The 54991-nt window shown below is 73.3% G+C and carries 56 protein-coding genes and 6 pseudogenes (1 of these 62 cut by a window edge); 26 read left to right on the top strand and 36 right to left on the bottom strand.

Annotated elements, in window-relative coordinates:
* On the top strand, positions 1-93 hold the 3' portion of the coding sequence (locus ACRWNP_RS19525) for a hypothetical protein (RefSeq protein ID WP_431963017.1). The gene continues 786 nt to the left of window position 1, outside the view; 93 of the gene's 879 nt are visible here — the last part of the coding sequence; its start codon lies off the left edge, out of view; the stop codon is at positions 91-93.
* A gap of 3 nt (positions 94-96) precedes the next feature.
* Here the strand turns inward: ACRWNP_RS19525 and ACRWNP_RS19520 are convergent, their stop codons facing one another.
* The 3 genes from ACRWNP_RS19520 to ACRWNP_RS19510 all read right to left on the bottom strand — a co-directional run bounded on the left by ACRWNP_RS19520 (position 97) and on the right by ACRWNP_RS19510 (position 1877).
* Complete coding sequence (locus tag ACRWNP_RS19520) at positions 97-858, bottom strand: uracil-DNA glycosylase (protein ID WP_431963015.1); 762 nt, start codon at positions 856-858, stop codon at positions 97-99.
* 121 nt (positions 859-979) lie between these two features.
* Positions 980-1123: a hypothetical protein gene (locus ACRWNP_RS19515; RefSeq protein ID WP_431963013.1), complete on the bottom strand. Its 144-nt coding sequence runs from the start codon at positions 1121-1123 to the stop codon at positions 980-982.
* A gap of 43 nt (positions 1124-1166) precedes the next feature.
* On the bottom strand, positions 1167-1877 hold the full coding sequence (locus ACRWNP_RS19510; RefSeq protein WP_431963011.1) for a TetR/AcrR family transcriptional regulator: 711 nt from the start codon (positions 1875-1877) through the stop codon (positions 1167-1169).
* Positions 1878-1994: 117 nt separating this feature from the next.
* Between ACRWNP_RS19510 and ACRWNP_RS19505 the strand changes: the two genes are divergently transcribed.
* Complete coding sequence (locus ACRWNP_RS19505) at positions 1995-3215, top strand: saccharopine dehydrogenase family protein (RefSeq protein ID WP_431963009.1); 1221 nt, start codon at positions 1995-1997, stop codon at positions 3213-3215.
* On the opposite strand, the gene tgmB is transcribed toward ACRWNP_RS19505, so the two are convergent.
* The 5 genes from tgmB to ACRWNP_RS19480 all read right to left on the bottom strand — a co-directional run bounded on the left by tgmB (position 3182) and on the right by ACRWNP_RS19480 (position 6707).
* The gene (gene tgmB / locus ACRWNP_RS19500) at positions 3182-4138 is read right to left on the bottom strand and encodes an ATP-grasp ribosomal peptide maturase (protein WP_431963007.1); all 957 of its coding nucleotides are present in this window, start codon (positions 4136-4138) and stop codon (positions 3182-3184) included. The two genes, ACRWNP_RS19505 and tgmB, sit on opposite strands and share 34 nt — an antisense overlap.
* A gap of 14 nt (positions 4139-4152) precedes the next feature.
* Positions 4153-4344: a putative ATP-grasp-modified RiPP gene (tgmA, locus tag ACRWNP_RS19495; protein WP_018562451.1), complete on the bottom strand. Its 192-nt coding sequence runs from the start codon at positions 4342-4344 to the stop codon at positions 4153-4155.
* Between the two features lie 646 nt (positions 4345-4990).
* A complete protein-coding gene (locus ACRWNP_RS19490) occupies positions 4991-5170 on the bottom strand; it encodes a hypothetical protein (protein WP_431963005.1) in 180 nt (59 codons plus the stop codon).
* A gap of 80 nt (positions 5171-5250) precedes the next feature.
* Complete coding sequence (locus ACRWNP_RS19485) at positions 5251-5805, bottom strand: GNAT family N-acetyltransferase (protein ID WP_431963003.1); 555 nt, start codon at positions 5803-5805, stop codon at positions 5251-5253.
* On the bottom strand, positions 5802-6707 hold the full coding sequence (locus ACRWNP_RS19480; protein ID WP_431963001.1) for an amidohydrolase family protein: 906 nt from the start codon (positions 6705-6707) through the stop codon (positions 5802-5804). The genes ACRWNP_RS19485 and ACRWNP_RS19480 overlap by 4 nt, the downstream gene beginning before the upstream one ends.
* A 140-nt stretch (positions 6708-6847) precedes the next feature.
* Here ACRWNP_RS19480 and ACRWNP_RS19475 point away from each other — a divergent pair, with 140 nt between their 5' ends.
* From ACRWNP_RS19475 to ACRWNP_RS19460, 4 genes are all read left to right on the top strand, one after another.
* The gene (locus tag ACRWNP_RS19475) at positions 6848-8047 is read left to right on the top strand and encodes a CaiB/BaiF CoA transferase family protein (RefSeq protein ID WP_431962999.1); all 1200 of its coding nucleotides are present in this window, start codon (positions 6848-6850) and stop codon (positions 8045-8047) included.
* 30 nt (positions 8048-8077) lie between these two features.
* Positions 8078-9220 carry an acyl-CoA dehydrogenase family protein gene (locus ACRWNP_RS19470; protein ID WP_431962997.1) on the top strand — a complete coding sequence of 381 codons (1143 nt, stop codon included), beginning with the start codon at positions 8078-8080 and terminating at the stop codon, positions 9218-9220.
* 65 nt (positions 9221-9285) lie between these two features.
* A complete protein-coding gene (locus ACRWNP_RS19465; protein ID WP_431962995.1) occupies positions 9286-10500 on the top strand; it encodes an acetyl-CoA C-acetyltransferase in 1215 nt (404 codons plus the stop codon).
* A gap of 55 nt (positions 10501-10555) precedes the next feature.
* On the top strand, positions 10556-12739 hold the full coding sequence (locus tag ACRWNP_RS19460; RefSeq protein ID WP_431962993.1) for a 3-hydroxyacyl-CoA dehydrogenase NAD-binding domain-containing protein: 2184 nt from the start codon (positions 10556-10558) through the stop codon (positions 12737-12739).
* Positions 12740-12823: 84 nt separating this feature from the next.
* On the opposite strand, the gene ACRWNP_RS19455 is transcribed toward ACRWNP_RS19460, so the two are convergent.
* Positions 12824-13600 (bottom strand): MerR family transcriptional regulator, encoded by a 777-nt coding sequence (locus ACRWNP_RS19455; protein WP_431962991.1) that lies wholly within the window; start codon positions 13598-13600, stop codon positions 12824-12826.
* Between the two features lie 304 nt (positions 13601-13904).
* Here ACRWNP_RS19455 and ACRWNP_RS19450 point away from each other — a divergent pair, with 304 nt between their 5' ends.
* Together ACRWNP_RS19450 and ACRWNP_RS19445 are read left to right on the top strand one after the other, a co-directional pair.
* Positions 13905-15140, top strand: coding sequence for a PP2C family protein-serine/threonine phosphatase (locus ACRWNP_RS19450; protein WP_431962989.1), 1236 nt, complete (start codon positions 13905-13907; stop codon positions 15138-15140).
* Positions 15141-15186: 46 nt separating this feature from the next.
* Positions 15187-15342 carry a hypothetical protein gene (locus ACRWNP_RS19445; RefSeq protein ID WP_431962987.1) on the top strand — a complete coding sequence of 52 codons (156 nt, stop codon included), beginning with the start codon at positions 15187-15189 and terminating at the stop codon, positions 15340-15342.
* Between the two features lie 55 nt (positions 15343-15397).
* Here the strand turns inward: ACRWNP_RS19445 and ACRWNP_RS19440 are convergent, their stop codons facing one another.
* Complete coding sequence (locus ACRWNP_RS19440) at positions 15398-16225, bottom strand: DUF1206 domain-containing protein (RefSeq protein WP_431962985.1); 828 nt, start codon at positions 16223-16225, stop codon at positions 15398-15400.
* 170 nt (positions 16226-16395) lie between these two features.
* On the opposite strand from ACRWNP_RS19440, the gene ACRWNP_RS19435 reads away from it, so the two are divergent.
* Together ACRWNP_RS19435 and ACRWNP_RS19430 are read left to right on the top strand one after the other, a co-directional pair.
* Positions 16396-16659 carry a GlsB/YeaQ/YmgE family stress response membrane protein gene (locus ACRWNP_RS19435; RefSeq protein ID WP_431963106.1) on the top strand — a complete coding sequence of 88 codons (264 nt, stop codon included), beginning with the start codon at positions 16396-16398 and terminating at the stop codon, positions 16657-16659.
* Between the two features lie 156 nt (positions 16660-16815).
* On the top strand, positions 16816-17319 hold the full coding sequence (locus ACRWNP_RS19430) for a DUF6328 family protein (protein WP_431962983.1): 504 nt from the start codon (positions 16816-16818) through the stop codon (positions 17317-17319).
* 383 nt (positions 17320-17702) lie between these two features.
* Here ACRWNP_RS19430 and ACRWNP_RS19425 read toward each other — a convergent pair whose 3' ends face one another.
* Positions 17703-18110 carry an ATP-binding protein gene (locus tag ACRWNP_RS19425; protein ID WP_431962981.1) on the bottom strand — a complete coding sequence of 136 codons (408 nt, stop codon included), beginning with the start codon at positions 18108-18110 and terminating at the stop codon, positions 17703-17705.
* Between the two features lie 186 nt (positions 18111-18296).
* On the opposite strand from ACRWNP_RS19425, the gene ACRWNP_RS19420 reads away from it, so the two are divergent.
* The 4 genes from ACRWNP_RS19420 to ACRWNP_RS19405 all read left to right on the top strand — a co-directional run bounded on the left by ACRWNP_RS19420 (position 18297) and on the right by ACRWNP_RS19405 (position 21470).
* Positions 18297-19166, top strand: a complete 870-nt coding sequence (locus tag ACRWNP_RS19420) for a SigB/SigF/SigG family RNA polymerase sigma factor (protein WP_431962979.1) — start codon at positions 18297-18299, stop codon at positions 19164-19166.
* Between the two features lie 79 nt (positions 19167-19245).
* Positions 19246-20442: a low temperature requirement protein A gene (locus ACRWNP_RS19415; protein WP_431962977.1), complete on the top strand. Its 1197-nt coding sequence runs from the start codon at positions 19246-19248 to the stop codon at positions 20440-20442.
* Between the two features lie 152 nt (positions 20443-20594).
* Complete coding sequence (locus ACRWNP_RS19410; RefSeq protein WP_431962975.1) at positions 20595-21047, top strand: hypothetical protein; 453 nt, start codon at positions 20595-20597, stop codon at positions 21045-21047.
* A 93-nt stretch (positions 21048-21140) separates the two neighbouring features.
* Positions 21141-21470 (top strand): YkvA family protein, encoded by a 330-nt coding sequence (locus ACRWNP_RS19405; RefSeq protein ID WP_431962973.1) that lies wholly within the window; start codon positions 21141-21143, stop codon positions 21468-21470.
* Positions 21471-21491: 21 nt separating this feature from the next.
* On the opposite strand, the gene ACRWNP_RS19400 is transcribed toward ACRWNP_RS19405, so the two are convergent.
* The 3 genes from ACRWNP_RS19400 to ACRWNP_RS19390 all read right to left on the bottom strand — a co-directional run bounded on the left by ACRWNP_RS19400 (position 21492) and on the right by ACRWNP_RS19390 (position 25106).
* Positions 21492-22949 (bottom strand): ATP-binding protein, encoded by a 1458-nt coding sequence (locus ACRWNP_RS19400; protein ID WP_431962971.1) that lies wholly within the window; start codon positions 22947-22949, stop codon positions 21492-21494.
* On the bottom strand, positions 22946-24604 hold the full coding sequence (locus tag ACRWNP_RS19395; RefSeq protein ID WP_431962969.1) for an FAD-dependent oxidoreductase: 1659 nt from the start codon (positions 24602-24604) through the stop codon (positions 22946-22948). Before ACRWNP_RS19395 ends, ACRWNP_RS19400 begins: the two co-directional genes overlap by 4 nt.
* Before the next feature lie 145 nt (positions 24605-24749).
* A complete protein-coding gene (locus tag ACRWNP_RS19390; protein ID WP_431962967.1) occupies positions 24750-25106 on the bottom strand; it encodes a DUF427 domain-containing protein in 357 nt (118 codons plus the stop codon).
* Between the two features lie 160 nt (positions 25107-25266).
* Here ACRWNP_RS19390 and ACRWNP_RS19385 point away from each other — a divergent pair, with 160 nt between their 5' ends.
* Positions 25267-25692 (top strand): hypothetical protein, encoded by a 426-nt coding sequence (locus ACRWNP_RS19385; RefSeq protein ID WP_431962965.1) that lies wholly within the window; start codon positions 25267-25269, stop codon positions 25690-25692.
* A 323-nt stretch (positions 25693-26015) separates the two neighbouring features.
* Here the strand turns inward: ACRWNP_RS19385 and ACRWNP_RS19380 are convergent, their stop codons facing one another.
* The 3 genes from ACRWNP_RS19380 to ACRWNP_RS19370 all read right to left on the bottom strand — a co-directional run bounded on the left by ACRWNP_RS19380 (position 26016) and on the right by ACRWNP_RS19370 (position 28764).
* Positions 26016-26168: an MFS transporter small subunit gene (locus tag ACRWNP_RS19380; protein ID WP_431962963.1), complete on the bottom strand. Its 153-nt coding sequence runs from the start codon at positions 26166-26168 to the stop codon at positions 26016-26018.
* Positions 26165-27556 carry an L-lactate MFS transporter gene (locus ACRWNP_RS19375; RefSeq protein WP_431962961.1) on the bottom strand — a complete coding sequence of 464 codons (1392 nt, stop codon included), beginning with the start codon at positions 27554-27556 and terminating at the stop codon, positions 26165-26167. Before ACRWNP_RS19375 ends, ACRWNP_RS19380 begins: the two co-directional genes overlap by 4 nt.
* A gap of 344 nt (positions 27557-27900) precedes the next feature.
* Positions 27901-28764, bottom strand: a complete 864-nt coding sequence (locus ACRWNP_RS19370; protein WP_431962959.1) for a chitosanase — start codon at positions 28762-28764, stop codon at positions 27901-27903.
* 236 nt (positions 28765-29000) lie between these two features.
* Here ACRWNP_RS19370 and ACRWNP_RS19365 point away from each other — a divergent pair, with 236 nt between their 5' ends.
* Positions 29001-31235, top strand: a complete 2235-nt coding sequence (locus tag ACRWNP_RS19365) for a SpoIIE family protein phosphatase (protein ID WP_431962957.1) — start codon at positions 29001-29003, stop codon at positions 31233-31235.
* Here ACRWNP_RS19365 and ykgO read toward each other — a convergent pair.
* The gene (gene ykgO / locus ACRWNP_RS19360) at positions 31216-31338 is read right to left on the bottom strand and encodes a type B 50S ribosomal protein L36 (RefSeq protein WP_018562490.1); all 123 of its coding nucleotides are present in this window, start codon (positions 31336-31338) and stop codon (positions 31216-31218) included. The genes ACRWNP_RS19365 and ykgO overlap by 20 nt on opposite strands.
* 363 nt (positions 31339-31701) lie before the next feature.
* Positions 31702-31935 (bottom strand): hypothetical protein, encoded by a 234-nt coding sequence (locus ACRWNP_RS19355; protein WP_431962954.1) that lies wholly within the window; start codon positions 31933-31935, stop codon positions 31702-31704.
* Between the two features lie 295 nt (positions 31936-32230).
* Between ACRWNP_RS19355 and ACRWNP_RS19350 the strand changes: the two genes are divergently transcribed.
* Together ACRWNP_RS19350 and ACRWNP_RS19345 are read left to right on the top strand one after the other, a co-directional pair.
* Positions 32231-33430: a PP2C family protein-serine/threonine phosphatase gene (locus ACRWNP_RS19350; protein ID WP_431962952.1), complete on the top strand. Its 1200-nt coding sequence runs from the start codon at positions 32231-32233 to the stop codon at positions 33428-33430.
* 226 nt (positions 33431-33656) lie between these two features.
* Positions 33657-33815: a hypothetical protein gene (locus ACRWNP_RS19345; protein ID WP_431962950.1), complete on the top strand. Its 159-nt coding sequence runs from the start codon at positions 33657-33659 to the stop codon at positions 33813-33815.
* Positions 33816-34024: 209 nt separating this feature from the next.
* Here ACRWNP_RS19345 and ACRWNP_RS19340 read toward each other — a convergent pair.
* The 5 genes and pseudogenes from ACRWNP_RS19340 to ACRWNP_RS19320 all read right to left on the bottom strand — a co-directional run.
* Positions 34025-34177 (bottom strand): annotated as a pseudogene (locus ACRWNP_RS19340) (hypothetical protein); the annotation flags it as partial.
* A 176-nt stretch (positions 34178-34353) separates the two neighbouring features.
* Positions 34354-34725 (bottom strand): ASCH domain-containing protein, encoded by a 372-nt coding sequence (locus tag ACRWNP_RS19335; RefSeq protein ID WP_431962948.1) that lies wholly within the window; start codon positions 34723-34725, stop codon positions 34354-34356.
* Positions 34726-34859: 134 nt separating this feature from the next.
* Positions 34860-35165 (bottom strand): carbohydrate kinase family protein, encoded by a 306-nt coding sequence (locus ACRWNP_RS19330; protein ID WP_431962946.1) that lies wholly within the window; start codon positions 35163-35165, stop codon positions 34860-34862.
* Positions 35166-35312: 147 nt separating this feature from the next.
* Positions 35313-35870, bottom strand: a pseudogene (locus ACRWNP_RS19325) (zinc-binding dehydrogenase); the annotation flags it as partial.
* Positions 35871-35918: 48 nt separating this feature from the next.
* Positions 35919-36809: an FAD binding domain-containing protein gene (locus ACRWNP_RS19320; RefSeq protein ID WP_431962944.1), complete on the bottom strand. Its 891-nt coding sequence runs from the start codon at positions 36807-36809 to the stop codon at positions 35919-35921.
* A 238-nt stretch (positions 36810-37047) separates the two neighbouring features.
* On the opposite strand from ACRWNP_RS19320, the gene ACRWNP_RS19315 reads away from it, so the two are divergent.
* A complete protein-coding gene (locus ACRWNP_RS19315) occupies positions 37048-37182 on the top strand; it encodes a hypothetical protein (RefSeq protein ID WP_431962942.1) in 135 nt (44 codons plus the stop codon).
* Positions 37183-37219: 37 nt separating this feature from the next.
* Positions 37220-37391, top strand: a pseudogene (locus ACRWNP_RS19310) (XdhC/CoxI family protein); the annotation flags it as partial.
* 240 nt (positions 37392-37631) lie between these two features.
* On the opposite strand, the gene ACRWNP_RS19305 reads toward ACRWNP_RS19310, so the two are convergent.
* The 7 genes and pseudogenes from ACRWNP_RS19305 to ACRWNP_RS19275 form a co-directional block, all read right to left on the bottom strand.
* Positions 37632-38198, bottom strand: a complete 567-nt coding sequence (locus ACRWNP_RS19305; protein ID WP_431962940.1) for a cysteine hydrolase family protein — start codon at positions 38196-38198, stop codon at positions 37632-37634.
* Between the two features lie 101 nt (positions 38199-38299).
* The gene (locus tag ACRWNP_RS19300) at positions 38300-38449 is read right to left on the bottom strand and encodes a beta-1,3-glucanase family protein (RefSeq protein WP_431962938.1); all 150 of its coding nucleotides are present in this window, start codon (positions 38447-38449) and stop codon (positions 38300-38302) included.
* Positions 38450-38465: 16 nt separating this feature from the next.
* A pseudogene (locus tag ACRWNP_RS19295) lies at positions 38466-38768 on the bottom strand (sugar hydrolase); the annotation flags it as partial.
* A 149-nt stretch (positions 38769-38917) separates the two neighbouring features.
* Positions 38918-39409: a GNAT family N-acetyltransferase gene (locus ACRWNP_RS19290; protein ID WP_431962936.1), complete on the bottom strand. Its 492-nt coding sequence runs from the start codon at positions 39407-39409 to the stop codon at positions 38918-38920.
* Between the two features lie 169 nt (positions 39410-39578).
* Positions 39579-40136: a DNA polymerase ligase N-terminal domain-containing protein gene (locus ACRWNP_RS19285; protein ID WP_431962934.1), complete on the bottom strand. Its 558-nt coding sequence runs from the start codon at positions 40134-40136 to the stop codon at positions 39579-39581.
* 11 nt (positions 40137-40147) lie between these two features.
* A pseudogene (locus ACRWNP_RS19280) lies at positions 40148-40893 on the bottom strand (Ku protein).
* A 361-nt stretch (positions 40894-41254) separates the two neighbouring features.
* Positions 41255-41710, bottom strand: coding sequence for a hypothetical protein (locus tag ACRWNP_RS19275; protein ID WP_431962932.1), 456 nt, complete (start codon positions 41708-41710; stop codon positions 41255-41257).
* A gap of 629 nt (positions 41711-42339) precedes the next feature.
* Between ACRWNP_RS19275 and ACRWNP_RS19270 the strand changes: the two genes are divergently transcribed.
* Complete coding sequence (locus ACRWNP_RS19270; protein ID WP_431962930.1) at positions 42340-43533, top strand: damage-control phosphatase ARMT1 family protein; 1194 nt, start codon at positions 42340-42342, stop codon at positions 43531-43533.
* Between the two features lie 12 nt (positions 43534-43545).
* Here the strand turns inward: ACRWNP_RS19270 and ACRWNP_RS19265 are convergent, their stop codons facing one another.
* Together ACRWNP_RS19265 and ACRWNP_RS19260 are read right to left on the bottom strand one after the other, a co-directional pair.
* Positions 43546-43836, bottom strand: a complete 291-nt coding sequence (locus ACRWNP_RS19265; protein WP_431962928.1) for a DUF6295 family protein — start codon at positions 43834-43836, stop codon at positions 43546-43548.
* On the bottom strand, positions 43836-44573 hold the full coding sequence (locus ACRWNP_RS19260; protein ID WP_431962926.1) for a dienelactone hydrolase family protein: 738 nt from the start codon (positions 44571-44573) through the stop codon (positions 43836-43838). Before ACRWNP_RS19260 ends, ACRWNP_RS19265 begins: the two co-directional genes overlap by 1 nt.
* Positions 44574-45511: 938 nt before the next feature.
* Between ACRWNP_RS19260 and ACRWNP_RS19255 the strand changes: the two genes are divergently transcribed.
* The 3 genes from ACRWNP_RS19255 to ACRWNP_RS19245 all read left to right on the top strand — a co-directional run bounded on the left by ACRWNP_RS19255 (position 45512) and on the right by ACRWNP_RS19245 (position 49736).
* On the top strand, positions 45512-46270 hold the full coding sequence (locus ACRWNP_RS19255) for an IclR family transcriptional regulator (RefSeq protein ID WP_431962924.1): 759 nt from the start codon (positions 45512-45514) through the stop codon (positions 46268-46270).
* A 152-nt stretch (positions 46271-46422) separates the two neighbouring features.
* Positions 46423-47505 carry a PP2C family protein-serine/threonine phosphatase gene (locus ACRWNP_RS19250; RefSeq protein WP_431963105.1) on the top strand — a complete coding sequence of 361 codons (1083 nt, stop codon included), beginning with the start codon at positions 46423-46425 and terminating at the stop codon, positions 47503-47505.
* Between the two features lie 116 nt (positions 47506-47621).
* Entirely contained in the window at positions 47622-49736 is a 2115-nt protein-coding gene (locus tag ACRWNP_RS19245; protein WP_431962922.1) for a protein kinase domain-containing protein, read from the top strand.
* Positions 49737-49756: 20 nt separating this feature from the next.
* Here ACRWNP_RS19245 and ACRWNP_RS19240 read toward each other — a convergent pair whose 3' ends face one another.
* A complete protein-coding gene (locus ACRWNP_RS19240) occupies positions 49757-49981 on the bottom strand; it encodes a hypothetical protein (protein WP_431962920.1) in 225 nt (74 codons plus the stop codon).
* Positions 49982-50053: 72 nt separating this feature from the next.
* Positions 50054-52489, bottom strand: coding sequence for a SpoIIE family protein phosphatase (locus tag ACRWNP_RS19235; protein ID WP_431962918.1), 2436 nt, complete (start codon positions 52487-52489; stop codon positions 50054-50056).
* Between the two features lie 209 nt (positions 52490-52698).
* Between ACRWNP_RS19235 and ACRWNP_RS19230 the strand changes: the two are divergent.
* Positions 52699-53145: pseudogene (locus ACRWNP_RS19230) on the top strand (TIGR03086 family metal-binding protein); the annotation flags it as partial.
* A 105-nt stretch (positions 53146-53250) separates the two neighbouring features.
* On the opposite strand, the gene ACRWNP_RS19225 reads toward ACRWNP_RS19230, so the two are convergent.
* Positions 53251-54114: a class I SAM-dependent methyltransferase gene (locus ACRWNP_RS19225; protein ID WP_431962916.1), complete on the bottom strand. Its 864-nt coding sequence runs from the start codon at positions 54112-54114 to the stop codon at positions 53251-53253.
* A gap of 326 nt (positions 54115-54440) precedes the next feature.
* Between ACRWNP_RS19225 and ACRWNP_RS19220 the strand changes: the two genes are divergently transcribed.
* Positions 54441-54890 carry a lamin tail domain-containing protein gene (locus ACRWNP_RS19220; RefSeq protein ID WP_431962914.1) on the top strand — a complete coding sequence of 150 codons (450 nt, stop codon included), beginning with the start codon at positions 54441-54443 and terminating at the stop codon, positions 54888-54890.
* Positions 54891-54991: the final 101 nt, after the last annotated feature.

The following is a 54991-nucleotide window of genomic DNA, read 5'->3' as shown; positions in this document are numbered from 1 at the left end:
GAGCTGGAGCTCATCGAGCCCAACCTGTTCCTGATGGACCACCCGGCCTCGCTGCCCGTGGTCGCCGGCGCGATCGTGCGCGCCGCCGGCTGAGTCTCAGCCGGTCACGGGCAGCCCGGCCCGCTCGCCGGCCGCCGCCAGGACCTCGCGCAGCATGGCGGGGGTGAGCCGCCCGGTGAAGGTGTTCTGCTGGCTGACGTGGTAGCAGCCGTACAGGTGCAGCGGCGGCTCCCCTTCGGCGGGGGCCGCCAGCTCCACGTGCGCGCCGTGCCCGAACCGGGGCAGCGGCCGCGGCAGCCGGTACCCGGCGCCGCCGAGTACGGGCAGCAGCGCCTGCCAGCCGAACGCGCCGAGAACGACGACCGCGCGCAGCGTGGGCCGCAGCAGCTCCAGTTCGCGCACCAGCCACGGACGGCAGGTCAGCCGCTCCTGCGTGGTGGGTTTGTTGGCGGGCGGCGCGCAGTGCACGGGCGCGGTCACCCGTACCCCGTACAGCTCCAGGCCGTCGCCGCGTTCCGTGGACGTGGGCTGGGAGGCCAGGCCGACGGCGTGCAGCGCCTCGAACAGCACGTCGCCCGAGCGGTCACCGGTGAACATCCGGCCGGTGCGGTTGCCGCCGTGCGCGGCGGGCGCCAGACCGACCAGGGCCAGCGCGGCGTCCGGCGGGCCGAAGCCCGGCACGGGACGGGCCCAGTAGTCCCACCCGGCGTAGGCGCGGCGGCGGACCCGGGCGGTCTCCTCGCGCCAGGCGACCAGCCGCGGACAGGCCCGGCAGCCGGTCAACCGCTCGTCGAGGGCGACCAGGTCCGCCGCCCCGGGCGCGGCGAGGGCGGGGAAGCCCGCCGATTCCTGCTGCACCGGGTGCCGTCCCTTCGCGGCCCCTACGGCGGTCGTACGGGCCGCGCCCCACGCTACCGAGCCCCCGGCCCCGCCGCAGGGGGCGGCGGGGCCGGGGGCTCGCGGAGGGACGTACGCCGGGTCAGGCGCAGGCCGGCTCCGGCTCCGCCGCCGGACCGGACGGCCTCGCCTCGTCCGCGGCGTCGACGGGGCGCAGCCCCTCGCCCCCGACGTCCGGCAGGATCCGGTGCCGACGGCGCGCCCGGCCGGGCAACGCCACGGTCATCGTGACCAAGCATGCGCAGGCGACGAGAACGGGACGCGCGTCCTCAGTCCTCCCGCGACGCCGCCAGCCGGGCCGCGGCGCTTTCCAGGAGCATGTCGAGGGCGGTGGGGTAGGCGCTGCGGTTCATACGGGCGACCAGCAGGCCTGCGGTGGCCGCGATGTGCGGGTGGGTCCGCGCCGGGAGGCGCGCGTACGTCTCCCGCCACACGTCGCGGTCGGCGGCCTGGGCCGCCTCGGGGAGGGCAAGGGTCGCCGCGTCCAGCGCGGCGAAGGCCAGGGCCTGGTCGATGAAGGCCTGGTAGATCGCCACCGCCGCGGGGTCGGGGAACCCGGCGGTGCGCAGGATGCCCAGGACCGCCTCGTCGGCCGCGGTCTCGTGGGCGCGGCCGGAGACCCGGCTGGCGGTCAGCACCGCCGCCTGCGGGTGGGCGAGGTACGCCGTGTGGATACGCAGCCCCAGGTCGCGCAGGTCGGCGCGCCAGACGCCGGTGGACTCCCAGCCCGCCATCGCCCGGCCCATCAGGTCGTCCGCGATGGCCAGCGTGAGGTCGTCCATGCCGCGGAAGTAGCGGTACAGCGCGCTCGGGTCGGCGCCGAGCGCGGCGCCCAGCCGCCGGACGGTCAGCCCGGCCGGGCCGTGCTCGCGCAGCATCCGCAGCGCGGTGTCGACGATCAGCCGGTGCGAGAGCACCGCCCCGCTCCTGGTGGGGCGGCGGCGCCGGCGCGCGGCCTCCTGGACGACCTCCTTGGGCACCCGCCCCTCCCTTCACGCCGAGCCGAGCTTATGCCAACGCCATTGACCATACGTCGGGGGGCGGCGTTTCATCCCTGGGCAGAGGCGCCTCCGCCTCGGAACGGAGACTTGTCAGCCATGCGTGTACTGCTTGTGGGAGCCGGCGGTGTGGGTACCGCGATCACCCGGATCGCCGCCCGTCGCTCGTTCTTCGAGGCCGTGATCGTCGCCGACTGGGACCTCGCCCGCGCCGAGGCCGCCGTCGCGGCCGTGGACGACGGGACCGGCCGGTTCTCCACCGTCCGGGTCGACGCCTCCGACGAGGCCGCGGTCACCGCGCTGCTCACCGAGCGGCGCTGCGACGTCCTGCTCAACGCCACCGACCCGCGCTTCGTGATGCCCCTGTTCGGTGCCGCCCTCGCCGCCGGCGCCGACTACCTCGACATGGCGATGTCGCTGTCCCGTCCGCACCCGGAGCGCCCCTACGAGGAGTGCGGGGTCAAGCTTGGCGACGCCCAGTTCGAGCGTGCCGCCGAGTGGGAGAAGGCCGGACGGCTGGCCCTGGTCGGCATGGGCGTGGAGCCGGGCCTCTCGGACGTCTTCGCCCGCTACGCCGCTGACGAGCTGTTCGACGCGATCGAGGAGATCGGGGTGCGCGACGGCGCCAACCTCACCGTCGACGGCTACGAGTTCGCACCGTCGTTCAGCATCTGGACCACCATCGAGGAGTGCCTCAACCCGCCCGTGGTCTACGAGGCCGGACGCGGCTGGTTCACGACCCCGCCCTTCAGCGAGCCCGAGGTCTTCGACTTCCCCGAGGGCATCGGCCCCGTCAGTTGCGTGAACGTCGAGCACGAGGAGGTGCTGCTGATGCCGCGCTGGGTCGACGCGGGGCGCGTCACCTTCAAGTACGGCCTGGGCGAGGAGTTCATCGGCACCCTCAGGACCCTCCACCAGCTCGGCCTGGACCGCACCGAACCCGTCGAGGTGAACAGCGACTCGGGACCGGTCCGGGTCAGCCCGCGGGACGTCGTGGCCGCCTGCCTGCCGGACCCGGCGACGCTGGGCGAGCGCATGCACGGCAAGACCTGCGCCGGTACGTGGGTCAAGGGCACGAAGGACGGCCGGGCGCGCGAGGTGTACCTGTACCACGTCGTCGACAACCAGTGGTCGATGCGGGAGTACGGCTCGCAGGCCGTCGTCTGGCAGACGGCCGTCAACCCCGTCGTGGCCCTGGAGCTGATGGCCGCGGGCACCTGGGCGGGCAGCGGCGTCCTCGGCCCTGAGGCCTTCGCTCCGGGTCCCTTCCTCGACCTGCTGACCGCCTACGGCGCCCCGTGGGGCGTGCGGGAGTCCTGACAGCCGGCCAGCCAGCCGGCGATGGCCGCGGTGATGGGCTGCCCCGTCGCCAGCTCGACGAAGCCGAACTGCCCGCCCTGGTTGCACTCCAGGAACCACCAGGTCCCGTCGGCGTCCTCGGCGAAGTCGAAGGCGCCGTAGGCGAGTCCGGCCGCGGCCGTGTACTCCCGGACCGAGCGCGCGATGCGCACCGGCGGCTCGACGGGCTCCCAGTCCGCGTCCTCGGGGCTGCCGAACCGGCCGTCGACCTGGTCGGGACCGGACTTCTTGCGGGCCGCGAAGAGTTCCGCCCCCACGCAGGTCAGCCGGATGTCGGCGGCCTTGGGTATGTACTGCTGCAGCAGGGTCGGCCCGGCCGCCACCGCGGAGAAGTCGGCGTCCGGGTCGACCAGCGTGGTCGGCAGCGCCATCGGCGGATCGCCCGGGTGCGTCCCGGAGACCGACTTGACGACCAGCCGCGGATGCTGCTCGGCGAACTCCCGTGCCGCCTGCGGGAAGGTGGTGATGAGCGTGGCGGGGACCGCGAACCCCGAGTGGTGCGCGGTGAACAACTGCCACGGCTTGTAACGGGCCTGCGCCGCGGCGGCCGGGTGGTTCATCCACCTGGCCCGCACGCAGCGCAGCGCCCCGTACAGTGCCCCGCCGGCCTCGGCGGTCAGCCACGCCGACTGCTCCGCCGCGCCCGCGGCGGGTGTGCCGGGTCTTCGGATCCAGATGGAGCGCACGCTGTCCATGCTCACCATGCGCTCCTGGACCGACAGGTACCCGCTTACGTCACCGCGTACGTACTCGGCCGACATGGACACCTCGCCGGGCAGGTCCGCAGGGTCCAGGCGGACCACCGGCGTCCCGCGGTCGTGCAGTGCCGCCACCACCAGGTCGGCAGTCACGTCCTCGGGAGAGGTGAGGATCAGGACGGTCATGGGGTTCGGAGCGTTCAGTCGTCGAAGTGCGTCTTGGAGCCCGCGGTGGAGACGGTGGCGGCCGTGGCGAGCAGCAGCGCGCGATCAGTGATGACGGGGCGTCCGTCGGGGAGCACGTTCAGCTGTAGGGCGGAATCGTAGGTGTACGGCGCGACAAATGTTTCGGGTGTGGCCGGCCGGGCATGAATCAGCGCGAACGGTCGCATGGCTTCTCCTCACTTCTCCTGCGCGTCGGGCAGCAACCAGCGCCAGTGCCCAACTGCGGCCCTACGTATGAGACTCACGTGGTGCCCCGAACCGTTCCCTGTTGTTGATGTGACGCAGGTAACTATACGTGCCTGAAGTGCGTTGGGTTCACTACGCAGAGTGACATGACGACTCTCTGCCGTAGGTACCGGCGGGGGCCACTGGTGTTCGGATACCCCCTGTACGGCGCGGGTCGCGCACCGTCACGGAGCTCGCCTCCCGCGCTCCTCCTCCAGCGCCGGCGCCCGGGGGTCGTTTCCCGGCCGCTCCGCCCCCGAACCGCCCGCGCGCTTACCGTGGTTGGCGGCGAGCAGGTCCCGGTGCCGGTGCGCGAAGGACCGGTGGCCCGTGGCGTACGGGCAGGCGCGCTCACCTTCCCTTCCGCGGGCCGGCAGGCGCAGCCGTCGCGCTGGTCGCTCATGCTGTGGATGCGGGCGCCCGCCGAGGTGTACGGCGCGGTGGTCATCGGCCTGTCCTCCGCGTACTGGGACATCCCGACGACGTTCGGTGCCGTCACGCAGTCGTGGTCGTCGGCGAGGCGGCGGTGTCGGTCCGTCAACTCTGCCGATGCGCAGCCGTGTTGGAGGGCGTGGCTGACCGGCACCATCAGTCGCGGGTGTGCCGGGTCCACCCGGTGTCGCGGACCTGGGCCGGCGCCTTCGGCGGGCAACGGACCCGCGCCGCCTCCGCGTCCAGCTCCGGGAACCAGCGCGGCAGCCGCGTGTGGCGGCCCGTCGGTGTCGTCGTACCGGAGGAGGCGCCGACGACGTCGAGCAGGCCCGCCACCTCGACGCGCCCGACCGGAAGGTCGAACAGCGCGGCAGCGCCGGTGGCCGGCTCGACCGCGGCCAGTGGCCCCGGCGGTGTCAGCGGCCCTTTTCGCCGCCGGGCGCTGTGATGTCGCGCTGCCAGCGGGTCTCGCCGTCCACGACGATCGACGTGGGGGTGAGGCCCGCGGCCGCGGCGACGGCCGCGGACGCCCGGTGACCGGGGTGGACGTGGGCGATGACGCGGTCCACGGGGAGCGCGGCGAGTCGGCCGACGAGAGCGACGGCCGCCTCGCCGGCGATGCCCCGGCCCTGCCAGGGACTGCCGACCACCCAGGCGACCTCCGCGACCACGCCGTCCGGGGTGTCCCACGCCACCGTCGCCTGCACGGTGCCCGTGAGGCGGTCCTCCTCGGGGAGCCGGATCACCCAGTTCCACCAGGAGACCGCGGGGTCCCCGGAGCCGGCGACCAGACGGGCGTAGCGGGTGCGCAGGCCAGGCGCGTCGTACGGCGTACCGCCGGTGAACGCGTGGAGCCCGGGGTCGGAGAGCACGGCGGCCATCTCCTCCGCGTGCTCCACGAGCAGCGGTTCGAGCACCAGCCGCGGCGTGGTGATCGCCTCGGGGCCGGCGGGCCGTACGGGCGGCGTCACCGCGGGATCCCGAAGAGGCGGACGGCGTTGCCGTGCAGGACGCCCCGCGTCCACGCGTCGCCCAGCTCCAGCCGGGTCAGTGCCTCCAGGGCGTGCAGGTAGGTGTACGGGATGTTGGGGAAGTCGCTGCCGAACAACACGCGCTCCCCGAGGTCGGCCAGCCGCTTGCGCTCCGGCGGCGGGAAGGGTGCCTCGGCCTCGCTGAAGTCCGTGAACGCCATCGTCGTGTCCAGGTGCACGCCCCCGTACCGTTCGGCCAGGTCCAGGAACGCCCCGTACTCGGGCATGCCCATGTGGGCGACGACCAGCCGGAGCCGGGGGTGCCGGGCCAGCAGCCGCGCGATCGGGACGGGGCCGGTGTGGCGGCCGGGGACGGGCCCCGACCCGCAGTGTGTGACGACGGGGACGCCGCTGTCCGCGAGCAGCCCCCAGACGGGGTCGAGGAGCGGGTCGTTGGGGTCGAATGCCCCGACCTGGACATGGCACTTGAAGACCCGGGCGCCCGCCTCCAGCGCCTGCCGGACGTAGCCGGGCGCCTCCGGCTCGGGGAAGAAGGTCGCCGTCCGCAGGCAGTCCGGCGTCCGGGCGGCGAAGTCCGCTGCCCAGGAGTTCAGCCAGGCGGCCATGGCGGGCTTGTGGGGGTAGAGCATCGAGGTGAAGGCGCGGACGCCGAACGCCCGCAGCGTGGCCACCCGCTCTTCCTCGTGGGTGCGGTACGCGATGGGCCACGGGCGGCGCGTGAGCGGGCCTGCGGAGTCGAAGTACGACCAGACCTTGGCCATCACCCGGTCCGGCATGAAGTGCGTGTGCACGTCCACGATCCCCCGCAGGCCCAGCCCACGCCAGAGCGCCCTCACCCGTACGGCGTCGTCCGGCGGCGCCACGTCCGTCACCTCTGCCACTGTGTCTCCTCCATGGCGGTGATCCTCACACGAACCGCGGCCCGCCGGGGCTGCGGCCCTTGTCAACGGCATCGCACATCCATAGCATCACCAGTGTTACAGCAATACTGTCATGCCTGTTGCGAAGCCGGAGGCCCTCGATGACCGAGGCGGGAACGCGACCTGGGGAAGCGGCCTCCACCGGCGGTCCGCTCGCCGGTGTGCGCGTGGTCGAGCTGGCCGGCATCGGCCCGGCCCCGTTCGCCGCCATGCTGCTCGGCGACCTCGGTGCCGACGTCGTCCGCGTCGACCGGCCCGGCGGCTCGCGGCTCGGCATCGACCCGGCGCACGACGTCACCAACCGCAACAAGCGCTCCGTGGTCGCCGACCTCAAGAGCGAGGAGGGCGCCCGGCTGGTCCTGGACCTCGCCGCCCGTGCCGACATCCTGCTGGAGGGCAACCGCCCCGGCGTCGCCGAACGTCTCGGCGTCGGCCCGGCCGACTGCCACGCCCGCAACCCCCGTCTCGTCTACGGCCGGATGACCGGCTGGGGCCAGGACGGGCCGCTCGCCCCGCGCGCCGGGCACGACATCGGCTACATCGCCGTCGCCGGGGCCCTGGGGATGATCGGCTCCGGCGACGGGCCGCCGGCGATCCCGGCCAACCTGCTCGGCGACTACGCCGGGGGCTCCCTCTACCTGGTCACCGGAGTCCTCGCGGCCCTGCACCACGCCCGCGCCACCGGCACCGGCCAGGTCGTCGACGCGGCCATCGTCGACGGCGTCGCCCACCTCGGCGCGATGATCCGCGGCATGGTGGCCGCCGGGGGCTGGCAGGACCGGCGCGGCGCCAACCTGCTGGACGGCGGGTGCCCCTACTACGCCGTCTACGAGACCGCCGACGGCGGCTGGATGGCGGTCGGCGCACTGGAACCCGCCTTCTACGCGGAGTTCGCCCGGCTGCTGGGCCTTCCCGACGACGCCCCCGACCGGGGCGACCTCGGACGCTGGGACGAGCTGCGCACCCTGATCGCGGCCCGCTTCAAGTCCCGTACCCGCCAGGAGTGGACCGAGATCTTCGAAGGCAGTGACGCCTGCACGGCGCCGGTGCTGTCGCTGACCGAGGCCGCGACCCACCCCCACCTGGCCGCCCGCGGCACCTTCGCCGGCACCGGCGGCATCACCCAGCCCGCTCCCGCCCCGCGTTTCTCCGCCACCCCCGGCGCGCTGCGGCGGCCGCCGGCCCTGCCCGGGGCGCACACCGCGGAGGTCGCCCGCGACTGGGACCTGCCGGCGCTCGCCCCCGGGGCCGCGATGCCCACCACCACCCTCGTCGATCGGACCGGGGACCGGCTCCCGTAGCCGGGCCACCGGCGGAAGGCAGGCACCAGCATGCAGCGTGACCTCTTCACGGCCGGGCACGAGGCGTTCCGGGAGACCGTCAGGACCTTCCTCGCCAAAGAGGTGCTGCCGCACCACGAGCGCTGGGAGAAGGCAGGCATCGTCGACCGGGAGGCCTGGCTCGCCGCCGGCCGCCAGGGCCTGCTCGGCCCCGCGGTGCCCGAGGAGTACGGCGGCGGGGGCAGCGACGACTTCCGCTACGCGGTGGTGCTGGCCGAGGAGTTCGCCCGGGCCGGGGCGCACGGACTCGCCCTGGGCCTGCACAACGACATCGTCGGCCCGTACCTGACCGGACTGGCCACCGAGGAGCAGAAGCGGCGCTGGCTGCCCGGGTTCTGCAGCGGCGAGACCATCACCGCCATCGCCATGACCGAGCCAGGCGCGGGCTCCGACCTGCAGGGCGTCCGCACCACCGCCACCGACGCGGGCGACGCCTGGGTCCTCAACGGCTCCAAGACCTTCATCTCCAACGGAATCCTCGCCGACCTCGTCGTGGTCGTCGCACGCACCACCCCCGAAGGCGGTGCGCGCGGGCTGAGCCTGCTCGTGGTGGAGCGCGGCATGCCCGGCTTCGAACGCGGCCGCAACCTCGACAAGATCGGCCAGAAGGCCCAGGACACCGCCGAGCTCTTCTTCCACGACGTACGGGTGCCCAAGGAGAACCTGCTGGGCACCGAGAACCAGGCCTTCCTCCACCTCATGGCCAACCTCGCCCAGGAGCGGCTGGCCATCGCCGTCGCCGCGGCGGCCGCCGCCGAGCACCTGCTGGACCTCACCACCACGTATGTCAAGGAACGCGAGGCCTTCGGCCGGCCGCTCTCCCGGCTCCAGCACATACGGTTCGAGATCGCCGAAATGGCCACCGAGTGCGCCGTCACGCGCACCTTCGTCGACCGCTGTGTCGGCGAGCACATGGCGGGGCGGCTCGACGCGGTGCACGCGTCGATGGCCAAATGGTGGGCGACGGAACTGCAGAAGCGGGTCACCGACCGCTGCCTGCAACTGCACGGAGGCTACGGCTACATGAGCGAGCTCCCGATCGCGAAGGCCTTCACCGACGGACGCGTCCAGACCATCTACGGCGGCACCACGGAGATCATGAAGGAGATCATCGGCCGTTCGCTGCTCGGCTGAACCCCCCGGCCCGCCCCTCCCTGCCCGTCACCCACACCGGCACCCTCATCGAAAGGCACCCGACGTTGAGCACCGACGCCTACGTCTACGAGGCCATCCGCACCCCGCGCGGGCGCGGCAAGGCCAACGGCTCCCTGCACGGCACCAAGCCCATCGACCTGGTCACCGGGCTCATCGACGAACTCCGCCGCCGCCTGCCGGGTCTCGACCCGGCCGCGATCGACGACATCGTGCTCGGCGTCGTGACCCCGATCGGCGATCAGGGTTCCGACATCGCCAGGACCGCCGCCATCGCCGCCGGGCTGCCCGAGACCGTGGCGGGCGTCCAGGAGAACCGCTTCTGCGCCTCCGGCCTGGAGGCCGTCAACATGGCCGCCGCCAAGGTCCGTTCCGGCTGGGAGGACCTGGTGCTCGCCGGCGGCGTCGAGTCGATGTCCCGCGTCCCCATGGGCTCCGACGGCGGCGCCTGGGCCATGGACCCGATGACCAGCTACACCACGGGCTTCGTGCCCCAGGGTGTGGGCGCCGACCTCATCGCCACCATCGAGGGCTTCAGCCGCCACGACGTGGACTCCTACGCCGCCGAGTCGCAGGCCCGCGCCGTCGAGGCGTGGAAGGAGGGCCGCTTCGACCGCTCCGTCGTCCCCGTCGTCGACCGCAACGGCCTGGTCGTCCTCGACCGCGACGAGCACATCCGGCCCGGCACCACCGCGGAGAGCCTGGCCGGGCTCAAGCCGTCCTTCGCCACGATCGGCGAAGCGGGCGGTTTTGACGCCGTCGCGCTGCAGAAGTACCACTGGATCGAGAGGATCGACCACGTCCACCACGCCGGCAATTCCTCCGGCATCGTGGACGGCGCCGCCCTGGTCGCCATCGGCAACCGTGAGACGGGCGAGCGCTTCGGCCTGACCCCGCGTGCCCGCATCGTCGCCGCCGCGGTCTCCGGCTCGGACCCCACCATCATGCTCACCGGTCCCGCCCCCGCCTCCCGCAAGGCGCTCGCCAAGGCCGGGCTGTCCGTCGACGACATCGACCTCGTCGAGATCAACGAGGCCTTCGCCGCCGTCGTCCTGCGCTTCATGCGCGAGATGGGCCTGAGCCACGACAAGGTCAACGTCAACGGCGGAGCCATCGCGCTCGGCCACCCCCTCGGCGCCACCGGCGCCATGATCCTGGGCACCCTGATCGACGAACTGGAGCGCCGCGACCAGCGGTACGGACTCGCCACGCTGTGCGTCGGCGGCGGTATGGGCATCGCCACCGTCGTCGAGCGTCTCTGACCGGCCTCGCCGACAGTCCCCGTCCCGCTTCATCCCGCAACGGAGCCGACCGAACATGAACGCTCTTCCGACGAACACCACCATTCGCTGGGAACAGGACGAGACCGGGGTCGTCACCCTCGTCCTGGACGACCCCAACCAGTCCGCGAACACCATGAACCAGGCCTTCAGGGAGTCCCTGCGGGCCGTCGCCGACCGCCTGGAGGCCGAGCGCGAATCCGTCCGCGGCGTCATCGTCACCTCCGCCAAGAAGACCTTCTTCGCCGGCGGCGACCTCAAGGACATGATCAAGGCGGGCCCCGAGGACGCTCCGCAGATCTTCGAGGCCGGCATGGCGATCAAGCGCGACCTGCGCCGCATCGAGGCCCTCGGCAGGCCGGTCGTCGCCGCGATCAACGGCGCGGCCCTCGGCGGCGGTTACGAGATCGCGCTCGCCTGTCACCACCGTGTCGCCCTCGACGCGCGCGGCTCCAAGATCGGCCTGCCCGAGGCGACGCTCGGCCTGCTCCCCGGCGGCGGCGGGGTGGTCCGCACCGTGCGGCTGCTCGGCATCACCGACGCCCTGTTGAAGGTGCTCCTCCAGGGCACGCAGTACGACCCGAAGGGCGCCTTGGAGAACGGCCTGATCCACGAGGTCGCCGGCGACCACGACGACATGCTCGCCAAGGCCCGCGCCTTCATCGACGCCCACCCCGAGTCCGCGCAGCCCTGGGACGCCAAGGGCTACCGCATCCCCGGCGGCACCCCCAGCACCCCGGCGTTCGCCGCCAACCTGCCCGCCTTCCCGGCCAATCTGCGCAAGCAGCTCGCCGGCGCCCCCTACCCGGCGCAGCGCAACATCCTCGCCGCCGCCGTCGAGAGCGCCCAGGTCGACATCGAGACCGCGTTCGAGATCGAGGCCCGCTACTTCACCGAGCTGGTGACCGGCCCGATCGCGAAGAACATGATCCAGGCCTTCTTCTTCGACATGCAGGCCGTCAACTCCGGCGCCAGCCGCCCCAAGGACGTCCCGGCCCGCACCGTCACCAAGGTGGCCGTGCTCGGCGCCGGCATGATGGGCGCGGGCATCGCCTACGCGTGCGCCAAGGCCGGCATCGAGGTCGTCCTGAAGGACGTCACCGCCGAGGCCGCCGAGCGCGGCAAGGCGTACTCCACGGGACTCCTGGACAAGGCCCTGGCCAGGGGTCGTACCACCCAGGAGAAGCGCGACGAGCTGCTCGGCCGGATCCACCCCACCGCCGACCCGCAGGACCTGGCGGGCTGCGACGCCGTCATCGAGGCGGTCTTCGAGGACCCGGCCCTGAAGCACAAGGTCTTCCAGGAGGCCGAGGGCGTCGTCGCCCCCGACGCCCTGCTGTGCTCCAACACCTCCACCCTGCCCATCACGCTGCTCGCCGAGGGCGTGCAGCGCCGTGAGGACTTCATCGGCCTGCACTTCTTCTCGCCGGTCGACAAGATGCCGCTGGTCGAGATCATCAAGGGCGCCGGCACCGGCGACGAGGCGCTCGCCCGTGCCTTCGACCTGGTCCGCCAGATCCGCAAGACCCCGATCGTCGTCAACGATTCGCGCGGCTTCTTCACCTCGCGCGTCATCGGGCACTTCATCAACGAGGGCGTCGCGATGGTCGGCGAGGGCATCGACCCCGCCACCGTCGAGCAGGCCGCCGCCCAGGCCGGCTACCCCGCCAAGGTGCTCTCCCTGATGGACGAGCTGACGCTCACCCTGCCCCGCAAGATCCGCGAGGAGTCGCGGCGCGCGGTGGAGGAGGCCGGCGGCACCTGGCGACCGCACCCCGCCGACGTCGTCATCGACCGCATGGTCGAGGAGTTCGGCCGCCCCGGACGCAGCGGCGGCGCGGGCTTCTACGAGTACGCGGACGGCAAGCGCGCGGGCCTGTGGCCCGGACTGCGCGAGCACTTCACCAAGCCGGAGGCGGCGGGCGTCCCCTTCGAGGACCTCAAGGAGCGCATGCTCTTCGTCGAGGCCCTGGGCACCGTCCGCTGCCTGGAGGAGAGGGTCCTCACCTCCGTCGCCGACGCCAATATCGGCTCCATCCTGGGCATCGGCTTCCCCGCCTGGACCGGCGGCGTCCTGCAGTACGTCAACGGTTACCCCGGCGGCCCGGCCGGCTTCCTCGCCCGCGCCGAGGAGCTGAGGGCCGCCTACGGCGAGCGCTTCGCGGCACCGGAGCTGCTGCTGCGGAAGGCCGAACGGGGCGAGACCTTCACCGACGGCTGACCCGTACGGCCGGCCAGGACGCCCGGCCATCGGCCGGGACGACGGTGCCGCGGCCCCCGCGCCGGCGGCCGGGGCACCGTCGTCTCAGTCCGCGCCGCGCCCCCGGTCGCCGAGCCCGGCGGCCGTGGAGCGCAGTTCCTCGGCGAGCGACCGCTGGAAGGCGGTGACGAGGGCCTGGACGACCATCGGCTGCAGGTCGTCGGTGAGCCTGCGCATCCTCGCCCGCTCCTCCGGGGCCGGGCGCCCGGCCACGTACGGCTGCCACACCTCCTGCTGGAAGAGCCGGTGCAGCTCGTGGGCGACCGCGCGGGCGTGCTTCAGCACGATCTCCCGGGTGGCGAGCAGCGTCTCCAGCGGGATCGGCACGTCCAGCAGGCGCACGCCCAGGTGCAGCAGCGCCGGATTCACCAGCAGCACACCGGGGTCCGCGGTGGGGTGCAGGACGCCCATGGCCGCGAGCCGGTCCAGGTCATGGCCGCTCAGCGGCCGGCCCGCGCGCTGCTCCAGCTTGTCGCGGGCCAGCTCCTCCGCGGCGTCCGGCATCCACGTCGCCACCAGGGCGCGGTGCAGCGCGAGGTCCTCGGGGGTGATGTCGGCGGGCAGTTGGTCGAGGTAGCGGCCGATCGCGGCCAGCGTCAGTCCCTGTCGCTGCAGCTCCTCGATCAGTGCCAGCCGGGCCAGGTGGTCCGGCCCGTACAGACCGACGCGGCGGGTGCCGAGTTCCGGCGGTGGCAGCAGGCCCTTGGCGCTGTAGAAGCGGATCGTGCGGACCGTCGTACCGGACCGTGCCGCGAGCTCGTCCACCGTCAGGCGCGGCTCCTCGGCCGCCGGCGCGGTCTGCCGGGCGGGGGACTGCGTCATGCGCCGGATCTCGCTCTCTGCCTCGCCGCGCTGGTCATGACACCAGTATGACCGGTCGCGATCCGGAGCCGGGGCCGCGCGGTCGCCGACGGCGGCCGGACCGGCCCGCGCTTCCCGCGGCGCGACCGAGGCCGGGGAAGCCTGCCGGCGGGCCGCCCTCCGTGCGATAGATGCGTTCGACTACTGTTGCCGAACGGCAATGGTCGAAGATGATCGGCACTGTCCCGAAGTGCTCCCGGCCAGGGTGACGTTCGCGTACGATCCCATCGTCCCACCCGGGGCACCACAGGGGTGGGGAGACGATGTGGAAGGCAACACGCTGACGCCCCCCGAGGGCGCCATCCCCAGACAGGGCGACGGCCGGCGCGGCCGGCTGTCCGTCCTCCTCGTCGAGGACGACGCGGGCGACGCCCTGCTCGTCGAGGAGCTGGTCGCCGACAGCGGGGTGCCCGTAGAACTGCGCTGGGTGCGGACCCTGGCCGAGGCCGGCACCGAACTGGCCGCCCGCCCCGCCGACTGCGTCCTGCTCGACCTGCACCTGCCCGACGGCCAGGGCCTCGACGCCCTCGGCCGGGCCCTGTCGCTCACCGACCGCGCCGCCGTCGTGGTGCTGACCGGTCTCGCCGAGGAACGCACCGGCCTGGCCGCGCTCTCCGCCGGGGCCCAGGACTACCTGGTCAAGGGGCGCGTGGAGGGCGAACTCCTCGGCCGCGCGCTGCGCTACGCGGTCGAACGCAAGCAGGCCGAACGGGCGGCCGTCGCCCTGCGGGCCAGCCAGATGCGGGCCCAGGAGAACGCCCGCCTGGAGCGCGGACTGCTTCCGCTGCCCATGTTGCGCACCAAGGACGTGACGGTCACGCCCCGTTACCGTCCCGGCCGGGCGGACTCCCTGCTCGGCGGTGACTTCTACGACGTCGTGGAGACCGCGGAAGGCGTGGTCCACACCCTCATCGGGGACGTCTCCGGGCACGGGCCCGACGAGGCCGCACTCGGTGTCGGACTGCGCATCGCCTGGCGCACCCTCGTCCTGACCGGCGTCGAGGGCGCCCGGCAACTCGCCCTGCTGGAGCAGGTGCTGGTGGCCGAACGCGCCGCACCCGAGATCTTCGCCACCGCCACCATCCTCACCCTCGCCCCCGACCGCCGTACCGCCCGGGTCTGGCGGGCGGGTCACCACGGACTGCTCAGCCTGACCCCGGGGGGCGCCGTCGAGTACACCGAGCCGCCCCGGGGACCCGCCCTGGGCGTGGTGCCCGGCATGGGCGAGTGGCCCGAAGGCCGGCTGGAACTGCGCCCCGGCCAGTCGCTGACGCTCTTCACGGACGGCCTGTTCGAGGGCCGCACCGACCAGGGACGGCTCGGCGAGGAGGGCCTGCTCGCCCTGGCCAGGCAGCACGCCACACTGCCCGCCTCGGAGTTCGTCGACACCCTGATCGCGCGTGCCGAGGCCCTGGCCGCCGACCACGGCGGCCTGGACGACGACCTGGCCGTGGTCCACCTCACATGGAGCGCCTCGCCTGACCGCCGCCCGTGCGGCTGACCGTCCAGGGCCGGATCGTGCCGGTCGTCGCCGCGCCGCGGGTTTCATGACCGTGGCCGCGGGCGTCGGTTTCACCCAGCGGCGCCGCACGACGGAGGTCTCCGACCACCTCGTCGACCGGGGCGACTTCGACCGGTTCATCGAGGTGGTCCGGCAGATCGACGACTTCTTCGTGACGGTGGTGAAGCTCCCGGGCCGCTGAACCGCGACCGGTGGCCGCGGCCCGCGCCCCGTGGCCCGCCGCCGTCCGCCGCCGCTCAGACCCGCCGCCAGCGCGCCATCGCCCAGGAGAACACCCCGAACAGCGCCAGGCCCGCCGCGATCACCGCCAGCATCCACGGCCCGGCGGGGCTGCCCCGGAACGTCCGTAGCGTGTCGTCCAGTCCTCTCGCCCGGTCCGGGTCGGAGCGCACCGCCGCGACGACGGCGAAGCAGCCCGCGGCGGCGAACACCACGCCCCGGCTGGCCCCTCCGGCCACCCCGAGGAAGTCGACCACCCTGCGGACCCGCGCCGACATCGCGCCGGTCCGCAGGTGCTTGCGGAAGCGGCGCAGCAACGCCCGTGCCGCGATCCACACCCCCGCCCCCGCCAGGGCCAGGCCCGCCGCCCCCACCAGCCAGCGGCCCATGGGCCAGTCCAGGGCGCGCGCGGTGAGGTCCTTGGAGGTCTCGTCGCTCGACCCGCCCCCGGCGGAGCCGTTCACCGCGAAGGTCACCACGGAGTACGTCACGAAGGCGTAGAACACCGCGCGGGCCGCGGACATGAGCCGCTTGCCGGCCTTGCCCCCGTCCGGTCCCGCCGCACCGAACGCCGCCTCCGACGACCGCCACAGCGTCATCCCGGCGAACCCGACCGCCAGGGCCCAGACCAGGAACCCGCCGAAGGGCCGGTCCGCCAGCCGGGCGATCGCGCCGCCCCGGTCGGCCTGTTCCGAGGACCCGTCGAAGGCGACCCGCAGGGCCAGCACGCCGAGCAGGACGTAGACGACCCCGCGCGCCGCGAGGCCCGCCCGTGCCCCGGCGCGGATCGCCTTCCTCCCCCGCGCCCCGGGCCGTACCGCCCCCGCACCCACCGTCGTGTCCACTGCCGCCTCCCTGCCCCGACTGCCTCCGGTCCACCGGGTGCCCCGCCGCGGGCGGAACACACCCGGTGCCGCCCGTGGTGCGCGGCTGCGTGGAGCGTCCGGCCGGGGGTATCCGCGTGGTGCGAACACACTTCCGGCAGAGGGCCGGACGAGTTGGGGTTGAGGTGGAGATGGAGATCTCGAGCATCATCAGTGCCATCGTGATCGGCCTGATCATTGGTGTGCTGGGGCGCCTGGTGGCGCCGGGGCGGCAGCCGATCGGCGTGCTGTGGACGATCGTCGTCGGCATCGTGGCGGCCTTCGTCGGCAGCGCGATCGCCCATGGGTTCGGCGTCGCCGACACCGACGGCGTCGACTGGATCGAGTGGCTGATACAGATCGGCCTCGCTGCCGTCGGAGTGAGCCTGTTGTCGCGGAGCAGGTCGAGGCGGTGAGCACCGCGGTCCGGCCGGCCCCGCCCGGGCGGCCGGACCGGGTGCGGACGGCGACCGGCCCGGTCGCCGTCCTCGGCATGGCCGCACGCCGCGCGCGGTTGGGTTGCTGATGGTAAGTCACCTATGACGCGCAGGACCGAGCAGTGGGAGGGTGCCATGTCCAGTGACGACGCGGACGGCCGGACCGGCCCGCGAGACGGGCGCGACGAGACCGAGGACGAGCGCGCCGACCGGAAGTGGAGCGAGCTCATCCAGGAGGTACGGGTCGCCCAGACGGGCGTCCAGATCCTCTTCGGCTTCCTGCTGACGGTCGTCTTCACACCGCACTACCAGCGGCTCGGGACGACCGACCACACGATCTACATCGTCACGGTGGTGCTCGGCGCCTGTGCGACCGGGGCGCTGATCGGCCCGGTCTCGTTCCACCGGATCGTCTCCGGCCGCCGTATCAAACCGCAGGCCGTGCGCTGGGCCTCCCGGCTCACCTTCGTCGGACTCGTGCTGCTGCTGGCGACGATGGCCTCGTCGCTGCTCCTGGTGCTGCGGGCCGCCACGCACGACACCTATGTGCCGTGGCTCGTCGTCGCCGTCCTGGTCTGGTACCTGGTCTGCTGGTACGGGCTGCCGTTCTGGGCCCGGTACCGCCACACGCACGACTGAGCCCCCGCCCGGTCCGCGCGAGCGCCATGGCCGGGAGCCCCTCGGGTTTCCCACGCGTCCCGCACCGTCCGCGCGGGGGAGTCCACGAACCGCTCCTGCAGCGTGGCCCGTTCGACGCGGCACTCCTCGGCCTGACGTGCGCTCAGCGGCCCGGGGGGAAGACCGCCGTGCCGGTCGACGCGCTCCCGCAACTCCCTGTGCGCCGCCTCCGTGTCGCCCTCGTGCCGGGCGTGCGTTCGTACTGCGGTCCGAAACGGCGCCTGAGCGCTCCCGTGCCGCTGCCGCGCCGCGTCGTGACGACCGCGGCGAGCGCGATCAGGACGACGACCGCCCGATGTTGACGCCCGCCCTTCCGTACGTGCGACGTCGGGAGGCGCGCCCCGTCAGAGCGGCAGGTGCACATGGATGACCTTGCCGCCCGCCCGCAGCGGCGTCACCTGGATGTCCCGGGCCAGCCGACGCGCCAGCCGCAGGCCGTAGCCGCCGGGCAGGAAGCGGTCGGAGGGCTCGGGCGAGGCGGGCAGTCGGTCGTTGTGGTCCTGGACGGACAGGCGGATCGCGTCGGGGGCCACCACCACGTCGAGGGCCGCCAGTCCGCCGCCGTACCGGAAGGCGTTGGTGACCAGCTCGGAGACCACCAGCAGGCAGTCCTCGACGCGCTCCGGGTCGACGCCCGCGAGCCGGGCGCGGGCGAAGTCGCGTGCCTCGCCGACGGTGGCGGGCAGCGGCCGGTCCGCAGCGGCGGAGCGCACGATCCCCCCGCCCTCCGCGTCCAGGTCAATGCTGTACACGCGCGATCACCCCGTAGGCATCATCGGTCCTCCTCTGGTCTGCCCTGACTGGCCGGTCCTACGCTGCCTTTGGCGCGATTCACGTCGCTCTTCCGGGAGCGCGGGGAATGCTTCGCGGAGGAGGGGGTACCCGGAAGGCAACGTACGGGAACACGACATAGAGGTGCAGAGGTGCGAGGAGGAGCCGTGATCGCCCACGTGAGCGGGACAAGCACCGGGGTCGAGAGCCCCGGGGTCGACGTACTGCCGCGGATCACCGACCCGAGCAGCGTGGCCCCCGCGAGCGCGCGCCGCCTGTCGAAGCTCTTCCTCGAGCGCCTGACGGTGCTCGAGGAGGGCACGCACGAATACCAGTACGCCCGCAACACCCTGATCGAGATGAACATGTCGCTCGTGCGCTTCGCGGCCAGGCGGTTCCGCGACCGCAGCGACGAGATGGAGGACATCGTCCAGGTCGGCACGATCGGGCTGATCAAGGCCATCGACCGGTTCGACATCTCGCGCGAGGTGGAGTTCACCACCTTCGCGGTGCCGTACATCGTCGGTGAGATCAAGCGGTTCTTCCGCGACACGACCTGGGCCGTGCACGTGCCGCGCCGCCTGCAGGAGCGCCGGGTGGAGCTGGCCCGCGCCAGGGACGAGCTGTCCTCCCGGCTGGGCCGCGCACCGAAGGTGAGCGAGCTCGCGGCGCTGATGGACGTCTCCGAGGCCGAGGTCGTCGAGGCCCAGGTGGCCTCCAACGGCTACACCGCGTCCTCCCTCGACGCCGCCATGAACGGCGACGACGGCGACGACGGGGAGACGGTGCTCGCCGACTTCATCGGTGCGGTCGACCCCGCCATGGAACTCGTCGAGGACCTCGGCTCCCTCGCACCGCTCGTCGTGGAGCTGGGCGAACGCGACCGGCGGCTGCTCCATCTGCGGTACGTGGAGGAACTGACGCAGGCTCAGATCGGCGAGATCATGGGCTGCACGCAGATGCACGTCTCGCGGCTGCTCTCGCGCACCCTGGCCCGGCTGCGGGCCGGACTGCTCCAGGACGGCTGCACCGGTTGACCTCCGCCCCGTCACCCGCCACGTGCCCGCGCCCGGTCCCCTCGGGCGCGGGCACGCGAGCACCGCCTACGATGCGCGGATGACCGATCACGTCCACGTCCCGCCGGAACGCCGCTTCCGTCCGCTGGTCCCGATGACGGCCCGCGACCCGCACGAGCCGCACCGGGTCGCCACCCCGCTGGAGCTGCTCTTCGACCTGTGTTTCGTGGTGGCGGTGGCCCAGGCCGGCGCCCGGCTGGTGCACGCGGTCGCCGAGGGCCGTCCGGGGCACGGGGTCCTCGGCTACTGCCTGGTCTTCTTCGCGATCTGGCTGGCGTGGCTGAACTTCACCTGGTTCGCCTCGGCCTTCGACACCGACGACGTGCCGTACCGCATCGCCACCTTCGTCCAGATCGCCGGCGTCCTGGTGCTGGCGGCCGGGGTCCCGCGCGCCTTCGACGCCGGCGACTTCTCGATCGCCGTGGCCGGCTACATCATCATGCGCGTCGCGCTCGCCTTCCAGTGGCTGCGCGCGGCCCGCAACGCCTCCGGACCGGCACGGACCACGGCGCTGAGCTACGCGGGCGGTCTGGTCGTCGTCCAGGTGGGGTGGGTCGTCCTGCTGCTCCAGCCCGTCGGCGGGCTGTGGAACTGGGGGTTCCTGATCCTGGCCGTCGCGGAACTGGCGGTGCCCGCCTGGGCCGAGCGGGCGCACCGCACCACCTGGCACCCGCACCACATCTCGGAGCGTTACGGCCTCTTCACGATCATCGTGCTCGGTGAGTCGGTGGCCGCCGCGACGGTGGCCGTGCAGTCCGCCGTCGACGAGTTCTCCGTACTCGGCGAGCTGCTGCCCATCGCGCTCGGGGGACTGCTCATCGTCTTCTCCGCCTACTGGATCTACTTCGCCATTCCCATCCACCAGCACCTCACCAGCAACGCGCGGGCGTTCCTGTGGGGCTACGGGCACTACCTCGTCTTCGGCTCGGCCGCCGCCATCGGCGCGGGGCTGGAGGTGGTGGTGGAACAGGCCGTGCACCAGGCGCACATCTCGCAGCCGGCCGCCGCGGCCGCCGCCACACTGCCGACCGCGCTCTTCCTGCTGACGGTCTGGCTGATCCACTCCCGCAGCGCCAAGCGCGGGTTCGCCGAGCACGCGGTGCTGCCGGTCTGCGCCGTGCTGGTGCTGGCGAGCACCTTCTGCGGGAGCGCGGCGGTGCCGGTGGCGGGTGTCGCCATGGCGGCGGCGGTCGCCGTGGGCGAAGTACTGCACTCCCGCCGCCCGCCTGCCGCCTGAGAACGGCGGCGGGTGGCTCGGGTACCGGTTCCGGCAGCTGTCAGCGGCATCCCCCCCACGGGTCCCCGCCCCGCGGGCGGCCGGATCCGTGTCCGGCGGAAGGGCCGGTTCCACGGGTCCCGCCGATGATCTTCACGGGTTAGACTCCGCGGGTGTCCGAACTTCGCACACTGGTCCTCGGATTCCGGCAGGCGATCCTCGACTGCCCCGACCCGGGCCTGGTTTCCCTGGAGCGTTTCCCGCACGGCTCCTGCGGGGACGCCTCGATCCTGCTCGGCCAGTACCTGTACGAGAACGGGCAGGGCGTGTGGACCTATGTCAGCGCATGGGAGAACCGCGCCTCCCACGCGTGGATCGAGAAGAACGGACTGCGTGTCGACATCACCGCCGACCAGTTCGACGGGGTCGACGCCGCCGTGATCATCGCCTCCGGGGGTGGCTGGCACGACCGCTTCACGGTCGACCCCACCGCCTCCCACGGCGCCCTCATCGACGTTCGCGAGGACTACGCCCGCCACGAACTGCGGGACGCCTACGGCAGGCTGACCGCCTTCATCCGCCGGCACCGTCCGGCAGCCGAAGGCACGCCGCGAGCCGGCGCATGACGGCGGGCCGCACGGGCTGTGCTCGCCCCCTGTCCGGTTCGGGTACCGTTTCCGCACACGCCCGTCGGGTACACGGGAGCGAGGGAGGCAGACATGGACCTGGGTGACTGGTCGACAGCGGCCCTCGTGATCGCCGCGCTGGCCGTGGTGGTGATGCTCGCGGTGGCCGTGGTGCTTGTGGTGAAGATGGCGCGGATCCGCACTCTGCTGCGCAGCGCCGACGTGCCGCGCTCGGGCAAGCTGGCGTTCTGGGCCGCGGTGATCTACCTGGTGTGCCCCGTTGACCTGCTGCCCGACCCGATCCTCATCGACGACATCGGTGTGCTGCTGCTGGCCCTGCGCTCGCTCAAGAGCGCGGCCGACGGACAGCTGCCCGTCGGCCGCGACCGCGCCCGGACCCTTCCCAAGAGCCCGGTGGCCTGAACCGGCGGTCCGGTGGAAGGCTCAGCCCGTCTGCTCCGCGTCCCCCGGCTGCGTCTCGGGCTGGGCGACCGGCAGGCACACGGTGAAGCGTGTGTCGCCGGGGCGCGCCTCGACACGGATGTCGCCGTGGTGCTTGTTGACCACGATGCGGTACGAGATGTCCAGGCCCAGTCCGGTGCCCTCGCCCACCGGCTTGGTGGTGAAGAACGGTTCGAAGATCCGTGGCCGGATCTCCGGAGGGATGCCGGGTCCGGTGTCGCCCACCTCCACCACCAGGCGGTCGGGGCCGTCCCAGAAGGTGCGCAGCGTCAGGGTGCCCGAACCCTCCATGGCGTCCAGGGCGTTGACGATGAGGTTGGTCCACACCTGGTTGAGCTCGGCGCCGTACGCCTGGATCTGCGGCAGGCTGCGGTCGTACTCCTTGACGACCCGCACCCCGCCGGGAATCTTCGCCTGGAGCATGGTGAGCGTCGCGTCGAGCAGCGCGTGCACGTCCACCGTCTGCTGCGGGGCCCGGTCGAGCTGCGAGTACTGCTTCGCGGCCCCCACCAGTCCGGAGATCCGGGTGACGGCGTCATCGATCTCGCCCATGAGCAGTTCGGTGTCGAGGGTGTACGTGAGCCAGCGGATCGCCGCCTCCAGCCGGTCCTCGCCGACCGCGTCGCCCACGGAGTCCAGCCACTCGGCGTCGACACCGCCCGCGACCAGTGTCGAGGACAGTTCCCAGGAGCCGGCCACGCCGTGGTCGTCGAGCCAGTCCGTCAGCTCGTCCTCGGCGTCGGCCGCCCCCAGCGCCGACCGCTCGGGCGCCGACGCCATGCGTTTGATCGCGGCGTCCTGCAACTCGACCAGCTCGTGCAGCTGCCGGGTGTCGAGCCGGCCGTCCGCGATCATCGCCAGCTTGTGCCGCATGCCGGCCACGCGGTCGCGCAGCGCCGAGGTGGCCCGCACCGCGGCGGCGGCGGGGTTGTTCAGCTCGTGGGTGAGACCGGCGGACAGCGAGCCCAGCGCCAGCAGCCGCTCGCGTTCCCCGACGATCGTGTTCTGCTTGCGGTAGCCGAAGAACAGCCCCTCCAGCAGGTGCACCGCCATCGGGAACCAGCGGCGCATCGCCCCGGCGAAATCGTCGGCCGGGACCACGAAGAACTCGCAGTCGGTGACCGCCTTCAGCGAGTTGGGGTAGATCTGCTCCACCCGGTCCCCGAGGTACGCCTGCGTCGCCCCGGCGTACACGCCCCGCTGGTCGGTGCGGTTGACCTCCACCACGTCGCCGCGCACGAGCCTGCCCAGCGACACCGTGCCGCTCAGCAGCACGTAGAAGCAGGTCGCCGGGTCGCCCTCGGCGTAGACCGGACTGTTCGCCGGGACCCGCTCCACCCGGCCCTGTTCGCCCAGCCAGGCCAGTTCCTTCTCACCGAGCGACTCGAACAGGAACAGGGTCCGAAGCTGCTCCGGTCCCAGCCGGTCCGTCGTGGTCACTGCGCCTCCAGATATCGGTGCACCAGGGATACGGCCATCGCGCCCTCGCCGACCGCGGAGGCCACCCGCTTGACCGACTCGGCCCGCACGTCACCGGCGGCGAAGACGCCCGGCACGCTGGCCTCCAGGTGGTACGGGTCACGGGGGAGCGGCCAGCCCGCGGGCCGCTTGCCGCCGGCGATCAGATCGGGGCCGGTGATCACGAAGCCGCGCCGGTCCCGCTCCACGACGCCCTCCAGCCAGTCCGTGCGGGGCTCGGCGCCGATGAAGATGAACAGGAACGAGGCGTCCACGGTGGTCACCGTGCCGGTCTTCGCGTCGCGGAGCAGCAGCTGCTCCAGGTGGTCGGCGCCCTTGCCGCCGACGACCTCGGTGCAGGGGCGGACCTCGATGTTGTCGATGGCCGCGATCTGGTCGATCAGGTACTGCGACATCGAACGGTGCAGGTCCGCGCCGCGGATCAGCAGGTGCACCCTGCGCGCGTTGCGGGAGAAGTAGACGGCCGCCTGTCCGGCCGAGTTGGCCCCGCCGACGATGTAGACCTCCTGGCCCGCGCAGTTCATGGCCTCGGTCATCGCCGAGCCGTAGAAGACCCCGGCCCCGGTGAACTCCGCCAGCCCCGGCGCGTCCAGCCGCCGGTAGGCCACGCCGGTCGCCAGCACCACCGTGTGCGCGGCGATGGAACTGCCGTCGCCGAAGGTCAGCACTCGTCCGGTGCCCGCCGCCTCCAGCGCGACCACCTCCCGGGTGCTGAGGATCTCCGCCCCGAACTTCGTTGCCTGGCGGCGGGCCCGGTCGGTCAGCTGGGCGCCGGAGACGCCGTCCGGGAAGCCGAGGTAGTTCTCGATGCGGCTGCTCTGCCCCGCCTGGCCGCCGGTCGCGCGGCGCTCCACCAGCACGGTGCGCAGGCCCTCGGATGCGCCGTACACCGCCGCGCCCAGGCCGGCGGGGCCGCCGCCGACCACCACCAGGTCGTAGAAGTCGGAGGCCGGGACGGTGCTCAGCCCCACGTGGGCGGCGAGTTCGGCTTCCGTGGGCCGCACCAGCGCCGTCCCGTCGTCGGTCACCACCAGCGGCACGTCGGCGGAGGTCAGCCCGGCCGCGGTCAGCAACTGCTCGGCCTCGGGCTCCTCGGCGGGCAGCCAGCGGTAGGGCACCAGGTTGCGGGTGAGGAAGTCACGCACCTTGAAGGAGGGCGCCGACCAGCGGTGGCCCACCACGCGCGTCTGGGACGCCGTCGGGTCCGGCGTGGCGATCCACGCGTCCAGCAGGGTGTCGATCACCGGGTAGAGGTTCTCCTCCGGCGGGCTCCACGGCTTCAGCAGGTAGTGGTCGAGGTCGATGATGTTGATCGCGTCGATGGCCGCGCTGGTGTCGGCGTACGCCGTGAGCAGCACACGGCGGGCGAGTGGGAAGAGGTCCATCGCCGCCTCGAGGAACTCCACCCCGTTCATCTTCGGCATGCGGTAGTCGGCGAGCATCACCGCGAGTTGTTCCCCTCGCAGCTTGATCTCCCGCAGCGCGCTCAGGGCCTCGTCCCCCGAGGTGGCGCGCACCACCCGGTAGCGGTCGCCGTACCTTCGGCGAATGTCCCGGGCCACGGCACGGGAGACTGCGGGATCGTCGTCGACGGTCAGGATCGTCGGATTCGCCATGTGACCATCATTGCTCCAAGGGGGCCGTCGTGCGCAGCAAACCGAACAGTCGTGCTTCAAGTGCGGCGTGGGGCACCGGCACATGCCCTGGCGCTGTCCCCGCACGTGGTGACGGACGGTGCGCCGACGCGTACCGTCCGTCCGGTCAGGCGTCCTCGACCGCGACGACGGCCACGGTGTCGTAGAAGGAGAGATGGCCCGTGATCTCGGGCACCGACGCGAGCGGCTCCTCGTAGACCCAGGCGACGTCCTTGTGGCCGGCGTACGACCAGTAGGAGGCGACGCCCTTGTAGGGGCAGGTGGTGTTGGTGTCGCTGGCGCGGAAGAGCGCGAGGTCCACGTCCTGCGGCGGGATGTAGTAGCGCACCGGCAGACCGGTCTCGTGGACCAGTACCGGCCGCCGGGTCTCGGCCACGACCTTGCCGTCGATCGTGACGGTCACGTGCTGTGTGCCGGGTACCGCGTCGACGCGGTGACCGCGGCGGCTGTCCGTGGGGGGCATGGGCTTCCCTTCCTCGGTTCCGTCCGGATCCGGTGCAACGGTGGCGGCGCCGCCGCACATTCCCCGGGCGCCCCCGGGTCCCCCGCATGCACGCATCTGCGTGACTCCGGCGGCGGTGCCCCGTTGGCCCTTCAAGATCACAGCGAAGGAGGACCGCCCGATGAGCACCCGCCGCCACCAGAAGGGCCGCAAGCACCGCACGGTCAATCGCACGCCGAGGCCCGTCGCCCCCGTACGCGCCGCCGGTCCGGCCACCCCGGCCCCGCCCATCCCGTCAGGCACTCAGGCACCCGTCCCCGTTCCCGCCCCGGCCGCGTCAACGGCGCCGGTCCCGGTCCCGGCTCCTGCCGCGGCTCCCGTGCCGGCGCCCGCCGAGCCCCGCCCCGAGGAGTCCGGCCTCGCCCGTACGGCGCTCAAGACCCTCCAGCAGTTGCGCGCGGCCGGAAGGGACGGGACGACCATCGACGACCTGAGCGCCAGCGTCGGCTACCAGCCCGCGACCATCGCGCGGCACATCGACAGCCTCGCCGCCCACCACCTGGTCCACCAGCGGGACGGCCGCTGGTACGCCGTGCCGACCTCATGACCCGGGCGTGGCGGCCGGCCGGTGGCGCTCCAGGCGGGCCGGCCCCTGACGGTCGTCCCAGGTGCCCAGGACGGTGACCCCGGGCGCCGGGGGAGACCGATCGCCGTCGTCCGCCACGCCCACACCCGCAGCGCCACCGTGTCCGTCCCGGCGAACGCGGTCCGCGGGACGAGGACTTCGGCCCGGTGGCGCTCCGGAAGATCCACGACGGCGCACACCGTGGCGCCTTTCCCGGCCGCCGTGCGCGGGTGGTGGGCGGCGCGCGATGGGGCCGCCCTGTCCCAGTGGACGGGGCGGCCCCTGGCGAGCGCCGGCGGCGCCGGTCAGCCGGTGAACAACTGCTTGAGCTTCAGGCCGAGTTCGTAGACACCGTAGGCGAAGGGCGCGCCGACCCACAGCCAGGCGACGGCCATCAGCGGCAGCCGGCCGCTCCCGGTGGAGGCGTCGGCGGCGGGTGCGGGGTTCGGGGCGGTCATCGGACGGCTCCTTCCGACTCGGGTCCGGTCGTGGCCTTGGGCCCGGCGGACGGTCCGTCATGGTGGCGCGGATGGACCGGGCGTACCAGCTCGTTGGCGACGAGACCGACGACCAGCAGCACCATCATGATGACGAAGGATGTGGAGTAGAGGTCGGGACCCGTCCGTCCCGCCGACTTCTCGTGGTCGGCGATCGCGTTCACGATCAGCGGCCCGAGCACGCCCGCCGTGGACCAGGCGGTCAGCAGCCGCCCGTGGATGGCGCCCACCTCGTACGTCCCGAAGAGGTCCTTGAGGTAGGCGGGCACGGTGGAGAACCCGCCGCCGTAGAAGGACAGGATGACGGCGGCCGCGATGATGAACAGCGGCTTGGAGTCGTCTCCGGCCAGGGCGATGAGCAGGTACAACAGCGCTCCCGCACCGAGGTAGAGGCGGTAGATGTTCTTCCGCCCGACCAGGTCGGAGGTGGCGGACCAGCCGATCCGGCCGAGCATGTTGCCGAGCGACAGCAGCCCGACGAAACCGGCGGCGGCCGTGACCGACACCGGGGTGGAGGTGTTCGCGAAGAAGTCGGTGATCATCGGTGCGGCCTTCTCCAGGATGCCGATGCCCGCCGTCACGTTCATGCAGAGCACCACCCACAGGCACCAGAACTGCGGGGTGCGCAGCGCGTTGCGTGCCGACACCTGGCCGGTGGTCACGAGCGGGCGCACGGCGTCGGCCTCCGGGTTCCAGCCGGCGGGCCGCCAGTCGTCCGGGGGGACCCTGACCAGCAGCACCCCGAAGGTCATGAAGGCCGCGTAGACCAGGCCCATCACCAGGAAGGTCTGCGAGATGCCGGAGGAGTCCGCGCCGAAGGAGGAGAGCAGCTCCGTCGACCAGGGCGACGCGATGAGCGCGCCGCCGCCGAAGCCCATGATGGCGATGCCGGTGGCGAGCCCGGGCCGGTCGGGGAACCACTTGATCAGCGTGGAGACCGGCGAGATGTAGCCGATGCCGAGGCCTATGCCGCCGACGAGGCCGTAGCCGAGGACGATCAGCCAGTACTGGCGCGTGGCGGCGCCGAGGGCCGAGATGAGGAAGCCGGAGGAGAAGCAGAGGGCCGACACGCACATGGCCCACCGCGGGCCGTTGCGCTCGACGAGCGTGCCGCCGAACGCGGCCGACAGCCCGAGCATGACGATCGCCAGCTGGAACGGCAGCGCCGACTGGGTGCCGCTCAGCCCGAGCGAGGACTCCAGCGGAGGCTTGAAGACGCTCCAGGCGTACGCCTGCCCGATGGCGAGGTGGATGGAGAGCGCGGCCGGCGGTACCAGCCAGCGGCTCCAGCCCGGCGGTGCGACGGTGCGGGCACGGGTGAGGACGTCGGGTACGCCCATTGACGCCATGGCGAGTACCTCCCTGAGGGGACATGACCCCGGGGACCGTACAACTTTCATTCATCCCTGGGTAGGGGCGCCGGGCGATGAACTTGCCTTGGGGCAGGTGTGTTCGAGGGCCGCGCGGCATCCGTCCCGCCGTCGGCGGCGCCGCGCCGGAACGGCGGGGGTTCACGGGCGGGTGCGTAGGGGGCTTGGCCGGGCCTCGTCCGCCGCGCGCATGTACACGGGCCCGGTCCCGGACGTCGACCTGGCGGGCATGTACGGCGTCGACAGCCCGGAACTGGCCCGGGCCCGGCGCCGCTGCGGGCGGCCCCGGTCGGGGAGGCCGCCCGCGGCGGTGTGTGGGGAGGTCACTGGTCGATGGTGTAACCGTCCCCGTAGACCTTCCACTTGAGCGGGGGGTCGAGGTCGAGGTTGCCGGTGTCGAGGAAGACGCGCTGCTCCGTGTCGACCCGGCTGGTGTCGCTGTGCGCCTCCTCGGTCTTCATCGCCGCCGTGCGCGCGTCGAGGAAGGCGTCGATGTACGCCGTCTCGTCGCCTCCCTGCGCGGGGGTCCTGGCCTGGGACAGGGCGGTCCTGCGGATGCCGCCGAAGCTGACCTCGTCCTCGCCCGGGCCGTGCATGACGATCGCGTCGTAGTACGCGAACTGGCCGAGCGCACGCAGTCCGTCGGCCTTGGCCTGCCTGACCGCGGGGTCGAAGTAGACGCGGTCGCGCTCGTCGTTCTGCGCCTGCTGGAACGCCGCGTCCGCGGCGGCGCTGCGCCAGGCGCTCTCGAAGCCGGAGCCGAGGCCGCTGTGCGAGTCGGTCCCGTTGACCCGGCGCAGTGCCGGCAGGTAGCGGGCGAGCGGGTTGCCGGGCCTGCGGTCGGTGTACAGCTCGACGAGCTCGAGCATGTCCCCGGTCCCGGAACAGAAGCCGATGATGCCCGCGGTGTAGCCGCGGCCGTCGCCGATGTCCTCGATGTACTTGTACTGGGCCTTCCAGTCCAGGGAGGAGTTCTCGGCGCTGGACACCAGCTGCATGGCGATGTCCTTCTTGCGGGGGTCGTCGAGCCCGGCCCCGGCCGCCGCGGCGGCCGGCCGTCCCGGCGCGGCCGAGGCGAGGGTGCCGGCGCCGACGGCCAGGACGCCCGCGGTCAGCGCGGCGGTGGCGTAGAGGACGGCACGTCGGCGGGGGAGGGTGCGTGCATGACGGTGTGGGGGGATCTGCACGGGTGACTCCGTGGGTCGGAAGTTAGGAAACCTTCCTAACAGCGTCACATTGAAGCACCGAGCCAGGCGAACGCCAAGAGGTTCGAACAAAAGCGCCGCAAGTCATCTGACCGCAGGTTCAAGGGAGTTGACGGCGCCCCCTGGACGCCCGGCCGTGTCCGCCAGTGCGTCCCCCGCATGCGCGCCACGCGGCGCCGATGCAGTCTGGACGGGAAGAGGCGGAGGAGGTGATACCCGTGCCGGACGGGTCCCCTCCCGCTTCGTCCCGTCCCGACGCCGGGGAGCGGACGGGCAAAGGCCTGCTGGCACCGGCGCTGTTCGCGATGATGGACGGCGTGCGGGCGCACACGGGCGGGATCTACCTCCTCGCGCCCGGCGAGCCGGTGCTGGAGATGGCCGTGATGGCCGGCCTGCCCCGCGCCTTCGCCGCGCCCTGGGAGCGAGTCGGGCTGGGCGCCCCGATCCCCGTGGTGGAGGCGGTGCGGGAACGCAGGCTGGTCTGGGTCGGCAGCGAGGAGGAGATGGCGCGCCGGTACCCGCGGATAGCGCTCGTCCTGCCGTACCCGTTCACCCTCGCCGCACTGCCCGTCGCGACCGCCGACGCCGTCTACGGCTCCGTATTCGTCACCTGGCCGGGCGCCCATCCGCCCGAGCTGTCCGACTGGGAGCGCGAGCACCTGGAGGCGGCCTGCGGCCGGCTCGCCCGGAGTCTGGAGTACGAGGCGGCCGCGGGCCGGCCGGTCCGGCGCGGGCAGGACGTGACGATCGGCGCCCCGGTCACCAGGGTCTCCTCGGGGGTCGAGGCGGTGCGCATGGTGGGCCGGCTGCCGGAGGGGCTGTGCTCCCTCGACCTGGACGGACGGGTCACCTACGCCAACGGGGCGGCCTCCCGCCGGCTGGGCGTACCGGTGCGCAAGCTGCTCGGGCAGCCGTTGTGGCGGACGCTGCCCTGGCTCGACGACTCGGTGCACCAGGAGCGGCACCGCGCGGCGCTGATCAGCAGACAGGCCACCTCGTTCACCGCGTTGCGCCCGCCGGGCGACTGGCTCACCTTCCAGCTCCATCCCAGCAGCAACGGCGTCAGCGTGCTCATCTCATCGGCCCGCGGCCCGGTGGCGCGGGACCCCGCGTCTCTCGCGGCGCGGGGTCCGGCGCAGCCCGCGATCGGCCTGGTGGCCGTCTCCCACCTCGTGAACCTGTCCGGGGCGCTCACCGAGGCCGTCAGCGTGCAGGACGTGATCGACCTGGTCGCCGACGAGATCATGCCCGCCGTCGGCAGCCGGGTGGTGGCCGTGGTCACCCCGGAGGCCGGGAGGATGCGCGTGCTCGGCCACCGGGGCTACCGCGATCCGTCGATCCTCGACCGCTACGACGGCATGGCGATGTCCGTGCCGACGCCCGTCGCCCAGGTGCTCGCCGGCGGTGCGCCGGCGTTCATGGAGTCCGAGCGGGAGATGCGGGAGCGCTTCCCCGACCGCCCGCCGGTCTGTGACGGCATGGCGGCGTGGGCCTACCTCCCACTGATCGCCTCCGGTCGCGCCGTCGGCACCTGCGTTCTCGGGTATCCGGAACCGCACCGCTTCGGGGCCGACGAGCGGGCCCTGCTGACCAGCCTCGGCGGGCTGATCGCCCAGGCCCTGGAGCGGGCGCGGCTCTACGACGCCAAGCACCGGCTGGCCCACGGCCTGCAGTCCGCGCTGCTCCCGCGGACCCTGCCGGCGTTCCCGGGCCTGGAGGCGGCGGCGCGGTACCTGGCGGGCACCGAGGGCATGGACATCGGCGGCGACTTCTACGACCTGCTCCGCGTGGGGGACCGGCCGGCCGCCGTGATCGGCGACGTGCAGGGGCACAACGTCGCCGCGGCCGGTCTGATGGGCCAGGTCCGTACTGCGGTGCGGGCGTACTCCGCCGTCGGTCAGTCCCCCGGCCAGGTCATGGAGTGCACGAACCGGCTGCTGGTCGATCTGGCCGTGGATCTGCTCGCCAGCTGCCTGTACCTGCACCTCGACCCGGACGGGCAGCGGGCGATGGCGGCGGGGGCCGGCCACCCGCACCCCCTGCTGCGGGACCCGGGCGGCCGTGTGCGGACGCTCGACCTCGCCCAGGGACCGCTGCTGGGCATCGACGCGGAGGCGGTCTACCGCACCGTCGAGTTCCCGTTCCCGTCAGGGTCGGTCCTCATGCTCTACACCGACGGGCTGGTCGAGTGCCCGGGGACGGACGTCGACGCCGAGTTGGCCGGCCTCTCGGACTACCTTTCGGCGGCCGGTGAGCTCTCGCTGGACCGGGTCGCCGACGGCGTGCTCGCCCTTACCGCCGAGCGCCGGCGGCGCAGCGACGACATCGCGCTGTTGCTGTTGCGCTCCCTGGCGCCGCCCCGGTCACCCGGACGCGAACGGGGCGCCGCGCGCCGTGGTGAGACGGCGCGCGGCGCCCTTCGTGATCCGCGGGTCAGCCCTGGCGGGCCTTGAAGCGGGGGTCCCTCTTGTTGATCACGTAGACGCGGCCGCGGCGGCGGACGATCTGCGAGCCGGGGGCGTTCTTGAGGGAACGCAGCGAGGCACGTACCTTCACCGCTCGCCTCCTTTCAGGCGGTTCTTGATCCGCCCATGCCAACGCGGGGAGGGCACGGTTTCTTCCCCGTCGTCCGGGTCCGTGCCGCCCAGCGGACCGGGACCGGTGAAGTCCGGGCCGGGGGACGCGGGCGACTCGAAGCCCGGCGACCCGAATCCGGGCGACTCGAATCCGGACTCCGCGATGCCCGCGACCTGCGGCTCCGGGACCTCGTACGCCGGGATCCGCGGGGGGCGGCGGGCCGTACGCCGCGCTGCGCGGCGCGCAGACCGCCTGAGCCTGCGGGCCCGCACGCGCCCGGGGGCGCCCTCCGCGTTCGCGGAGCGGCGCCCCCGGGGGGGTCCGTCTGGATCGGGCCGCGGGTCAGCGGCGGTGGTGGTGGAAAACATGGTGGTGACGGTGCAGGCGGTGCCCGTGCCAGCGGTGGTGGTGACGCTTGCCGTGGTGGCTGTGGTGGCCGCGGCCGTGGTCGCCGTGCGTGGCGTGCGTGCCGTGGGCGCGGACGGACTCCGGCGTGACGGCACCGGCGCCCGCCGCACCGCCCAGGACGACGGCCACGGCCACACCGACCGCGGCCACGAAACGGGAAACGCGCATGGATCGACTCCTGTCTCCGCGGGTGCCGTGGGCACCCGCACGGGTGGGACACCAGAAGCGTCGGGCCTGGGCCGTGTCCGTTAAGGTGCGGCACGCCCGTATAGCACTCGATTTGCTGGAATATGACGTTCTGGGGAACCGGCGCCTGTAGGCGATCCGTGGAGCCCCGCGCCGCCGCGCCGCCGCGCCGCCGGGCGGAGCCGCAGGCCAGGGCCGGTGCGACGTTTCGGTCGTGGCGTCCGGGGCAGGTGCCACACGTTCCGGCCCCGCGACGGGGACGGCGCACCGATAGGTGATGGTGACGGTGGACGACTCCGGCTTCGGCACCCTGCTGAGCGGGCTCCTGCAGCGTTCGCACGAGGTCGCCCCACAGGACTGGGGCGCCGCCCTCGCACGTGCCGCCCACGAGGTGGGCCTGGACGACGTCACGGTCCTCCTCGCCGACGTCCAGCAGTCCAGGCTCGTCCCGCTGCCCGGCGCTCCGGCCGCACCCGCCCGCCGCGCCGTGGCCGTCGACGGCACGCCCGCCGGCGCCGCCTACCGGACGGTCTCGCTGCGCCTGAGCGAGCGGGGCGACCGGATCACGATGTGGTTCCCGCTCGTCGACGGCGTGGAGCGGATCGGCGTCATGGAGGTCGTCGCCCACCGGATCGACCCGGAACTGCTCGCCCGTTGCCGCGCGCTCGCCGACGTCACGACCCTGACGATCGTCTCCAAGACGGGGTTCAGTGACGACATGCTGCGGCTCGTCCGCAGCCGGCCGATGAGCGCCGCCGCGGAACTGGTGTGGGCCTTCCTCCCGCCGCGGACCCTCGGCACCGCCGAGGTGACCTCCAGCGCGGTGCTGGAACCGGCCTACGAGATCGGCGGCGACGCCTTCGACCACAGCCTGCAGGACGACCACCTGCACCTGACGGTGGTCGACGCGATGGGCCACGACCTCGCCTCGGGACTCGCGGCGGCCGTCGCGCTGGCCGGCTGCCGGGCGGCCAGGCGGGCCGGCGCCGACCTGGGCGAGATCGTCAAGACCGTGGACGAGACCCTGGCCGAGTGGATCCCGGACCGGCTCGCCACCGCGGTCTTCGCCGACCTCGACGTCCGCAGCGGCCAGTTCGCGTGGGCGAACTGCGGGCACCCCCCGCCCCGGCTGATCCGCGCCCGGCACGTCGTCACCGGCGCCCTGGAACGCGACCCGGACCTGCCCCTCGGACTCGGTCCCGAGTACGGCGCCCGGCCGCGTTCCGTCCACTCCACGAGCCTGGAGCCCGGTGACCGGATCCTGATCCACACCGACGGTGTGACCGAGTGCCGCGTCGAGGGCGGCGACGAGTTCGGCGAGCGGCGCCTCACCGAGTACGTCGTGCACGCCACCGCGCTCGGAGATCCCGCGCCGGAGGTCCTGCGGCGGCTCGTCCACGCCATCCTGGCGCACCGGCACGGGCGTCTCGACGACGATGCCACCGTCCTGCTCGCCGAGTGGCATCCCACGCGCTGAATCGGGGCGCCCGGGGTTTCCGCCGCGCGCCTTGGGCAGCCGCACAGCGTGACCGCGCGCCCACGCCCTGGTCGGCACGGTCCGTACCGTGGCCACCGCGCAGCGCGACGCCCCCCCGCTGCGACGTGGATCGATGCGGAAAGCATGTCATGATCAGGAATGTTATGTCGTGTAAATCACGTTCGAATGGGTATGCGGTGTCGTAGACCTGAGGAGGCGCCCAGCCGTGGACACACGCAACGGCCACCCGACCAGTACCCGCATTCCCCGCGACCAGCAGATACGCACGTGCCGGCCCGCTGTCGTGAAGGAGGGCCGGGGCAATCCGCCGCAGCGGGAGCCCGACAGCGGCAAGGACTGGAACATCGTCAGGGGAGAGGACTGAGGGACCCGAGCCCCCGTGTGACGGAGCGGGACCACTGCCCGGCGCCGGTGGGAAAGCGGAAGCGGTCGTGCGGACCGCGGGCGCGCCCACCGGTGGGGTGGTGGTTCCGCTCAAGCGCGCGTCGTCGGTCGGCGGCGTGCGGCGCGGGCGCCGACCACGTGATGAGCGGCGGCCGTACGGCAGCGCGCAGCGGGCCGACCCGGCATCGGTCAGGCCCAGCCCGACGAGCGTCCCGGTGCGGGCGGCCTCCCGCAGCGTGCGGGGCTCGAAGCCGTCGAGCATGAGCGTGGCGCGGCGGAACATCGTGAAGTCGCCCGGGCGGTCCACGGTGCCCAGGACAGGTGGACGAAGCGGGCGCCGGGGCCGCCCTGGACGTAGGGCCCGTGACGTCGAGCCCGCCCGGGGCCTCACGGATCCGGCAGTCGAGGTCCCCCGTCGCCTCCTCGGCGTCACCGGGCCGGGGGTCCGGGAGTTCCGCGGGGCGGGTCGCCGAAGGCGCGGCAGGGCAGGTCGCGCGCCTCGATGCGGATCCGCACGGTCAGCCGCCCGCGGTGACGAGCCGGAACTCCAGGCACACCACGGGCGTCGTGTCCGCGACAGGAGTGCCCGCACGCTCCCAGAAACGGCGGTGCCCGGCCCGCCAGTCGGCGAGGGAGGCGTCCCCCTCGCCCTCGGCGGCGGCGTGCTCCCACGTCACGTCCACGAAAGCCGTCACCTCCACGCCCGTGATCTCGATGACGCCGACGCAGTGGCTCTCCCGGTCCAGCAGGGCCAGCCGCTCGCCGACGAACTCCAGACCCTCGGTCTCCTCGACGTACTCGGACAGCAGCCCGGTCGTGGCGGTCTTCTTGCCCGCCAGGACCAGGGAGTTGAGCTCGTCCCGCAGCGCGTCGGGTGTGCCGAGCTCCATGGAGCGCATTCCGTCGACCCGCGGCCACATCGTCGTATCGCCCCTCGGTGCGTGGGAGTGCCGTCCGCCGGATCATCACACGACGGGCGCCACCTCCGCCAGGAACGGCGGGTCCACGCCCGCCCGCCCGCAGGTCAGAGCCGCGACCCGCGCGGCGAGCGCCGGGGCGCCGGCCACCGCGGCCGGCACGGGACCGCCGTCCGCGGCCGCGCGCAGTCGCCTGCGGGCCCCCCCGTGCCGAGCAGTCCGGCGGAGAGGAGACCGGCGAGCAGGCCCGCCATGAAGGCGTCACCGGCGCCGATCGTGTCGACGACGCGCACCGGGTGGGCGGGGACCCGGTGCCGTCCGCCCGAGGCCCAGTGGGCGTCGGAGCCTTCCGCGCCCCGGGTGAGGACGACCAGGCGCGGACCGCGGCGCGCCCAGTCGGCGGCGACCTCCACGGGATCGCGTCCGGGGTGGAGCCGGCCGAGGTCCTCCTGCCGGCCTTCGCCACGTCGGCGAGGGCCACCGGCCGTTCGACGCGGTCCCGCCCGGCCCGGCGACCACGTCGGTCAGCGTCTCGCCGGCGACCAGAGTGGCGGGCGTCGTCACGGCCGCACCAGGATCTTGCGGCCGATGCCCGCCGTGAAGCGCTCGATGGCCTGCGGGTAGTCGGTGAGCGGGAAGCGGTCGCTGATGAACACCCCGGGGTCCAGCACCCCGGCGGCGAAGAGCTCGGCGGCCCGCTCGTAGCTGTGCGGGACCGCCATGGAGCCCGTGATGGTGATCTCCTCGTTGTCGATCCGGTACGGCTCGATGACCGCGCGGGCGGCGTAGTCGGCGACGCCGAACTGCAGGAAGGTGCCGCCCCTGCCGACCCTTCGCAGCCCGTCCTGGATCGCGGCGGCGTTGCCGGTGGCGTCCACGACGACCTCCCAGCCGCGGGGGCGGACGATCTCCTGCGCCGAGGCGGCCGTGCGGTCGCAGCCCAGCAGCCGTGCGGTGGCGAGCCGTTCGGGGTTGACGTCGACGACGTCCACGCTCGCCGCCCCCGTGCGCTCGGCGAGCTCCAGCATCATCAGGCCCGTCGTTCCGGAGCCGTAGATCAGCACGTGGGCGCCGAGCCGGCTGCGCGGCACGTCGTAGCCGCGTACGGCGCACGACATCACGGGTGTGGTCCTCGCCGTTGGCGTTCACCGTGATCCGCGCGTCCGTCATCCCTCCCTCACCGCAGCGGCGGGGGCGCCGGCCCGCGCGACGGCGCGTCGCAGGGTCCTCTTGGTCAGGTCTCCGGCCAGATGCCGCTTGTAATCGGCCGTTCCGCGGTGGTCGGTGACGGGCGAGCAGCTCGCCGACGCCACGCGCCCGGCCTCCTCGAAGAGCTCCGGCGACGGCTCGCGGCCCTCCAGGAGCTCCTGCACCGCCTCCGCGTGCAGCCCGTCGGCGCCGACCGCCGCCAGACCCACGCCGACGTGCCTCATGCGCCCGTCGTCGAGGGAGAGCGCCACGGCGGCCGCCGCCAGCGTCCAGTCGCCGGCCTTGCACTCGAGCTTCTCGTACGCGCTGCCGGAGTCCGGCCGGACGGGGAAGCGTACCTCGGTGAGCATCTCCCCGGCGCCGACCGCCGTCTCGTACGGGCCGCGGTGGAAGTCGGCCATGGTGACGCTGCGTTCGCCGTCCGCGCCGCGGATCACGGCGACCGCGTGCAGCGCCGCGCACACCGCCGACAGGTCCTCGGACGGGTCGGCCTGGCACAGCGAGCCGCCGAGGGTGCCTCGGTTGCGCACCGGCGGGTCGGCGATGACCCGCTCGGCGTCGTGGATGATCGGGAAGTACCGGCCGACCAGAGGCGACTCCAGCAGCGTGCGGTGCCGGGTGAGGGCGCCGACCCGCAGCTCGCCGCCGGTCTCGTCGATGTGGTCGAGCTCGGTGAGGTCGTTGATGTCGACCAGCACCTCCGGCCCGGCCAGCCGCAGCTTCATCATGGGGAGCAGGCTGTGCCCTCCCGCGAGGACCCTGGCCTCCTCGCCGAAGCGCCCCAGCAGTTCCAGGGCCTCCTCCACGCTCTGCGCCCGTTGGTACTCGAACGAAGCGGGTACCTGCACGGCACCCTCCTTCCCTGCCCGGACGGTGGACGGTGTGGGTCGATGCGGGGTGGTGCACGTGGGGGGAACACTCGCGCCGCGGACGAGGTCGGTCAACGGCAACTGCAGAGAATGGTCAATCCTGACTGACGCAGTTGACGCTCGAACAGATGTAATGGCCCCCTGAGACACACGCAGTTGCGGGCCTTCGTCGCCGTGGCCCGACCGGGATCGGTCAAGGCCGCCACCGAGTCGTTTGGTGTCACCCGCGGAGCCCGAGCCGATCGACCTCGTGGGTGTCGCCAAGGGCGCTGTGCTCAAGCGGGCCATGCCGGCCGCAGTCGCGGTCGTGGTGGTCGTCGCGGTCGTCCTGCTCGTCGTCTGGCTCGTCTGAGGCGCCGCGATGCGTGAGCTCGCGGACTCACGCCGGACTCGCCCGCCTCAGCTCGCCGGTCGTCCTCGACGCCCTCACCCCAGGAGACGGCCGTCTCGATCGCCGCCCAGATCATCGCGGGGCGGCGCGGCGGCTCTGGGTCCCCGCTCGGCGGCTCGGAGGGGCCGATCCACGCTGCGGCGGTCCACGCGGGGTCCGGCGACCGCTGATGGGCCATGATCCGCGGGAGAACACGGCAACGCGGATCGGGGAAACGTGCCGGCTTCGCAGTGGCCCGCCCATCTCCGCGCTCCCGCGGCGGCTGCCAGGCGCCGCCCGGCAGCCGCCCTCACGGCCCACGGGGAGGAACGGGCTTCACGAAGGGCCTCGGGCAGGCCGACGTCGGGGACAGCGCACGGTCCGCGGTCGCCTGCACCGGTCCGACGGGCGGGCGCTTCGGCCCGGGCGGCTCACCCCGCGTCGGCTGCCGTGAAGGAGACCTCCGCGGTGTCGACGGTGCCGCCGCGGCGCCCGGGAGCGCTCTGGTGCTGCCAGTAGAGGTTGGTGTGCGCGATCACCAGCTCCGGGCCGGGCGCCCCGTAGGAGCTGAGGTCCTCCGTGGTGTGCGCGTCGCCGACGAGCGTGACGTCGTAGCCGCGGACGAGCCCCCCGTGCAGGGTCGAGCGGATGCAGGCGTCGGTCTGGGCGCCCGTGACGACGAGCCGGCCCACGCGGCGGTCGGCGAGCACCGCCTCCAGCTCGGTGTCCTCGAAGGAGTCGCCGTAGAGCTTGTGGATCAGCGGCTCCGACTCCTCGCGCACCAGCTCCGGCACGTACTGCCAGCTCTCGCTGCCCTTCTGGAGGCCCTCGTCCGAGTGCTGCACCCAGATCACCGGCACGTCCTCGGCCCGTGCCTTGCCGATCAGGGTGTTGATGTTCGCGATGACGTCGTCCCGGTTGTGGGATCCGGTCACCACCCCGTTCTGGACGTCAATGACGAGCAGCGCGGAGTTCGGACGGTCGGAAAGGGTCGTCATGGGGACTTCCAGTCTCTCGTCACGGTTCCTGTGTCGTCCCCACCCTAGGCCGCGCCACTGACAATCGGGCCCGGACGGCCCGGCCCGGGTTCCTTGCTGCCCTAGTCGAGCGGGTCCAGCGTGATGTACGCCTGTTGCTGGCCGGGGTCGTTGACCAGCGACTCGTGGTTGCCGACGTCGTCGAAGGCGAAGGCGTACGCCTTGCCGTCGGCCATCCGCGCGTGGATCTCACGGGCGTAGTGGTTGGTCACGGCGTCCTGGTAGAAGCCGGCCGCGCTCGTGTCCGGCGATCGAGGCGTCGGGTGCCGGGGTCGGCGGGTGGCCCCCGGCCGGCCAGGGGTGGAAGGTACCGCCCGCGTCGGCCCAGCCCTGGCGGCCGGTTGCGAGCTCGGTGCCCAGGTCGTAGAGGTGGACGGGCTCGTTGCGGCCGGAGTTGTTGGTGAACGTCAGCGGGATGGTGGCGGGGACGGCGGCCACGGCGCGGGGGGACGAGGTGCCGAGGACGGTGAGGCCGACCGTCGTCAGCAGCGCGGCGAACAGGGCCGGGAACCGCTTGCGTGGGATGTGCACGTGCTTCCTCCTTGTGTGGTGCGGAGGTGCGCCGCGAGGGCGGTAAAGCTCGTGAGAGCGCTCTCAAGCGTCAAGCCCTGATGAGGGCATGTCAATCCATTGCGGGATTGTTGATGGGGACAAAGCCGGCCCCGCCCGGCGGCGCCGTCTCAGCCCGCGTGCCGCAGCCAGACGTACGCGACCGGCTGCGGCACGTTCCACTCCGCGGCCTGCTCCGCGGGCACGGGGAGGAACCCTGCCCCGAGGTGGCACCGCAGGGCGCCGGCGTTGTCGGGGTGGACGCGCAGGAAGACCTCGGCCAGACCGGTCAGCCGGGCCCGGGCGGTCAGTTCGGCGATCAGGCGCCGCCCGACGCCTCGGCCGCGGGCGGAGGGTGCGACGATGACGCGGGCCAGTTCGACCTCGTCCCCCTCGGCGTCCAGCCAGAGTTCGCCGTAGCCCACGAGCTCCCGCCCGTCGTACAGCAGGTACGCCTCGACGTCCTCCGCGTCCCGCCAGCCCGCGACGACCTCGTCCGGCACCGGGTGCTCCTGCCGGCCGCACCACAGGGCGACCTCGCGCGCGGTGGCGGTCCAGCCCGCCACGGCGCGGGCGTACGCCGGTTCGGGCCCGCCCGGCTCGTCGGCCCGGAGCAGCTCCATCGTCCCCCGTCTCTCGCGTCCGGCCGACGACCCTACCTGCGCACCGTCGCCCGCCGCACCCGGTGCCGCAGCAGGCCCCTGCGACGGCGCTGCCGCGCCCACACGTCCCCGGGAAGCCGGCCCGGCGGGGGCGTATCCGTGCTCCCTACGGCGTCCGGCGCGCGGACCGTCACGGCCGCTCCGGCTCCGACCCGGCCGCCACCTGCCGCAGCGTCCGGCCCGAGCGGGCCGAGCGGGCGCGCCGGGGGTCGGTGGAGTGGTGGGCGCAGGCGTGCTCGTCGACCCGCTTGACCAGCAGCCACGCCTCGCGGTTGCCGTCCGGGCCGCCGTGGGTGCGGGTGAGGGAGTAACCACCGCGCAGCTTCGTGCCGTTCGGCCGGAACGAGGCGTGACCGTGTGCCAGTGCCTCCGCCAACGGGCCGTGGGTGAGCGGCCGGTAGCCGCCCTCGTCCCAGACGACGACTGTGCCGCCGCCGTACTCCCCGGAGGTGATGACGCCCTCGAAGTCCGCGTACTCCAGCGGGTGGTCCCCGGTCGGTACCGCGAGGCGCTTGTGATGGGGATCGCCGGACGGACCCTTGGGGACGGCCCAGCTCTTCAGCACGCCGTCCACCACGAGCCGGAAGTCGAAGAGCATGCTGCTCGCGTCGTGGATCTGCACCACGAAGAACACCCCGGCATCCCACGAATGAGGCGGCGCTCGATCGCGTGCCCGCACAGCGCACACGCAGGCGCGCGTCAACGCCCCCCGGCCTCGCGGATGCTCGCCTCCAGCGCCGCCATCAGGTCCATGGCCGGCACCGGCTCCTCCAGCCCCGCCCCCGTCATCTTCGCCACCACCAGCTGCCTCAGCGCTGCCGCGTACTCGTCGTGGAGCTCGGCGATCTCCCTTCCGGCATGCTGGTCCATCAGCAGCACGGCAAGCTCCAGCTCCCGCTCCGTCACCGGCGCCGGCGAGGACAGATCGCCGGGCTCGCGAATCTCCTCCGGCCACAGCAGCGTGTGGAGCACGAGCATCCCGAGCCGTGGCCTCAGCACTGCCAGCCGCAGCCGGGTGCGCAAGGTGACCTTGGCGACCGCCACGCTGTCGTGCCGTGCCAGGGCCTCAACCGCAACGCATACGGCCGCTGCCCCTGCTCCCCGGCCGCGCCGACCCAGTACGGGCGGGAGTAGAGCACCGGGTCGACGTCGCCCGCGTCGATGAACCCCAGGACCTCAACCGTGCGCTTCGTCGGGGGGAGCGCGGCCAGGTCCTCCCCGAGGAGCGCGACGGTCCGGCCGTCCGGTCGCTCACACCCGCGCGCGATCTCCGACTGCGGGACCTCCACGCCCTCACTCTCACACACCCTCCGGTGCCTGATCCCGGAGCCATCGCGCGCATGAACCCGATCGAACCCCGTGCCGTGCTCCTCGGTCGCCGAGTAGAGGCGGACGGGCAGGCTGACCAGGCCGAAGCTGACGTAGCCGGTCCAGATCGCGCGCATAACGACAGCGTGGAACCCGGGGCGGTACACCGTGCGAGGTGCTGCTCCGGGCCAGTGACGTCCCGGGTGAACCCGGCTGGCCACGGCCGGGGACCGATCAAAGTGCGACCAAGGTGAGGACGTGCTTCGATGTTGACATGTCCACTTTGTCAGCCGAGAGGCAGAGGCTTCGCCCCCACGCAAAACCTCGCCGCAACTCCCTCACTTCCCTCATGCCGCAACCACTACGCCAGGGCTACGGCGCGTGCTACAAGTGCAGCTGCATCATGTTCGTTGGCGAAGGGTTTGAATGCGGACGCTGCGGACACTCCTTCTCGGACCACTACTGAGGAAGACGGCGTCCGGGGCCTGTCGGCTGCTGTCAACCGACAGGTCCGTTCAAGCTCACGACCCGGATCGCGTCCGGGTTCCACCAGTACGTGCGCCAGTAGACGACGGGGAAGCCCTCGCCCTCGAGGAACGTCACCTTCACCTGGACCGCGTGCCGCCCGTACCGGTACCGGATCTTGTGCCAGACCACGCCGTCGTGCCACTGGCCGCCCACGCGCCCCGGCCAGGTGGTCGACGCCAGGTCCTCCAGCTCCGTGACGCGTTTGCCCTTCCAGACCTTGTCGGCCACGCTCACCAGCAGGTCCTCCATGGTGACGGCCGCGTCCGTCCACGAACCGTGCGTGGCGGCGAAGCGCGCGAGGCGCGGCGTGACGCCCTGCGCCAGCAGCTGCGCGCGGCCCGCCCTCTCGTGAGCGCTGCCCGGCGCGGACAACTCGGCGACGTGCAGTGCCTTGCCGATGTCATGAGTGGCCGCGCCGAAGCGCACGGCTCCACGGTCCACGACCAGGGACGGCTGTACTCCCGGGCCCACGCGAGCAGTTCGCACGCCACGTCGTGCACGAGCCGCAGATGGGCCGCGAGCCGCGGCGGAGCCCCCACGTCCTTCAGCAGCCGTAAGACCTCCGGCGGCAGTGGCCGCTCCCGTCCCTGGGCGAGGGCCGGTCGAGGTCCGGCGTCCGCTCGGGATCTCCGACATCGGCGGTGGCCCCTGCGGCGCGCAGCGCGGCGCCGGCCGACGCGGCGTGCCCCTCCGGCACGTTCCGCAGTACGACGACTGGGGTCCGGCCCGTGAGGGCCCGGCAGTGCGCGGCGCCAAGACCGGTCAGCCGGCGACGACGTCGGTCGCCCGGGGCCCCACATTCCTGAGCACGGCCGTCACCGGCACCTCGTCGCCTTCCGCCCCGGTGCGTACCCCTGCCATGCGCCCTCCCCGTCGCTCCCGGCCGTCCTGCCGCCCGGCCCTCCGCCGTGGACAGCGTGCCCGAAGCCGCGCCGGACGGGAACTCCGCGTGCGGCGTGCCACCGTACGGCCCGGGTGCCCCCACTTCCCCTCCGCTTCCTGTGAGAATGCCCGCGACCGCTGCCCCCGCCCCGACCGCTGGAGGACGACGACGCATGGGTGGACACCCCGAAGGCCTCCCTCGGCCCGCGCTTCCGCAGGCCCCGCCGATCACCTGTGACGAGCCCGGGTCCTTCGCCCGGAGCGTCTTCCAGGAGCGGCACCCGATGCTGATCCGCCGCATCCTGGACGCCGTCCCCTACGGCCCTGAGCGCCGCCGGGACTTCGCGGCGCTGCTGGAGGAGTCGCGCTCCGGCACGGTCGCCCCGTTGCCGCGGGACGCGCCGGACCGGGCGGCGTGGGAGGAGTGGGGCGCGGGGCGCTTCGGGCGGCCGTGGCCCGAACTGCCCTTCCTGTGGGCGGAGTCGTATTTCTACCGTCGGCTGCTCGACCCCGCCGGGTACCTCGCCGCCGGGGCGTGGCACGGCGTGGACCTGTTCGCGCCGTTCAAGGACGCCGAGCTGGACGGTCCCGGCTTCGCCGCCGACCTCGCCGCGATGGACGGGCTGCCCGCGCTCGCCCCCGCCGACCGGGAACACACGCTGCTCGCGGCCGCCGTGTGGGGCAACCAGGCCGACCTCGGCTTCACCATGGTGGCCGAGGCGACCGGCCCCGAGGCGGCCGGCACGCTCGTCGCTGACGCGTCGGAGCGGTTGTGGTCCCTGCTGGACGGCGGCACAGTCGTCGTGGTCACCGACAACAGCGCCCGCGAGGTCCTGGCCGACCTCGCCCTCGTCGACGACCTCCTCGCGAGCGGACGCGCCGCCGAGGTCCACCTGCTCGTCAAACCGCACCCGTACTACGTCTCCGACGCCACCACCCAGGACGTTCTGTCCTGCCTGCGCCGGATGACCGCCGCCCCCGGCGAGGCCGCACGCATCGGCGGACGGCTGCTCGCGGCCCTGCGCGAGGGCCGGCTCGTCCTGACCGCGCACCCCTTCGCCTGCGCGCCGCTCGGCTACCGCGACATGCCTGACGACCTGCGGGAGCGCTTGGCGGCCGCACGGCTGACGGTGATGAAGGGCGACCTCAACTACCGCCGCCTGGTGGACGACCGGCTCTGGCCCCCGACGGTGCCGTTCGAGGACGTCACCGCCTACTTCCCGGGTCCGGTCGCCACCCTTCGCACCCTCAAGTCCGACACCGTCGCCGGGCTCGCCCCGGAGACCGTCGCCCGGCTGGACGCCGACGGCACCGCGTGGCGCATCAGCGGCACGCACGCCCTGATCCAGGTCACGGTCCCGGGATGACGGCCCCTGCCGTCAGCGTGCCGCCGTGGCGGCCTGCCCTGGGGAGGCCAGTCCCGGCGGGGCAGCCGCCAGCGCGGAGCGGATCGCGTCGACCAGGGCCAGCGCCGCCTCCTCGGTGAGTTCGACGGCGACCCGGGCCGAGGGCCCCAGCGCCGGGTTGAGGAAGTCGATGTTGACGGTGTGCTCGTACGGCGCGTGCTGCGGGTGGTCGACGTAGACCATGGCCTCGGTCAGCCCGAAGTAGCCCAGGGCGCCCTTGCCGCTGCCGTCGATGCGGATCTTCTCGGTGAGGTACGTGCACATCAGAGGTGCTCCCTGAAGAAGGCCAGGACCTTCGACCAGCCGTCGACCGCCGCCTCGTTGCGGTAGCTCGGACGGTTCACGGCGAAGAAGGCGTGACCCGCGTTCTCGTAGGTGTGGAACTCGTACGGCTTGCCCTGCGCCTTCAGCTCCGCCTCCAGCTCGGCGACGTGCTCGGGGGAGGGGTAGCCGTCCTCCGCGCCGAACAGCCCCAGCAGCGGGCCGTGCAGGTCCTTCGCCAGGTGGACGATCGGCTCGACCTGGAGGGGGAAGCCCTCCGGCGGCCGGCCCGCGACGAAGGCGCCGTAGCAGTCGACGCCGGCCTGCATGTCCAGCGAGGCCAGCGCGAGGAAGGCCTGGCGCCCGCCGGAGCAGTAGCCGATCACGCCGACCCTGCCGTTGGACGACGGCAGGCCCCGCAGGTACTCGGCGGCGCCCGCGGAGTCCCCCAGGAAGCGCTCGTCGGGCACGCCGCCCTGCGCGCGCGCCGCCGCGGCCGCGTCGTCCGGCGACGCGCCGGGCGCCTCACGGCTGTAGAGGTTCGGGCAGACGGCCGCGAAGCCCTCCGCGGCGAAGCGCCGGGTGATCTCCTTGGTGGGGCCGTCGTAGCCGGGCATGTGGTGGACCACCACGACACCGCCGAACGGACCGGGGGCCATGGGGCGGGCGGAGTACGCCTCGATGCGGTCGCCGCCGTGGCCCGTGACGGTCACGGTCTCGGCGAGAAGTGCGTCATACATGTACGTCGGTCCTTCCGGGTGGACGGATGATCAGCACTCTATGCGGCACGCTCTTCCCCAGCCGCCGCCCCGCCTGGACCGTCGGGGAGCGCCTCCGCAGGGGTGCCGTATGAGGCCACGCCCCGAGGGAGTCGGCGAGGCGGAGCCGGCCGGCGTGCTGCGCGCGTGGGGGATTGACGCGGCGTCATGAGCGTACGAGCCCGCCGGCTTCGGCGACCACCACTGGACGGCGACCGACGCCTGGGGCCGGCGCTGGTTCGTCACCGTCGCCGACCTGGCGCACAAGAACCACTGTGGCGCGGACGCCGACGCCGCCTTCGAGGGTCTGGGCCGCGCCATGGACACCGCCGCGGCCCTGCGGGAGGCGGGACGGGACTTCGTGGTCGCGAGCGGCCCTCCGGAACGCATCGGCGCTCCGACGCCGCCGCAGACGAGATCGGCGACGCCCCGTCGTACGGCATCGAGGTGCCGGGCTCAACGGCGACGGACCCGGGCCGGCCGAGCCAAGGTTCGCCCACGGTACGTACAGGCGCTGATACCGGTCAGGACCGCGATGGTTCCGGACGGGGCGGCGGCCGCTCGGCTCATCGGCCGGGGTGTGCAGGACCTCCAGGACGCGGGCGGCGGTCTCGACGCCCTGCCCGGACAGGGTGACCGTGACGCCGCCGTGCGCGAAGGCTGTCGCCGGGGCCGCACCCCCCGTCGAGGGCGGCCTTGGCGTTGCGCCGCACATAGTGTCGCCGGGCAGCCACTCGTGAAACGAGCGCGGCTCGTCCCCGGCGTCCCGCCCCCGCGTCGTGACGATGAGCTCCATCGGGGCCTGCCCCCGGCGTAGCGCCGTCGTGCCGGCAGGCGTCCGCGCAAAGCGGTACGAGAGGTGCGGCGGGTGCTGCCATCCGGCGCTTGCCGTGGCCGGGCGGGGGGCGCAGGCTGGAGGCATGGCTGCTCAGGGCGGGCCGACACTCATCACGTCCGTCCAGCGGGCCTTCCGCCTGCTGGAAGCGGTGGGCGCACACGAGGGCGGCGTGCCGGCGAAGCAGCTGGCGCGCGAGACCGGCCTGCCGCTCGCCACCGCCTATCACCTGCTGCGGACCCTCACCCATGACGGCTACGTTCGCAAGCTCGACGACGGCGGTTTCGCCCTCGGCGAGAAGCTCGAGGCCCTGCACTCCGCGAGCCGGCCGCAGATGCCGCTCAGCCGCGTCAGGCCGGCGCTGGCGGCACTGCGCGACGATCTGTCGGCCGCCGCCTACCTGACCTTCTACGAGGACGGCGAGATCCGCGTGGCGGACATCGTCGACGGTCCCAGGACCCCGCGGGTCGACCTGTGGGTGGGCTTCGAGGAGGCGGGACACGCCACGGCGCTCGGCAAGTGCGTGCTGCGCGAGCTGGACGAGGAGTCCCGCAACGACTACCTCTCCCGTCACGCACTGGCCGATCTGACCCCACGCACGATCACCCACCGCGCGGAGTTGCTGCGGCGCCTGGAGAACGTGTCCGCGCCCCCCGCTGTCATGGACCTGGAGGAGTACGCCCTCGGCACGGTCTGCGTCGCGGTGCCGGTCTACAGCGGCACCACCCTGGGCTCGATCGGTGTGTCGCTCCGCGCGGACCGGGTCGCCGTTCTGGAGGAGGTGCGCGTCAGCCTGCTCACGACTGCGAGCCGCGTGACCCGGGGCCTGTCGCTCACTATCTGAAATTCCCGCCTTGTGTCCTGGGTCCACACACCCATTAACTGGTGGGAAACGGACAGCGGCGGTGTGACGCCTCGCACAGGCAGGGATTGCGGACGAGCATGAGTCAAGCCCCGGACCAGCGGCACTGCGGCCGGACCACGTGGCGCTTCGCCATGGGCGCGCCCGTTCTCATCATCTGCGCGGTGGCCCTCGTGGCCTTCGTCAGTGGCAGCGGTCCGGACTGGCTGCCGCTGCTCGCCGTCGGCCCGGCGCTCGCCGCCGCCATCGCGGGCCCCTGGCGCGTGCTGCGGGTCGGCGTGCTCGCCGTGGCGCTGGCCGCCGTCCTCGGCGCGTACAAGGGCACGCCCGGCGACAAGCTGGCCATCGGTCTGGCCGCGCTGACCGCGGTCACCCTGGCGAGCGGGCTGGGCGCCGCGGTCCGCACGCGCCGCGAGCGCGTGCTCGCGGCCGTCCGGTCGGTCGCCGAGGCCGCGCAGCACGCGCTGCTGCTGCCCGTGCCGGAGACCGTCGGCCCCTTCCAGGTTGCCGTGCGCTACAGCGCCGCAGCGGCCGAGGCCCGGATCGGCGGCGACCTGTACGCCCTGGTGCCCACGCCGTACGGGGTGCGGCTGATCGTGGGCGACGTCCGCGGCAAGGGCCTGCCGGCGGTGAGCACCGCCGCCCTGGTGCTGGGCGTGTTCCGCGAGGCCGCCTACGACGAGCCCGACCTGCTCGACGTCGTCGACCGGATCGAGCGCAGCCTGGCCCGCAACCTCGGGCCGGACGACTTCGTCACCGCCGTCGTCGTCGGGCACCCGCGCCCGGGCCGCATGGAGGTCGTCAACTGCGGTCACGCCCAGCCGCTGCTGCTGCGCGGGGGCGACGTCGTCGCCGTGGAGTCCTCCGGGCCCGTCCCGCCGCTGGGGCTGCGCGCCCTCGCGGGGGAGGAGCCGGTGCTCCAGGTGCTGCCCTTCTCCGAGGGCGACCAGCTGCTGCTCTACACCGACGGCGTCGTCGAGGCCCGCGACCACGGCCGCCGCTTCTACCCCCTGGAGGAGCGCGTCACGCGCCACCTGACGGACGACCCCGCGCGCACCCTGGCGGCGCTCCACGACGACCTGCTCGACCACGTCGGGGGCAGGCTGCACGACGACGCCGCGCTGCTCCTGCTGCGCAGCACCTCCAGCGCCGCACCCGTCACCGAGCTGCCCGTCCCCGCCCTGACCGGCGGCATGCGGGGGACCCGGGCCGGCTGAGCCTCCGGCCGGCGGAAAGGCGCACGAGTGGCGCGCCTTTTCGGCGATTTGCTGCACTTCAGGCGATATGCGATACGTGGAGGAGGGGGGCTTTCATCGCTCGCCGAGGAAGTGCCATGGCAGGAGCGCACGAGGACGTCGGGCGCGTGGTCACCGGCCGCTACCGGCTTCTGCGCCGGCTCGGCGCCGGCGGCATGGGTCGGGTGTGGCTCGCCTATGACCAGGAACTGGCCTGCGAGGTCGCGGTCAAGGAGATCGTCCTGCCGCCCGGTGTCCCCGAACGCGAGGTGAGCTCCCGCATCGCCAGGGCCCGCGGCGAGGCCCGGCACGCCGCCCGGCTGCGAAACCACCCACACGTCGTCACCGTCCACGACATCGTGGAGGAGGACGGCCTCCCGTGGATCGTCATGGAGTTCGTCCCCGGCGCCATGGACCTTGAGGCGGTGGTGCGCGAGCGCGGGCCGCTGCCACCCGCGGAGGTCGCCCGGATCGGGCTGGCCGTGCTCGACGCCCTCCTGGAGGGCCACCGCCTGGGCATCCTGCACCGGGACGTCAAACCGGCCAACATCCTGCTGACCCATCCCGGCTCGCGACCCTCCGGCCCCACCGAGGGCGGCGGCCGTGTGATGCTCACCGACTACGGCATCGCCCTGGAGCCCTCCTCGGGCGAGGCCCGCCTCACCGCGACGCTGGAGATCCTCGGCACCCCGCGCTTCATGGCCCCGGAGCGGGCCAACAACCAGCCGCCCACCGTGGCGGGCGACCTGTTCTCGCTCGGCGCGACCCTGTACTACGCGCTGGAGGGCAACGGCCCCTTCGACCGCGAGACCGCCCTGACCACCCTGAGCGCCCTGCTCTTCGAGCCGCCCACCCCGCCGCGCAGGGAGACCCGGCTGACGCCGGTCCTCGTGGGACTGCTCGCCAAGGACCCCGCGGACCGGATGGGCGGGGAGGAGGCCGTCCGGCGGCTGACCGCCGTCGCCGCCCAGCCGTACCACCTCCACCCGGCCCCTCCAGAGGAGCCCGCGGCCCCGGCGCGGCCCCCGCCGCCCGAGCCGCCGCCCGAGCCGCCGCCCGCGCCGAAGCCGCCGCGCCTCCTGGCGTCGGCCGCCCCGACGACCGAACTCCCGCCGCCGGCCGAGCGGGAGGAACGGGATCTGCCCGGCCCGCCCCCGGGGCCGCTGCCGCGGAAGCCCGGCGAGGGCCCGCCGCCGTCCGGCCCGCCGAGGCTCCGGCGCCGCAGGGCCGGGATCCTGGCCGGGGCGGTGCTGGTGGCCCTGGCGGCGGTGGGCGCGGGCGTGTACCTGGCGCGGTCCGGCTCTCCGGGGCAAGGACTGGCCGCGCCCGCCTCCGTGCTCTCGGTCAAGGTCGGCACCTCGCCGCACGGGCTGGCCGTGTCCCCGAACGGTAGCCGGGGCTACGTCGCCAACTTCACCTCGGACTCGGTGTCGGTGATCGACGCCGCCACCAGCCACACGGAGGGCCGGCCCATCCCCGTCGACTCCCCGGAGGACATCGCCGTGTCCGGGGACGGCCGCCGGGTCTACGTCAGCAGCAGCAACTCCGCCTCCGTGTCGGTGATCGACGCCACGAGGAACCGCACCGTGGGCAGCCCTGTCGCGGTCGGCGACGGCCCCGAGGGGGTGGCGGTGTCCCCCGACGGGCGCCGGGTGTACGTGGCCAACGGCAGCTCCCAGTCGGTGTCGGTGATCGACACGGCCGCGCACCGCACCGTGGGCGGCCCCATCCCCGTCGGCGCGTTCCCGCAGGGCGTCGCGGTCTCCCCGGACGGGCGCCGGGCGTACGTCGCCAACTACGGCTCGGACTCGGTGTCGGTGATCGACACGGCCGCGCACCGCACCGTGGGTGACCCCATCCCGGTCGGTGACGGGCCGGACGGGGTGGAGATCTCCTCCGACGGGAGCCGCCTCTACGTCGCCAACGGGACATCCGGCACCGTGTCGGTGATCGACACCGCGAGCAACCGCACGGTCGGTGAGGCCGTGCCCGTCGGCCACGCCCCGGCACAGGTCGCCGTGGCCTCGGACGGGCGCCGGGTGTACGTGGCCAACGGGACCTCGGACTCGGTGTCCGTCATCGACACCGCGACGCGCGAGGTCGGCACCGTCCCCGTGGGCTCCCGCCCGGCGGGGCTGGCGGTCTCGCCGAACGGGCAGCAGGTCTACGTGGCCAACGGGGGCTCCGGGTCGGTGTCGGTGATCACGTTCTGAGGGGCTCGTCCGGACTCAGGTCACGGCGGGGTGCAGCCCGGCGGTTCCCAGATGCGCGTGTGGTTGTCGTCGTAGTGGTAGCCCGTGCAGGCCTTCTGTGGTGCGGAGGTCGGCGAGTGCGCCGTCGCCGTCGCGGGCCGGGGAGCCGCCTGGGCGCCCGCCACGCCCGCCGTCGCGGCGAGCAGCGCGGCGGCACAGGTCGCGCCGGCCAGATGAACTATGCGATTCTTCAGGGTATTTGTCACAACTTCAACCTTTTGTGCGATATGCAACGTATTCACCAGGGTGGGAGTACGGCCGCCGTGGTGTCAACGAGGTCAGGCATCTTCCGTCGTCCCGCCCGGCGTCGCGGGCAGCGGCTGCTCGGCCCAGATGGTCTTGCCGCGGGGGTGGTAGCGCGTGCCCCACAGCGACGCGACCTGCGAGACCAGATAGAGCCCGCGTCCGCCCTCGTCCGTCTCCAGGGCGCGCCGGATGTGCGGGGAGGTGCTGCTGCCGTCGCCGACCTCGCAGATCAGCCGGCGGTCACGGATCAGCCGCAGCCGCACCGGCGGTGAGCCGTAGCGGATCGCGTTCGTGACGAGCTCGCTGACCAGGAGCTCGGTGGTGAACTCCAGCTCCGCCAGGTCCCACTCGGCCAGTTTCGCGATGACCATCCCACGCGCCTGCCCGACGGACTCAGGCTCGTTCACCAGTTCCCAGGTGGCGTACCGGTCCGGCGGCAGCCGGCGCAGCCGCGCGACCAGGAGCGCCATGTCCTCCCCGGGATGCCCCCCGGGTACCAGCCGGCGCAGTGCCTCGTCGGCGATCTCACCGGGACCGCTTCCGGGACCGGCCCCCGCCAGTGCCTCGCCGAGCCGGAGTGCCGCCTCGTCCCCGGACTCCGGGGCGAGCAGGCCGTCGGTGTAGAGGGCGAGGAGATCGCCGTCGGCATGGGTCACCTCCTGGCACTCGAACGGCACGCCGCCGGTGCCCAGCGCGGGCGTCGCCGGGGTCCCGGTCACCGAGACCTTGCCGTCGGGGCTCACCCGCGCCGGCAGGGCATGCCCGGCGCTCGCCATGGCGGAGCGCATGGTGATCGGGTCGAAGATCGTGTAGAGACAGGTCGGTGCGGGGGTTCCCGGAGTGAGCCCGCCCTGCTCCTCGTGGAACCGCGTGACCTGGTCGCTCAGATGCGTGAGCAGTTCCTCCGGTGTCATGTCCAGGTCCGCCAGCGTGCGCACCGCAGTCCGCAGCCGGCCCATGGACACCGCCGACTGCAGCCCGTGCCCGCCCGCCTCGCCGATGACCAGGGCGGTACGCGCGCCGGAGAGCGGGATGACGTCGAACCAGGTGCCGCCGGGCTCGGCCCGGCCGCCCCGGGACAGGTGGCGTGAGGCGGCCTCCACGGTCGCCACCGCGGGCAGCCGCCGCGGCAGGAGGTTGCGCCGCAGCGCCAGCGCCGTGGCCCGTTCGCGGGTGTAGCGGCTCGCGTTGTCGATGCAGACCGCGGCGCGCGTGACGAACTCCTGGGCGAGCAGGACGTCGTCCGCCTCGAAGGCATGGGCCCGGGTGAACCGCACGAAGAGCACCACGCCCAGCGCCGCCCCCCGCGCGGACATCGGTACCAGGAGCCAGGACCGGACGTCGATGCCGCGGATCCGCTCCGCCCGGGCGGGATCGGCGGCCTCCAGCTCGACCAGCAGTTCCTCGCCCGTCAGCAGGACGGGCTTGCCGGTGGCCAGCGCCCGGGCGGCCGGGGTGCCGGGCTGGGACGCGAAGTCGTCCACCGCGCCCGGCGGGACCACGGTCTGGGCCGGGCCACCGGGCACCATCGTCGCCGCCGCACGGCGCAGGGGCACCGCCTCGGCGACCGGCCCGGGCAGCGGCTCCTCGCCGCCCAGCACGGAGTCCAGCAGGTCGACGTAACTGAAGTCGGCGAACCGCGGCACGGCCACGTCCGTCAGCTCCTGCGCCGTGTGCAGCACGTCCAGGGTGCTGCCGATCCGCGCGCTGGCCTCGTTGACCAGGTCGAGCCGTTCCCGGGTCCGGGCCTCCGTGGTGAGGTCGAAGACCATGTGGGCCAGGGCCACCACGTCGCCGTCCGCGCCGCGCAGGGGCAGGATCGTCTCGGACCAGACCGTGTCCCGGTCCGGGTCGCGGGGGTCGCGGCCGTGCACCTCGCTGCCGATCATCGCCCGGCCCGAGGCGAGCACCAGCCGCTGGCGCGCCTCGAAGGCGTCCGCGTCCAGCAGCCCGGGCGGTGCCACCTCGCGCATGGTGCGCCCGACGAAGTCGTCGGGGAAGCCCGTCGCGCGGATCCGGGAGTCGTTGCGGGCCAGGAAGCGCAGGTCCGTGTCGAAGACGTCGATGATGAACGGGGACTCGGTGAACAGGCCGCGCAGCAGCGCGCCGAGCAGGTCGTCGTTCCGTACCGCCTCGGCGTCCTCCGCCTGCAGCAGCCAGTGGTCGGGCGCGAGAGGGTGTCCCCACAGCACCACCCCGACCGGCAGGCCCTCCCGGTGCCGCAGCAGCAGCGGGCCCAGGAAGACCGAGCGCTCCGGGCTCACCAGGCCCGCGACGCGGGCACCGTCGCGGCGTGACCACAGCAGCCGGGACACCGGCCCGCGGGCCTCGGCGGCCGCCCAGCCCAGCAGCCGTTCCGCGCCGGGAGTCCAGTTCCTCACGGTGCCCCGCGCGTCCACGACGGCGAAGGCGTCGCCTCTGGACCGGGGGACACCGTCAGGGGCGTCGGCGAACAGCGTGCCGCGCATGTCCACCTGTCACGCCCACCCGGCCCTGGCACACCCAAGGATTCCCACAGACCAATACTGCCCGCCGTCAAGATCCGAGGCACGCGGTGCCTGCGGCACCGCCGTGACCTGCCGGGACACGGCCGGAGGCGGCCGTCGCCGGGTACGCCGACGAGTTCGCGGCGCCGTGCAGGTCTTCATGGAGACGGCAAGCGAACCAGGGGATCCCCATGACGCATCATCCCGGCCTCCGCCCGGCCGCCGGGGACGTGAGCCCGCTGCCGGAGCAGATCGGCGACAAGCACCTCGACGCCCCCAAGCCCTGTCCCCACTGCACGGTGGCGCACCTCATCGGCCACATCGCCGGGCTCTGCGCCGGCTTCCACGACGCCGCCCGCAAGGACTTCGGCCCGGCCACGGAAACCGATCCCGGCGGCTTTCTCCCCGAGCTCCCGCCCGCCTGGTATGACGCGCTGCCCGTGCTGCTGACCGAGGTGTCGGAGGACTGGAACGGTCCCGGGGCGTGGGAGGGCGAGACGAGGGCCGGCGGGATCGCCCTGCCGGCGGACGCCGCGGGCCGCTTCGCCCTGAACGAGCTGCTGGTCCACGGCTGGGACCTGGCCCGGGCGACGGGGCTGGACTACCGCCCCGGCGAGTCCGCCCCGGAGGCCGCGCTCGCCCTGCTCACCGCTTTCCGGGCGGCCTCCGACGACGGCACGTGGCCCTTCGGCCGCCCGTACCGGTCCCGGACTCGGCGCCGGCGCACGACCGGCTGCCCGGGCTCACCGGCCGGGGTCCGGGCAGGAGCCCGCCGCGCTGAGCGGCCGGCGGCCCCAGGCGGAGACCATGGGCGCCGTGGCCAGGTCGAGCATGCCGGTGGCGACGTTCGCCAAATGGCGCTCGACCTCCTCGTCGGTGGCCAGCCCGGCCGCCACGAGCCGCTGCCTGATGTGCCCCACCGTGGCCGTCTCCAGGACGGCGCACGCCGGTGACGTGATCGGGAAGTACGCGTCGGCTCCTACGTCCTCCAGCCCGGCCTCGCGCAGCAGCCGCGGCAGTGTCCGCCCGTAGGCCAGGTCCGCGCCGCGCTCGGCCATCAGCGCACGGAAGCCCGAGCGCAGGCGGTTGGCGAGCCGCTGCTCCGGTCCGGACTCGTCCGGGCAGAGCAGCGGCTGCAGCCCGGGATCGGCGTCCTCCAGCAGCAGCCATCCGCCGGGGCGCAGCGCGCCGGTCATGCGCCGCAGCGCCTCCGCCCGGTCGGCGACGTGCACCAGCACCAGCCGGGCGTGGACGAGGTCGAACCCGCCCGGCGGCGCGGGGTCGGCGGCGACGTCGTGCCGCAGCACCTCGACCGTGCCGCCCGCGGCGTCACGGGTCCACGACACGTCGATGTCGGTGGCGACCACGGTGCCGCCGGGGCCGACCCGCGCGGCCAGTCCGAGCGGTACCGAGGTGCCCCCGGCACCCACCTCCCAGCAGCGCATCCCCGCTGCGATGCCGAGCGCGTCGACGTGCCGGAACGTCACCGGGTCGAAGAGCTCGGCGAAGGCCTCGAAACGTGTCCCCGCCTCGGCCCGGCGGTTGTCCAGCAGATAGCGCTGGTCGTCCTGCGGGCCGCCCCCGTGGTCCGTGTCGCGTGTCGTCATGGCGCGATTCTCCGTTACGGGGTCCTTCTCCGGCCGCCGGGGGCCGCCCGGCGATCAGTGCACTCGTGTGGGTGACGCCGAAAGGCCCGTACGGCGGCGCCCAGCGGATGGGTGCATCACGCAGCCAGTCGATATGTCAGTCGAGATTGACAGATGTCGCTTACAACTAACAGTTACGGATATGTCCGCATTCTGTAACGCGAAGCGATTGTTCCGGTTGTGCGCGTCCCACTGGGCCAGAGTTGGGTCATCGGCAACCGCCGAAGCATCCGCACCGCGGGAACGGCCCGAAGGGACCGGGAACGCATATTTGTTGAGGGGGCATCATGTCTGCTCGTATCACCCGTCGTGTCGTCGCCACCGTCCTCGCCTCCGGAGCGGTCGTGGCCGCCGCCGCCCTGCCGGCCACCGCGGCGGACCACCGCGACCACCGCGACCACGGCCGGTCCCGGGTGGTCATCGGAGACGTCAACACCCGCGACGGCCACGGCCGCTTCGCCCGCGGCGAATGGATCGAAGTGGTGAACACCGGCCGCGGCTCGGTCAACCTGCGCGGCTGGACCCTGTCGGACCGTGACGGCAACCGCTACCGCTTCGGCAACGTCCGGCTCTTCGGCCACTCGAAGGTCCGCGTGCACACCGGCTTCGGCCGCGACGGCCGGCACGACGTCTTCCAGGACCGCCGCAACTCCGTCTGGGACCGCCGTGACACCGCGACCCTGCGCAACGACCACCGCCGGGTCGTCGACGTGAAGTCCTGGAGCGGCCGCCGCTGACCGGCACCGGATCCGGGCCGTGCCGCCGCATCCCCGTGGCCGGCACGGCCCACCCCGTCACCTCCACGACGGCGTGGGGGGGGGGGGGGGGGGAGGGGGGG

This window comes from Actinacidiphila sp. bgisy160, assembly GCF_965342435.1.
Taxonomy (GTDB): Bacteria; Actinomycetota; Actinomycetes; order Streptomycetales; family Streptomycetaceae; genus Actinacidiphila.
Note: the sequence above shows the minus strand (reverse complement) of the source record. Positions and strands in the feature narration are given on the sequence as shown.

Coding starts and splice junctions, on each gene's coding strand:
- ACRWNP_RS19470 (WP_431962997.1), top strand. CDS start 8,078: ATGCAGCGTGACCTCTTCACGGCCGGGCACGAGGCGTTCCGGGAGACC.
- ACRWNP_RS19355 (WP_431962954.1), bottom strand. CDS start 31,935: ATGCGCGTTTCCCGTTTCGTGGCCGCGGTCGGTGTGGCCGTGGCCGTC.
- ACRWNP_RS19475 (WP_431962999.1), top strand. CDS start 6,848: ATGACCGAGGCGGGAACGCGACCTGGGGAAGCGGCCTCCACCGGCGGT.
- ACRWNP_RS19395 (WP_431962969.1), bottom strand. CDS start 24,604: ATGGCGAATCCGACGATCCTGACCGTCGACGACGATCCCGCAGTCTCC.
- ACRWNP_RS19405 (WP_431962973.1), top strand. CDS start 21,141: ATGGACCTGGGTGACTGGTCGACAGCGGCCCTCGTGATCGCCGCGCTG.
- ACRWNP_RS19445 (WP_431962987.1), top strand. CDS start 15,187: ATGACCGTGGCCGCGGGCGTCGGTTTCACCCAGCGGCGCCGCACGACG.
- ACRWNP_RS19255 (WP_431962924.1), top strand. CDS start 45,512: ATGGCTGCTCAGGGCGGGCCGACACTCATCACGTCCGTCCAGCGGGCC.
- ACRWNP_RS19305 (WP_431962940.1), bottom strand. CDS start 38,198: ATGACGACCCTTTCCGACCGTCCGAACTCCGCGCTGCTCGTCATTGAC.
- ACRWNP_RS19435 (WP_431963106.1), top strand. CDS start 16,396: ATGGAGATCTCGAGCATCATCAGTGCCATCGTGATCGGCCTGATCATT.
- ACRWNP_RS19270 (WP_431962930.1), top strand. CDS start 42,340: ATGGGTGGACACCCCGAAGGCCTCCCTCGGCCCGCGCTTCCGCAGGCC.
- ACRWNP_RS19245 (WP_431962922.1), top strand. CDS start 47,622: ATGGCAGGAGCGCACGAGGACGTCGGGCGCGTGGTCACCGGCCGCTAC.
- ACRWNP_RS19265 (WP_431962928.1), bottom strand. CDS start 43,836: ATGTGCACGTACCTCACCGAGAAGATCCGCATCGACGGCAGCGGCAAG.
- tgmB (WP_431963007.1), bottom strand. CDS start 4,138: ATGACCGTCCTGATCCTCACCTCTCCCGAGGACGTGACTGCCGACCTG.
- ACRWNP_RS19430 (WP_431962983.1), top strand. CDS start 16,816: ATGTCCAGTGACGACGCGGACGGCCGGACCGGCCCGCGAGACGGGCGC.
- ACRWNP_RS19415 (WP_431962977.1), top strand. CDS start 19,246: ATGACCGATCACGTCCACGTCCCGCCGGAACGCCGCTTCCGTCCGCTG.
- ACRWNP_RS19235 (WP_431962918.1), bottom strand. CDS start 52,489: ATGCGCGGCACGCTGTTCGCCGACGCCCCTGACGGTGTCCCCCGGTCC.
- ACRWNP_RS19225 (WP_431962916.1), bottom strand. CDS start 54,114: ATGACGACACGCGACACGGACCACGGGGGCGGCCCGCAGGACGACCAG.
- ACRWNP_RS19290 (WP_431962936.1), bottom strand. CDS start 39,409: ATGGAGCTGCTCCGGGCCGACGAGCCGGGCGGGCCCGAACCGGCGTAC.
- ACRWNP_RS19250 (WP_431963105.1), top strand. CDS start 46,423: ATGGGCGCGCCCGTTCTCATCATCTGCGCGGTGGCCCTCGTGGCCTTC.
- ACRWNP_RS19505 (WP_431963009.1), top strand. CDS start 1,995: ATGCGTGTACTGCTTGTGGGAGCCGGCGGTGTGGGTACCGCGATCACC.
- ACRWNP_RS19375 (WP_431962961.1), bottom strand. CDS start 27,556: ATGGCGTCAATGGGCGTACCCGACGTCCTCACCCGTGCCCGCACCGTC.
- ACRWNP_RS19260 (WP_431962926.1), bottom strand. CDS start 44,573: ATGTATGACGCACTTCTCGCCGAGACCGTGACCGTCACGGGCCACGGC.
- ACRWNP_RS19390 (WP_431962967.1), bottom strand. CDS start 25,106: ATGCCCCCCACGGACAGCCGCCGCGGTCACCGCGTCGACGCGGTACCC.
- ACRWNP_RS19385 (WP_431962965.1), top strand. CDS start 25,267: ATGAGCACCCGCCGCCACCAGAAGGGCCGCAAGCACCGCACGGTCAAT.
- ACRWNP_RS19460 (WP_431962993.1), top strand. CDS start 10,556: ATGAACGCTCTTCCGACGAACACCACCATTCGCTGGGAACAGGACGAG.
- ACRWNP_RS19350 (WP_431962952.1), top strand. CDS start 32,231: ATGGTGACGGTGGACGACTCCGGCTTCGGCACCCTGCTGAGCGGGCTC.
- ACRWNP_RS19455 (WP_431962991.1), bottom strand. CDS start 13,600: ATGACGCAGTCCCCCGCCCGGCAGACCGCGCCGGCGGCCGAGGAGCCG.
- ACRWNP_RS19380 (WP_431962963.1), bottom strand. CDS start 26,168: ATGACCGCCCCGAACCCCGCACCCGCCGCCGACGCCTCCACCGGGAGC.
- ACRWNP_RS19335 (WP_431962948.1), bottom strand. CDS start 34,725: ATGGAGCTCGGCACACCCGACGCGCTGCGGGACGAGCTCAACTCCCTG.
- ACRWNP_RS19220 (WP_431962914.1), top strand. CDS start 54,441: ATGTCTGCTCGTATCACCCGTCGTGTCGTCGCCACCGTCCTCGCCTCC.
- ACRWNP_RS19515 (WP_431963013.1), bottom strand. CDS start 1,123: ATGACCGTGGCGTTGCCCGGCCGGGCGCGCCGTCGGCACCGGATCCTG.
- tgmA (WP_018562451.1), bottom strand. CDS start 4,344: ATGCGACCGTTCGCGCTGATTCATGCCCGGCCGGCCACACCCGAAACA.